The sequence below is a fragment of the Natrialba chahannaoensis JCM 10990 genome, assembly GCF_000337135.1.
Taxonomy (GTDB): domain Archaea; phylum Halobacteriota; class Halobacteria; order Halobacteriales; family Natrialbaceae; genus Natrialba; species Natrialba chahannaoensis.
In genome coordinates, this window is the sequence record NZ_AOIN01000099.1 from 56,850 (window position 1) to 113,753 (window position 56,904).

Here is a 56,904-nt window from a genome sequence, read left to right on the forward strand (position 1 = left end):
CAACCCGGATGTGGCCGATCACGAAGCATCGGCCCAAGATGTTCCTCCCGATCGGTGAGTCGACCGTCATCGATCGCATCTTCGCCGAACTCGAGGCGGACGTGCGAATCGACGAGGTGTACGTGAGCACGAACGAACGCTTTGCCGCCGACTTCGAGGCCCATCTCACGGAGAGTGAGTTCGAGAAGCCACAGCTCTCCGTTGAGGACACGACCGAGGAAAACGACAAGTTCGGCGTCGTCGGCGCACTCGCACAGCTCATCGAGCGTGAGAACGTCGACGACGACCTGCTGATCATCGCTGGCGACAACCTGATCAGCTTCGATGTCTCGGCGTTCGTCGATTACTTCGAGCAACAGGACGCGCCAACACTCGCTGCGTACGACGTTGGCTCCCGCGAGAAGGCGAAATCCTACGGACTGGTCGAACTCGAGGACAACCGCGTGGTCGACTTCCAGGAGAAACCCGACGAGCCGAACTCGACACTGGTCTCGATCGCCTGCTATGCGTTCCCGCAGGACTCGCTGACCCTCCTGCCGACGTACCTCGAGGAGGGCAACAACCCCGACGAACCCGGCTGGTTCGTCCAGTGGCTCCAGAACCGCGAGCCAACGTACGCCTACACCTTCGAGGGCGCGTGGTTCGACATCGGGACGCCCGAGAGCTACCTCGACGCCGTCTCCTGGCATCTCGACGGGGAGTCGCTGATCGCAGACTCGGCGACACTCGAGGACACCTCCATCGGCGACAACGTCCACGTGATGGACGGTGCGACACTCGAGGGGACGAATCTCGACCATGCGGTGATATTCCCGGATGCGACGGTCCAGAACGGCGATATACGTCGGTCGATCATCGACGAGGGGACTCATCTCGAGAATCTGGATCTCGCGGGTGCGCTCATCGGGGCGCATACGACGATCACGAACGGATCGTAGACGTGTTAGAGATGTCTCGGAGCTGAGCTGGTCACGCCTTGACCAGCTAGGCGGCAACAGACCGGCGATACTCAACGATGAGATAGTTTCGAGATGGCGTTACCGTGGAGTGAAACGCGGTAAACATTTAATCAGGGTGAGCCCTTAGCATCAGGTATGCTCGACGCCCTCTTTGGGAACGTGGCGCTCTTGCTCCTATCGGCGGGTCTCGTACTGATGGCACTCGAGGCTCTCTCGCCAGGAGCACACCTCATCGTGATCGGGATTGCGCTGGTCGGTGCGGGTCTGATTGGAGTCCTGTTTCCGGTCAGCAGCCCGTTCATTCTGGCAGGCCTGACTCTGCTCATCGGCGTTATCGCGGCCTACATCTACAACGAGTTCGACTTCTACGGCGGGAAGGGGACCGCCCAGACTTCGGATTCGGACACGCTAGCTGGCTCGACGGGCTACGTTACTGAGACAGTCACGACCCGCGGTGGCGAGGTCAAACTCGACGACGGCGGCTTCGCCCCGTTCTACAGCGCTCGCACGACCAATGGCACCATCGAAGAGGGCGAAGAAATAATCGTCCTGGACCCTGGCGGCGGGAATATCCTGACCGTCGAATCGCTCGGCGCGATCGGTGAGGACGAAATTGACCGTGCACTCGCGGCGAACGCGAGTGAGACGGAAACAGAGACAGACACAAACACGGACATGGACACGGACACGGACTCAGCAACAAGCGAGTCGACGAACTCGAACGGAGAGCCGAGTACGACCTCTCAATCGGGCGGTACAGAGACACAGACTGGGAGCAATACCAACACCAACACTAGCAGCATCGACGAGTCGGTGACGGAGACAGAGAAATCCGGGTAACTGCACAGTTGGAGACGTTCGAGTCGGATGAGTTCGCCGCAGTTGCGGCGTATTCACCATGTAATCATGTAGCAAAAATTGGTTAAACAAGGGAACATTTTTCCCGTCACCGCCGCAAGAGAGGGATATGGTCGCAGAACTGATCCCCCTACAAACCACTGGTGGTGCCGTGTTGTTCCTCGGTGCCCTCGTGCTCGTCGTGGTCGTTGCTGCACTGCTTAGCGCGATCGAAATCGTCGACGCGTACGAGAAACGTGCCCTCACCGTCTTCGGCGAGTACCGCAAGCTCCTGGAGCCGGGTATCAACTTCGTCCCGCCGTTCGTTTCGAACACCTACCGGTTCGACATGCGAACGCAGACGCTGGACGTTCCCCGTCAGGAAGCAATTACCCGCGACAACTCGCCCGTCACCGCCGACGCCGTCGTCTACATCAAGGTGATGGACGCGAAGAAGGCCTTCCTCGAGGTCGACAATTACAAGAAGGCGACCTCGAACCTCGCCCAGACGACCCTCCGTGCCGTGCTGGGTGACATGGAACTGGACGACACGCTCAACAAGCGCCAGGAGATCAACGCCCGCATCCGCCAGGAACTCGACGAACCCACCGACGAGTGGGGTATCCGCGTCGAATCCGTCGAGGTCCGTGAAGTCAACCCATCGAAGGATGTCCAGCGTGCGATGGAGCAACAGACCTCCGCGGAGCGGAAACGCCGTGCCATGATTCTCGAAGCACAGGGTGAACGCCGCAGTGCTGTCGAGAAGGCAGAGGGTGAAAAGCAGAGTGAGATCATCCGTGCACAGGGTGAAAAGCAGAGCCAGATCCTCGAAGCACAGGGTGACTCTATCTCGACCGTCCTCCGCGCCCGCTCCGCCGAATCGATGGGCGAGCGCGCCGTCATCGACAAGGGCATGGAGACGCTTGCCGAGATTGGACAGGGCGAGTCCACAACCTTCGTTCTCCCACAGGAGCTCTCGTCGCTCGTCGGCCGCTACGGCAAGCACCTCTCCGGCAGCGACGTCCAGGAAGACGGCACCGAACTCGAGAGCCTCGGGTTCGACGAGGAGACGCGCGAACTGATCGGTCTCGACGACATCAGCGAGATCATTGGCGAGATCGATCAGGAAGCCGACATGGACGTCGAAGCGATGGAACAGGAAGCCCAGGCGATCAAGGAAGGCCAGGATCCTGCGGAAATCTCGGATCCAGATGAGGTCATCGAAGAGATGGACCAGGACTTCCAGGGCCAGGGCCAAACTGACGGCGGGTCGCCGGTCGACGAGGCTGGCACCGACAGCTCGAACTAAGCCGCTGCTTCGACCACGATCCGCGGTGCGAATCGCCTTTTTTGCAGGTCCAACGGCATACTAACGAGTCGTTAGCGTCCCTGATGATCACATCCTGCTGAGCGAAACGGAGCGAAACCGGTTTTACGGTTGACGTTCTTTCGGATGGTAGACAGACATGACATCGTCCGACGGGGTCGACGACGAGAAACGAGCGACCCTGCGCCGATTCGCCGCCGTCGGCGCGTCTACCCCGCTCGCTGGCCTTTCCACGACAGCATCGGCTGAGTCCGGCGACAGCGACGCTCGCGACGCGATCACGGGCTACCTCTCGACGACGCCGGGTGCACACTTCTCGAAGATCCGGGACGACCTCCAGCTCGGTACCGGCGAAACCCAGCACCACCTCCGGCGACTTGAGGACGCAGACACGATCGAGCAGTATAGCGACGGCGACTACAAGCGGTTCGTGCTCGCAGATCGTTTCGACGAGTTCGAAAAGCAAGCGCTCGGCTACCTTCGACGGGAGACGCCCCGCGGGATGCTGGTCGAACTGCTCGCCAACCCCGACGCAACTGCGGGCGACCTCGCGGAGGCGCTCTCAGTCTCTGCGCCAACAGTGAGCAAGTACGCCGGTGAACTCGAGGAGGCAGGACTGCTCTCCCGGGAGGGCGGCTATACGGTTGAGCGGCCGACGACGGTCCTGTTGCTCGTTGTTCGTCACGCAGACTCGTTCGACGAGCGGGCAACGCAGGTCGCGCACAACGCGGATCAGTATCTGAACTACGACGCTGAACTGGATACTGATCCAAACACGGTCTGAGTGCGCCGCTTCGCGTTGCCGCTTCTGAATACGAACATCACCTCAGTCTGCAGCCGCTAACTCCTCGAGTATATCGGGCAGTTCCGAGAGAGACTCGAGTTCGTACGTCGCGTCGGCGGGGCGTTCCAGCCCGCGGTTGTGGTCGCGACGGACGAACACGGTGTCGAGATCGGCGGCGGTGCCGGCGGTGACGTCTTTTTCGAAGTCGCCGACGTAGAGGCCTCGCCGGCCGTTGTTGGTGTCGCCGCTATCCAGTTCGAGCGAGGCGAGTGCGTCCTCGATGTAGTAGGGATCTGGCTTGCGTCGGTGGTAGCCCGCGAACGTCGGGTCGCGTCCACGGACGACGTCGAACGCGAAGTCGTAGTAGTCGGCGACAAACTCGGCGGTCTGGTGGCGGTTGTTGGTGACGAGTCCGATCGTCGTGCGCTCGGCGAGGTCGGCGAGCACGTCGGTGTCATCGTAGCGGCCGCGTTGGCCGGTTCGGAGGCGCTCGTGTGTGCCCTCGGAGGCGTAGCGCTCCTTTCGCTTCCAGAAGCTATCGGGGTCGATTTCGAGTTCAGCGCAGCGGCGCTCGACTGCATCGGTGCCGTGTCGTCTGAGGTCGCGGCGTTGTTCGGGTGTTGGTGAGACGCCAAAATCGGAGAGCGCGGCGTCGGCCGCGTCGGCGTACACCTGCGGCTCGGTGCGGGGACCCTCGAGAATGATCCCGTCCATGTCGAAGAGGATCGGTATCGTCATTCGTCAGTTCGTAGTTGCGCAAAGAAGTGGATAAAGGAAGGGGCAGCGACTGCGGCGTTTGCTCACTGTCGCTCGAACGAACAGTTCAGTGGCTGCTCAAAACAGGGTCGAAATCAGGTCTGGTGGTCAGGAGACCGGAAACCGGAGATCCAGCGGTCCAGAGCTATCGCCGAACCAAGAGCGGACGTGAATCGGGCTTCAGCAGCTAACCTTCCAAGTGGTACTCGAGGAGTAGCCCCACTTCTCGATCTCGATATCGTAGTCACCTTCCTGGAGTGCACTAATGTTCGAGCCGACCTCTTTCGCCGTCATCCCGAGTTCCTGCCCGATGAGCCGGGATTTGAAGTACGTCTTCGTTGCAGCGTGTTCCCGGAAGTACTGCAGGATCTGACGTTGTTTGCTCGTGAGGTCGGGGGCCATTGCGGTGCTCATATCAGATGAGACGACGGGGCCACCCTTAGGGGGTTTGGTACGTGCGGTTAATGAGCTTCCGTCTTGCGATTTTCAGGGCAAGTAATCAGTTAATAATCGGCTGGAAAGGAGAAGTTGGTACGGCCAGTTAATGGATTCACGAGATAGACTCTCATGGGGAGGTGACTGTTAGACTGGTCGTGGCCGGGCACCACAGGAAGTGCATGAGCGACAGAACGTACAGCAGACTACGCGGTATCGTAGTACGAAGTGAGAAAGGGACCGAAGGCACAGGCAACAGCCTCGCCGAGCGCCTGCGTTCGGTCTGTGAGACCGTCAGTAAGAACCCCGGCAGCGCCCTCTGTTTCCGCGATGGCAGTCGTGTCAAGAACGTCGTTCATCACCGGGCCGAGTTCCTCGCCGTTCTCGATTCGGGTCGCGATTTCGTCCGGCAGGCGAAGGGTCGGGCCGCTGCCGACTTCGACACGAGTTCCGTCAGTGACGGCGGCCCACATGATGAGTGAAAGGCCGTCGACGCCGTCGAACTGTGCGACGCCCCCCTCGAGTCCGACGGCGTAGTCGGCCCTCGTCGTGTCGGACGCTCGTTGGGCACGGTTTCGCGCCCCCGTGATCGTCTCTTCGACCGACCAGGGCTGTTCGGGAACACCGGAGTCGACTTCGATTGGGGTGACTGTTGGGTTCAGCACCAGACAGTCACAACTACAGTGGTCATCACAGCCATGATCACAGTCACAGTCACAGTTGTGCGACTCGAGTGTCCGTTCGACTGCGTCAACCTTGACCGGGTTTGTGCTGCCAACCGCAATCTCCATGTTTGACGGTGAGCGCGGTCCACACTTGGATTCGCCGGTTCGGGGTTGCGGATTTTATCGTCATTGTTCATACCAGTTCCGACGAATTACGCGTTTTCGCGGGGTATCGAACGCGGATTCCGAAATCCTTAACCCGTGTGTCTCGGAACGAAGTAGGTAACGAATCCGTCCGGGCTTTTGCAGCCGTCTGTCCGGGCAGTATTTGCCATCGTATGACCAACGCACCATCAAACACAAGAGTACGACGTAGCGAACAACGAACGGAAGAATCGGAGACGGAAAGCGAGCAAAACGACCTCGCTTGCCCGGAGTGTGCGGGTAATCTCGTCGTCGACGACGAGCACGGCGAAACGGTCTGTGAGGACTGTGGGCTCGTCGTCGAGGAAGACTCCGTCGACCGTGGTCCCGAGTGGCGTGCGTTCGACGCCGCCGAGAAGAACGAAAAGTCCCGTGTCGGTGCCCCGACGACGAACACGATGCACGACAAGGGGCTGTCGACGAACATTGACTGGCGGAACAAGGACGCCTACGGCAACTCGCTTGGGTCCCGCCAGCGCGAGAAGATGCAGCGCCTGCGCAAGTGGAACGAGCGCTTCCGGACCCGCGACTCGAAGGAGCGTAACCTGAAGCAGGCACTCGGTGAAATCGACCGCATGGCCTCCGCACTCGGTCTGCCAACCAACGTCCGTGAGACCGCATCTGTCATCTACCGACGCGCACTCGACGAGGATCTGCTCCCCGGACGTTCGATCGAAGGTGTCTCCACTGCCTGTGTCTACGCTGCTGCCCGCCAGGCTGGCGTTCCTCGCTCGCTCGACGAGATCGCAGACGTCTCGCGTGTCGAGAAGAACGAAATCGCACGCACCTACCGCTACGTCGTCCGTGAGCTCGGCCTCGAGGTCCAGCCTGCAGACCCAGAGAGCTACGTGCCACGCTTTGCCTCCGGGCTCGATCTTTCCGACGAAGCCGAACACCGCGCGCGTGCACTCCTCCAGAACGCAAAGGAAAAGGGCGTCCACAGCGGCAAGTCGCCGGTCGGCCTCGCGGCCGCAGCCGTCTACGCCGCTGCCCTACTGACCAACGAGAAGACGACCCAGGCCGCCGTTTCGGACGTTGCTGACATCTCCGAAGTCACGATCCGAAACCGCTACCACGAACTCCTCGAAGCCGAGGAGACGCTCGGACTGGCCTGAATTCGGGTTTTGCAGTTCTCGGTTTTTATATCGACAGCAGTATTCAACACTAGTGTCGACACCGGTCGCACACTACTGCGATTCATACCTGAACAGCAACAGCACCACCAGTACCAACACCAACAGCAACACAACACCACACAAACTGCAACAACCGACACCGTTTTTCGATCACTCACCCACCACTGCACACGAATGGGTCTCGAGGGTCTCGAATTCGAATCGTTCACACTCGCCGCGTCGACAGCCGACCTCAGTGAGGAGCCAGCCGCACGCGATCACGCCGACGTGATCGAGTTCCGGATGGATCTGGCTACCGAACCAGTCGCTGCACTCGAGTCGTACGACTCGACGTACGGAGAGACGGCCGATGCACTGCCGGTGCTGGCGACGAATCGCGCTGACTGGGAAGGCGGCGAGGCAGCGGACGACGAGGTGCGCCTGCGTGCGCTTGGCGAGGTGGCGAAACTGGATGCGGTACAGGCGATTGACATCGAACTCGCGTCGCTACGTGACGGGACAGCCACAGCGCTCAGCAAGACGGCTGGTGAGCACGACGTGACCGTCGTGGCCTCTGCCCACGACTTCGAGGAAACGCCCAGTGTCGCCGCGATGAGCGAAACGCTCACCGACGCCTGTCGATACGGCGACGTCGGCAAACTCGCCGTAACGGCGATGAACCGAAGCGATGCACTGGCGTTGCTGACCGTCACACACCAGCTCGCACAGGAAGGTGAGTACACCATCGCCACGATGGCAATGGGCGCTGCCGGGAGCCACACACGGGCTGTCGCGCCGGTGTATGGCTCGCGAATCGGCTACGCGCCGGTCGACCCGGCGAAGGCGACTGCACCGGGCCAGTACGATCTCGAGACGCTCTCACGGCTGGTAACACAGTTAGAGCCGGTAGACGACTGAGGTCGGCCGGTCTCACAGCGCCGAGACGGATAGCCGAGAGACTCGAGTGAACAGCAAACAGAATCGGAATGTTAAGGAGTCGCCTCACATATCAGTACATACGATGACATGGCTTCGTGCCCTCGTTGCCGGCGGCGTTTCTCTGTTCCTCCCCGGTGCCGGCCACGCGCTGATCCGTGACTGGATCCGCGCGCTCGTTTTCGGCGGACTGTTCATCGCTGCAGCAGTGATCTTTCTTCCGACCGGAGAGATTGCCGCGGCTGATTCGGTCTCCGATAGCATGACTGCGGTCGCTACCGAGACAGATACGATTACACAGTTCCTCTTTTCCTTTATCGCCCTGTTCGCTGCGATCGACGCGACCTTCCGCGGACTTGGCTTTCCACCTGGATCGAACGCCAACGCAGACGGTGAGGGTGGACCGTCCTGTCCGGAGTGTGGCAAGGAACTGGACGAGGACCTGACGTTCTGTCACTGGTGTACGACGCGACTCGAACCGGTGGCTGATGCAGAGGCAGAAGCAGACGTGAACGCGAAGTAGGTCACACAGCCAAGCAGTGAACTGCCCAGGCAGTACCGCAGTCTCTCGGATTCGTTACTTCTCGATAATACTCTCCTCGACCGCTTCGCCGAAGTGACGCGCCGTATCCTCGTAGTACAGCAGGAGCTCGTCACCGGCTGCGAGATCCGTCACGGCCTTTCGCCCGTCGCCGGTTGCAACCTTGATCGTCTCGGCGTTCTGGAGGAGTGTCTCGATGTGGTCGCCGTCGTCGGTTTCCAGGGCGACACGAAACATCGGTCGTTTCTCGATCTTGACCCGGCCGACGATTGCCTCGCGTGTGTTGCCGTTCGTATCGACGACCTGCACCTCGTCACCGCTCTGGAGCTCCGAGAGGTACTTCGTCCCGCCCTCTGGCGTCCGCACGTAGGCGTGGACCGCACCCGCGTTGACCCGGAACGGACGCGAGGCAACGTACGGCGACTCGGCCGTCTCTGCGTGGACGAAGACGAGGCCGCGACTCATCGATCCGACGAGCATTCCCTCGTCGTGTTCGAGGAGGCTCCCGGTGTCGACACAGACTCGGTCTGCGCTGCCGATCTGCTCGACGTCGGTCACCTCGGCGTACTGGAGGTCGAGCGACTCGCGTTCTGACTCGTCCCGAACCTCGACCGTCCGTCTGATCTCGTCGGGATCATCGGAATCGAGGAGGACCGCATCGGAGCCGAGTTCGAGCGTTTCGAAGGCGGTTTTAGCCTCTTCGGCACTGGTAACGCCAGCAACGAGATCTGTCTCCTCACCGATCCGAGCGATCAGATTCTCGAGTGGGATGATCGTCCAGTCCTCGCCGATGACGATGGTGTACTCACCCTCCTCGGCGGCGGCTTCGGCGAACGCCTCGTACTCGGTGTCGAGGATGCGGACGTAGGCACCGCGCTCGATACCCTCATCGCCGTCGCGACGCAGTGTCGAGAGGTCGGCCGACCCGGAGAAGTCGTTCGGCAGGTCGATCGTGGCGTCGCCCTCGCCGTCCTTACCGACGATGACGGCGTCGGCGGCTGTGCCGTTGTCTCTCTTCGAGGTGGTGACATCGACATCGAGGTTCTCGGCATCGTCGACGTTGTCGATCTCCTCGAGTTCGTCGGCATCGGAACTCGCAGCGTCGGTGCCGGCCTCGGCGTCGTCGACCAGCGTCACGTCGCCGTCAGTACGGAACGCAGCGACGTTGATGTCGCCAAGTTCGCGGACGCGTTCGACATCCTCCTCGTCAACCAGTACCCAGTCCGCGCCGGCCTCGAGTGCGGCCGTGATGCGGGCACGACGGTCGTCCCAGTCGCCGACGGTATCGTCAGCTTTGATCCAGACGGATCGTGTCATGACTCGACGGTCGAAGGGAACTGGCTTGAACGTGGCGGATCTGGCAGGCGATGTCGATGAGCGACGCCTCACTTCGGCGAAAGCGATCGTGTCGGAAGCGTGTACTGACGACCCGGTTATCCCGGTCGTAGAATTGTACTGATAGTATCGATAGTATCGATACTTTCGTAGAAGTAACTAATATCTTCCCGTGCGATAGTTCAATCATGGGTCAGCGCCAGTTCGAACCCGACGACGCGGACGCGACGACCGCCCCAGCCGAGACGGACACCACGGCTGCCGCGGACGTAACCGACGACTCCCTCATCACCGTCGACGAGGCCATCGACCGGCTGGACGCCGACGCACTCGGCCCGGTCGCCCACGCAGCGTTCGCCCACGCGGGCGAACTGGCAACACTCGAGTACGGCCGTCCCGCTGCCGTCCTGGGTGCGGTCCGACTCGCGAGTCGGCGCAGCCGGCACGCGACACTCGAGTGCGAGCGACTCGCGGCTGTGTTCGATACGGACCCCGACGCGGTGTCGGGAGCCGACGCAGCCATTGCGAGCACGCTGACCCCACCCGCTGACGCGTCGACGATTCGTACCCTCCGCCGGCGACTCATCATTGTCGAGGAGTCGCTGGCCACAGCGCGCGCTGCCGAATCGGAAGCAGTGCCGAGCCCTCATCACACCACGCAGTGGAGTCCGACGTTCGCCGACGCAGCGCCCTGGCTGCTCGGCCGTATGGAGGCCGCTACAACACACTGTGAGAACGCCGCCCCGTTCGGACTTGACGAGGATGGGTTACAGGCCCACGCCGACCGACTGCGTGCGGATCTCGAGTTCGCCCGGCTCGGGACGACACTCGCGACACTGGTGTCGCAGCGCCGAAGATAGTGTGAGTAGCAACGAGAAAAACGAGACTGCACGCGATGTGATTGGGACACTGAGACGTGCTACGAGTTGTTCTATTGGTCCAGATCCGAAAGTTTGTGCTTGAATGCCCGATACGCGTTGTCACCCTGTTCGGTGAGTGAGACGACTCGGCGACGACCCATGGATTCGATCGTGACGTAGCCGTCGGCTTCGAGCGGGTCCAGCACGTGTGTATCGAGGACGCGAAACGCGCCCTTGTCCTCCCCGGTTCGCTCGTCAGGAGAGCGCCGGTCCGCCATGAACGAGAGGCCACGGTCGCGGCCGAACTCGATGAGATCTTTCTTCTTCGGTGGCGCGGTCCGGTCGTCGTGGTAGCCGTCCCACGAGGCTGGATCGCGAAGGAAGCCCATGATGGCGACCTGATCCGTCGTCGGCGAATCGATCGGGTACGTCGGCAGCCGATCGATTTCGTCAATCCCCATCGAGGACGGCTCACTCGTCCCGTCGTGGGCGTACGATTCTGGTTCGACGTAGAACGCGTGCGCATCGGTTGAGACGTCCATACAGGCCATCGTCGCCCCAATTGCGGCGATTGTCCCGCCGCCGGAGACATTGACTGACACGTCGTCAGCGGCGTGGTTCGAAGCAATCGTCGTCACGGCACCCAGGACCGCGTAGACATCCGTAAGATCACAGGACCACGTCCGAACATCAGGCACGATAGACTCGAGTTCCTCGCGCAACTCGTCGTGGTACGTGGCTGGTGGACCGTTGGCGTCGGGAGGGGTCGCGGTGTCGGCGGACGCGCTAGAACTGGGGGCGGAGTGGTCCCTGGAAGCGGTCGATTCGGGACCCGGAACCGGCGATTCGCTCGTCTTGCCGCGATCTGTCAGCGACCCACCGTCGTGTTCGAGGAGATAGACGAGGTCGGCGCGCTGGCGACGAATCGGCTCGACGATCCGGTCGTACTCGTAGCCCAGCGGCACGATGTGCACTCGCTTGACGACGTCCATACGCCGACAACGACCCCCTCCGAAATAACACCTGTCGAATCAGTGGACTCTCACAGGGACCAACGGCCGGCTCGCGTGGAGCGGGTCACGACGAAACGTTCAGAACCGTCGCGTTCGTACGTCCACGCAATGGCAGCTTACGACGCGATCTATTTCGATCTCGACAGCACTCTCTGCGACCCCATCCAGGATCCGGACACCCTCCTCGCTGGCACGTTCGAGGACGCCGGTATCGAGCCGTTCTGCACGCCCGCCGACCTGCGAGCCGCAATTCCCGACCTTCCAACAGCCGAAACCGCCCGCGAGTTCTACGAATCGCTCTTCTCAACCGTCGCCACACAGGCCGATTCACACGTACAGGACCAACTCGGCTCCGATGGCGCAACGGAACTCGCTGCAGCCTACCTCGAGCGTAAGGACCCGACCGCCGTCGAGTTTCGTCCCGGCGCGAAGGCTGCACTCGAGTTTGCCCGCGAACAGGGGCCGGTCGGCCTGATCACGAACGGCGGTCGCGAGACCCAGACACAGAAGCTCCGTGCACTGGATATCGAGGATGCATTTGACGTTCGCGTCTTTACAGATCCGGCGGCGGGAATCTTCCCGAAGCCGGACACTGCGCCGTTCGAGTACGCACTCCGGGCACTCGAGGCGACACCGGAAACGGCAGTCCATATCGGGGATTCGTTGCACGCGGACGTCGGCGGTGCGAACACAATGGGGCTCGACTCGGCCTGGATCGAACTTGAGGATCAGGTTCAACACGGCGATCCAACCGTCCACCAGCCGACGTACGAACTGTCGACGCTGGAGTCGTTCGAGACGATTTTCTGAGCTTGTGGCGTGTTCGACGGGTTGTGAATTCTGCGTGACCTGCCTATTCAAGAAGGTCCGTGTGGACCACTGCCCGGTACTGGCTGTCGGTTGCGTCCCGCAAACGGGTTAGGAGGGCGGCTGCGTCGGTGAACGACGCGGGGAGTTCGAACGGGTCGTCTGGCTGCTCGTCACGTTGCTTGCACAGTTTGGTGAACGCGAGCAGTCGGTCGTCGGTGCCGGGACGGGCGTAGACGGTGGCAATGTCGGCCGCCCTGTCGCCATCACGGGTCGTATTGTCGCTGGAGTCAGTGCTGCCACCCGCTTCCGCTTCATCTTCATCTTCACCTCCGTCTCCGTCAGCACCCACCTGCTCGTGCCAGTGATCGATAATCGGTTCAACGGCAAGGCGCGTCCGGCGCTTCTGTTCGGCTAGATCCGCGGCATCGATGCCGGCGTCACCGAGCACGTCGTCGAAGACATCCTGCAGTTCCTCGGTTTCCTCCTCGACGTACGGCGCGTCCGCTTCGGCCTCGATTAGTTGCACGAAGGCCGCTACCTCCTCTCGGCGGACAGCGACGGGGTAGACGAAGTCGTGCGTCTCTTTAGAGAGCGTATAGGATTGCCCCTCGACGCCCTGTTCGCCCGGGCCGGACGAGCCGAGCATCAGATCGAGTATTCCCATGTCTAGAACAGGTCCACAGCGCCGAATAAGTGTTCCGCGCTTCGATTTCCGGTGTCCAGTTGCCGGTTTCAAGTTTCAGGTTTCTGGTTTCCGATTTCCAGTTCCCGGGGTCCGGTCTCGTCCAACGTAACAGTGACAGCAGACAGCCAGACGAACACGCTACCACTCATCGCCCAGCGCCGCCTTTACACCACCATAGCCGCTCGCAGACGACCACGTCCGGCCACTCTCGACGTGCTCGACCTCGTACTCGCCGCCGCACACTCCGCATCGGTAGCCATCCGGCGCACGAACCGGCTTCGACGCCTGATGCCGTTTCGCCGCCCACTCGCAGTCACTTCCGAGACAGCGCAGCACGTACCGCGGCTCCGAAAACGACCGACAGTGTCGTGGCGCATTCAGGTCAGCCGCACGCTCGCGAAATCGCGGCCCGTGTCCCGACTCCCCGAACTGCTGGTACTCCCAGGCGTGGACGAGTTCGTGCCTGACGACCCCGGCGAACTCCGGCCACTCGTAGCGCTCGTACGCCCGCCGCGCCAGCACGATCGTTGCTTCCTCACAATCCGCCCGCCAACGACAGAGTCCAGCCCGACGCTTGGCCCGCGCAGAGACGTCCCACTCGAGTGCAGACAGGTCGAGCGTCAGGTTGGTGCCGGCGACGACTTCGCGGGCGTGGATCCGTGCCCGGGCGATGATCTCGTCGTCGATCGTGAGCTGTTCGCCGTCGGTCACGTCTACGGGCTGGGAACGCAGACGGAGACTGAAATTCTTCCGGTCTGACGGATGGAAATGGTGGATAGTAGATGGGAGATGATGGACGGAGGACGGTGGATAGTGAACACGACGCGGTTCGCAGGGTTGAGCGTAACGGATGGCGAGGGATCGACGAACACATTGCGACCACGACCGCGGTCGGTGCGCCTTTTGCCTTTCACAGCGACCGCCACAGCATGAACGACCTCGCAATTCCGGAACCGCGGGAGCCGGGTTCGAGTGAGTTGATCCAGCCTGCGGCACTGGTGCTCCCAGCTGTCGCGGAGCCCCCGCTGACCGAGCGCCGACCCTGGCTTGAGCGCGCCGACATCGTCGACGCGCTCTCGATCACCGGTGGGAAAACGCCAGTCTACCTGACGGCCGACGATGTGGCGATCACGACGACCGGCATTGGCAAGAGCGACGCGGCGACGACCGTGACGGCGCTGCTCGCCTCGCCTGAAATCGACCTCTCGGCCGCCTACGTTGTCTCAGCGGGGATCGCAGGCGGGCCGCCTGAACGGATCGCACTCGGCTCCGTCGCCGTCGCCGACGCGGTGGTCGACTGGGATCGAAAACACCGCTGGGATCGGGCGACAGGTGCGGATCATGAGTCGCAGGCGGGTCACACGGCTCGTCCCGAATCCAACGAGGGGAGCGACAACCCCGACGCCAGGCTCGATCTCCTCGCCTACCGACCGCACGACTACGTTCACCACCTTGACGACACGCTCGTCGATACCGCCTGCAAGGCTGCCGACGATGTCTCACTCCAAACAGATGCCGACGTGCGGACGTATCAGGCCAGCTACCCGGACGCACCTGCGTCCGGACCCGCTGTCGAACGCGGCCCGACCGTCTGCGGCGACGAGTTCTGGCACGGCCCGCGCTACGCCCGCGAAGTCGAGTGGCTCTGTGACGCCTACGGCGTCTCGCCCTACCTGACGACCCAGATGGAGGATGCCGCGACGGCGACGGCACTCGAGCGCTTCGGCCTGCTCAATCGGTATCTGAGCGTGCGCGCCGTGGCGAACTACGACCGCGCAGCGCCCGGCCAGTCGGTCGAGGAGAGTTTCGACGGGAACGAGGCGAGTCTGGCGCTGGCGCTCGATAACGCGGCCCGTGTGGGCGGTGCAATTGTGGACGAACTTGTCGAGAGCGACCCACTCGAGATCAAGCCAAAAAACGGCGTTTGAGTGGCGAGTGTGACGAGCACAACGGGCGTGACGAGACGTTGAGGGCGATGGGAGCGACGAGAGCGCCAACAGTCCGAGAAGAACAGTAGCCAAACGTAGCGAGCGGTGGCCGTGGAGCCGAGTCAGTGCTCAGTGCTCAGTGTTCGACTTCAATCGCGAGCCCGGCCTCTGCGAGTGCATCCTCCGTCGACAGATCGTCGTGAACGACACCGGAGACGGCGCGAGTGATAGCCTCTGGGTTCTCGTGCTGGAAGATCGACCGGCCCATTGAGACGCCAGACCCCCCGGCGTCCATCACGCCGCGGACCATCTCAACCGTCTCGCGGTCAGTGCCCTTCGAGCCGCCGGCGATGACGACCGGTAAACGAGTCGACTCGACGACGTGCTGGAAACTCTCTGCGTCGCCGCTGTAGCCAGTTTTCACGATGTCAGCGCCGACCTCTTCGGCGAGGCGGACCGCGTGACCGAGTGCCTCTGGATCCTCAGAGTCAACATCCGGGCCGCGGGCGTAGGCCATCGCAAGCACCGGAATCCCGAACTGGTCTGCCTTGCGAGTCAGGTCTGCAAGCTGACTGGTCTGTTCGGGTTCGTACTCAGAGCCGACGTTGATGTGGAAGGAGACGGCGTCGGCACCGGCACGAATCGCTTCTTCGACGGTTCCGGTCAGGCGTTTATCCTGCTCGTCTGGGCCGATCGTCGTCGAACCGTTGAGATGGACGATGTAACCCTTGCCGTTCGTGTTGTCGTGAACACGTGGGGCGATTCCCTTCTGCGTGAGGACGGCGTCCGCGCCGCCGCGGGTGACGCCGTCGATGGTCGATTCGATATCCTTCAGTCCCTGAACAGCTCCCATCGTGAGGCCGTGGTCCATCGGGATAATTACGTACGAGTCGTCTGTTCCGATCCGATTCAGTCGTGCTGTGAGTCCTGCTGTAGTCATTGCGAGTGTATAGCAAACTTGCGGTTATGGCTGTTCTGGTTCCGGTGCTTCTTCCCGCCCCTGCTCGTGTCCGTTCCTCTGCTCGCCGCCGCAGCGCGCCCCCCGCTTGAGTTCGCGCGCCTTGGACTCGAGTGCAGCCGCCGCGGGCGCGTCGCCGGTGCCGTGCTCGGCGATCAGGTCGACGAGCGCGCTGCCGACGATAACGCCGTCCGCGCCGGCCTCGATGATTTCGGCGGCGTGGTCGCCCTCGCTGACGCCGAAGCCGACGGCCTTGGGGACGTCGTACGCCGAGAGTCGCGTCAGGCTGTCGTGTGTTGCGTTCGAGACGTCCGCCCGCGCGCCGGTCGTTCCGAGGCGGGCCTGGACGTAGGCGAAGCCCGAGACCTGGGACATAATCCGGTCCAGGCGCTCGCCGGCGGTCGTCGGCGCGACGATGAAGACGAGGTCGAGGCCGTGGTCGTCGCAGGCGTCACGGAGCGGGTCCGCCTCCTCCGCGGGGAGGTCGGGAACGATGATTCCCGAGAGGCCCGCGTCGGCTGCTCGCTCCACGAACGGACGGACATCGGGTTCAGAGCCGTACTGGAGGATCATGTTGTAGTACGTCATCACCAGCAGCGGCGCGTCCGTCTCGAGTTCGTCCACCAGGTCGAAGAACCGCGCGGGCGTCGTCCCGGCGTCGAGCGCGCGGTTGATCGCGGCCTGGATGGTTGGCCCCTCGGCGATCGGTTCGGAGAACGGCAGCCCGAGTTCGATCAGGTCCGACCCGCCGCGGTCGAGCGCCTCAACGTATTCCTTGGTGTCCTCGAGCGACGGGTCTCCCGCCGTGATGTACGTAATGAGCGCGGGATGGTTCTCACGGATGGCGGCCTCGATGTCGCTGTCTATCGTCGCTGTCTGTTCACCGCTCATCTATCGAACACCTCCACGTCCGGCGCAGCATCGAGGTCACGTTTCTCCGTCTCCTCGAGTACCGTCTCCAGATCCTTGTCGCCGCGCCCGGAGACGTTGACGACGACGAGATCACCGAGTTCCTCGTGTGCCTCCTCAAGGAATCCGAGCGCGTGACTCGATTCCAGCGCCGGGATGATTCCCTCCAGGTTCGAGAGTCGGTGGAAGGCATTGAGCGCGGCGTCGTCGTCGACGCTTGCCGGTGTCACGCGGCCGGTGTCGACGAGGTGTGAGAGCTCTGGGCCGACGCCGGCGTAGTCCAGCCCCGCGCTCACGCTGTGAGATTCGACGATCTGTCCGTCGGTGGTCTGGAGGAGTTTCGTCATCGCGCCGTGGAGGACGCCGTCGGTGCCGGTCGAGAGCGTGGCGGAGTTAGGCGCGAGTCCTTCGTCCTGATCGATCTCGAGACTCGAACCGCCGGCTTCGACTGCGTAGAGGTCGACACTCGAGTCCGGTACGAACTCGTGAAACGCACCCATCGTGTTCGAGCCGCCGCCGGCGCAGGCGACAACGCTGTCGGGGAGTCGGCCGGCCTGCTCCTGTATCTGGTCGCGAGCTTCGGCGCTGATAACGGACTGGAAGTCTCGAACCAGCCGTGGGAATGGGTGCGGGCCGACGATGGAGCCGATGACGTAGTGGGTGCGCTCGACGGTGGTCGCCCAGTCGCGCATCGTTTCGTTGATCGCCTCCTTCAGGGTGCCGCTGCCGGCGTCGACGGGGTTGACCTCGGCACCGTTCATCCGCATCCGGTAGACGTTCGGGCGCTGGCGGTTCACATCGGTCCGGCCCATGTAGATCTCGCAGGGCATGTCGAGGTGGGCTGCCGCCATCGCGGTGGCCGTCCCATGCTGGCCCGCGCCGGTCTCGGCGATGATCCGCTCTTTGCCCATGTATTTCGCGAGCAGCACCTGGCCGAGCGCGTTGTTCAGCTTGTGTGCGCCACCGTGGACGAGGTCCTCTCGCTTGAGGTAGATTTCGCGGTCGTAACGCTCGCTGAGTCGGTCTGCGCGCTGCAGCGGCGTCGGTCGGCCGCCGAAGTCGCGCATGCGCTCGCGAAACTCGTCCATGAACCCGTCCTCGTTGTCGAGGACGTACCGCTGGTAGGCGTCCTCGAGTTCCTGCAGAGCGGGCATCAGTGCCTCCGGAACGTACTGGCCGCCGTAGTCGCCGAACGTACGCTCACGGTTCGGTTCCTCCTCGGCGGGTGGGTTTGATTCGGTTTCGCTCATGTCTGTGTGCGTGTCTCCGTCGTTGCTGTCGGTTCCACTGCCTCTACCAGTCGTCGTGTGTTGGCGGTCACATCGCTGTCGCCGTCGCCACCATGATCCATGATGGCGCTGCCAACCAGTAACGCGTCCGCGCCCGCGTCGCGCATCCGACGGACATCCGAAGGAGCAGAAATCCCGCTCTCAGCGATCAGCGTCACGTCGTCCGGGTCCGGTCTCTCGGTTCCACCGCTCGACTCGTCGAGGCGACAGAGTCGCCTCGCGTGCGGTGCAACAGATTCGAACGTCCCGAGGTCGACCTCGAGTTTTGCGAGATCACGATTGTTCACCCCGATGAGCGTCGCACCGGCCTCAAGGGCGTCAGCGAGTTCGTCGCGGTCGTGAACCTCGACGAGGGGCTGGAAGCCGCGCTCGCGAGCGGCTCCGACGAGTTCGTCGAGATTGTCGACGAACCGGGCGATCAGGAGGACCAGGTCGGATTCGACCACGTCCAGACTTGCCTCCTCGAGGATGAAGTCCTTCCGGAGGACGGGGACGTCGACGGCCTCTCGAACCTGCCGCAGGGCGTCTGGCGAGCCGCCGAAGTGGGTTGGTTCAGTCAATACTGAGATTGCCGTTGCGCCGCCTGCAACCATCGCTTCGGCCAGTTCGGCGGGGTCGTCCTCGCGTGTACCGTCCGTCGTCGGACTCGTCGGTTTCACCTCGGCGATGACCGGTACCCGGCCGTCTTGTTCAGTCTGCGCGACCGCGTCGAGAAACGACCGCGCGTCGACATCAAGCGGTGCCCGCTCCCGGTCCTGTCCCGCAGCAGCGCGCTCGGCGGCGGCTGCGAGAATGGATTGCACCGGTGGTGCGAGCTCCGTACCAGAAGTCATTGTTGTACATCAACGTACTCATTTGTACAAAAGTGTTGCGCCATCCACCGCCACTCACAGTGACGACCGGCGACTATTCAAGGCCGTGTTTCCTACGGACCGCGTATGGAGGACGTTACGGACGCTGGAATCTACGCGCGGGAGTCGACGTATCTCGACCGGTACGTACAGCTCGGTGCGGCCAGCGGGCGCGTGCTGACTGTTTCCTTTCCGGACGCACCCGAAGACGACGCCGAAGGCGATCACCCGGTACTCGATCGAATCTTCGAGTACTTAGACGGCCTCGAACCGGTCACCTTCGACGACGTACAGGTCGCACTGACGATTCCGACCGACCAGCGCGCCGTACTCGAGCAAGTACAGTCAATTCCGTACGGTGACCAGGTCGACGTCGCCACGCTTACGCAGATGACGCCCGAACTCGACCCCGACGACCAGGACGACGGTATCCTGGTTCGGACGGCACTCGACGAAAATCCAGCGCCCATTCTGATCCCCGACCACCGCGTCCGCGACGGCCCGAGTGCCGCACCACCGACCGTCGAACAGAAGTTACGCTCACTCGAAGAGTTGTAGTGGAGGTCGACTCTTACTCTGCCGTCCATGTCACGTACAGATACAGGCCGATCCCGATGAAGACCAGCAGCGACGACACCTGGTTGAGTGCCGGCGACTGTGTGAACAACGCCCCAAACTGCGCGATTCCGCCCACAATCAGAAAGACAGCACCGCCTAACGCTGCCGAGAGTTCACCATCCGACAGATCAAACAACACGACCCCGACACCGATCGCGATCGTCCCAAAGACGAACTCGGCGGCAAGCGACGCGATCACGTCCCCGGTCATCGCACTGTATATGACCAGTGCGAAGTAGAGGACAATTCCGAGAAAGATCGCACGATACGCTGCATCCGGCACGGCATCACTACGGCTCATACCCGATTCTTTTCGCGTGGAATTGTTACCGTTCGGATTTCGTGTCACTCCTCACGGTCCGGATCGGACGCCGCGGACGCGGAGGAAGACGCTGACTCTGCACCCACCAACGACTCACTCCACTCGAGTCCGAACGCCTCGTGCACGACGAACTCGAGTGCGTTGATCAGGTAGTGTGCGACGACGACGACGAGGAAGCTGCCGGTGACGATGAACAGGGCGGCGAGGACGAGGCCGAGTGCGCCGGTGACGATAATGCCGACGGTGCCTTGCATGCCGTGGCCGAGCGCGAACGCGATCGATGAGAGGAAAGCGAGGAGCCACGGCGAGATGTCAAAGCCGGCTGAGAGGACGCCGATGAGTGCGGCGCGAAAGAGGAGTTCCTCGAAGATGGCGATGATCGGGAGCACGACGAGCAGGAGGACGAGCCAGCCGCGTGCGGAGTCGGGGGCGAGCATCGATCGGAGTCGCTCGTCGTGGTCGAAACCGAATCGTGTCGCGAGTGCAGCGCTAAATTCGTTCCCGATGTAGAGGAGGATACCGGCGACTGTGCCGATGAGGAGTCCGGTCGTGAGGTAGTCGACGCTGAACTCGATGCCGAGCGCCCACGCTGGGATGCCGGTGTAGAGAATCGCGCCGAGGATGAGCAAGAGGAACAGACCCTGTGAGACGGCGACGTTCGCGAGGAGCATTCCGGTCGAGAGGTCGGTCGGATCGATTTCGTCGCGCTGGGCACGGGCAGGAGAACGTGCTGTGTCGTCTGGCTGTTTGCTGTTTTCGGTGGCGTTGGTGTTGGCGCTGGCGTTGCCAAGGTCGGTGCTGATGTCGATATCGACGCTGGTGTTGGTGTCAGTATCGGTGTTGGTGCCAGTACCGGTCCCAGTGTCAATAGCCGTGTCAGTACCGGCATCGGTAGCTGACTCTGGAACAGGATGGTTCTCTTCCGTCACGGACTCCACGGACTCTGCAGACTCCCTAGCGCTCGCTAGCGAGGAGTCAGGCTTGGAAGAAGTGGCTGCATCCGTGTCGGTAGGAGTCGTCGTATCAGCGTCAGTGCCAGTACTGATGTCAGTGTCGCCGTCACTGTCAGCGTCAGCAAACGACGACTGTGTGAGATGCGAAAGAACGAGCAACAACACGAGGACGACGCCTGTGATCGCCGCGAACGCCGTCCACTGTACCATCGATCGACCCTCCTGTCGTTACTGTGGACTTGGGTTCGACCCGCTTGCGGAGCCGACCGTCTGCTGGTCGAACGCCGAGCCGGTGATCGACTTCAGGCGGTCGACGAGCGAGTCCTTCTTCGGTTCGCCCTCGAGTGCGACATCGAGCACTTCACTGATGTTCTCACACGGGACGATCTCGACCATCTCGTCGTACTCGTCTTCGATCATCACGTCCTGCTCGTTGGCCTTCGGAATGATGACCTTGTCACAGCCGGCCTTGGCGGCGGCTTCGATCTTGTGGGTCACCCCACCGACCGGGAGCACGTCGCCGCGGACCGACAGCGAGCCGGTCATCGCGACCGACTGGTCGACCGGAATATCCTCCAGCGCGGAGATGACGGCGGTTGCCACCGTGATGGAGGCGGAGTCGCCGTCGACACCCTGCTGGCCAGCCTGGACGAACTGGATGTGGATGTCCTTCTCCGAGAGATCCACGTCGGAGAACTTCTTGATGATCGCCGAGACGTTCTGGACCGACTCCTCGGCCATCTCCTTGAGCTTCCCGGTGGCGATGACCTGTCCACCACCCTGTGCGGGCGCGATTTCGGCCATGACCGGCAGCATGATTCCGGAGTCTTCGCCCATGACTGCGAGGCCGTTGACGCGGCCTTCGACGCCGTCGTCGGTGACCTGCAGTTCGTAGTCCTTGCGGCGTTCGATGTAATCGTCGGCCAGCTGCTGTTCGATCGAGCGCGAGCGCTGCTTGGCCTGGAGCACGTCGTCGCGGGTCGTGCGGTCGCGGTCCTCGGCGCGGGCGATGTCACCGGCGACGCGGACCAATCCACCGAGGCTGCGGAAGTGCAGCGTCAGGTGGTTCTTCCGGCCCGAGCGACGCTTGGCCTCGAGGAGCAGTTCCTCGACGGCGTCGCGGGTGAAGTGTGGCAGGCGGCCATCGCGTTCGACTTCCTGGGCGATGAACCGGGCGTACTTCCGGCGCATCTCCGGCGTGGACTCGATGGTGTCGTCCATGTAGACCTCGTACCCGTATCCCTTGACACGGTTCCGGAGTGCGGGGTGCATGTTCTCCATGGCGTCCAGGTTCCCTGCAGCGATCATGACGAAGTCACAGGGGACGGGTTCGGTCTGAACCATCGCGCCCGAGGAGCGCTCGGACTGGCCTGTGATCGAGAACTCGCCTTCCTGGATCGCCGTCATCAGCTTCTGCTGGGTACGCACGTCGAGCGTGTTGATCTCGTCGACGAACAGCACGCCCTTGTTGGACTTGTGGATCGAACCAGGTTCGACGCGGTCGTGGCTCGGCGTCTCCATCCCACCGGACTGGAACGGGTCGTGGCGAACGTCGCCCAGCAGCGCGCCGGCGTGAGCGCCGGTCGCGTCCTCGAACGGTGCCTGGCGCTGCTCGCCGTTGTTGATGATCATATTCGGTACCATCGCGTCCGTTCCGCGGCTGGTATAGCGGAAGATAAGCCAGACAACACCAGCTGCGATGATCCCCATCAGTATATTCGCCGGACTGAGGATCGTGTAGCCGATAATGATCGCGATAATGATCCACATCAGGATCGAGCGCATCTGGTTGCGCTTTCGCGCTTCCTCCTTGTGCGCGTCGATGATCTGTTCGCCCTTGCCTGCTGGGACGGTGCGGACCTTCGGCTCGTTGCCGTCGTCCGGGTTGTGATAGACGAGTACGTCCTGCAGGTCCTCCTGTGGCAGGAGCTGACTCATTGCCTTCGCCAGCATCGACTTCCCGGTCCCCGGGGAACCGATCATCATCACGTGGCGGCGCTGCTTTGCCGCCTTGATGATGATGTCTCGCGCCTCGTCCTGCCCGATGACCTGATCGACGAGTCGGTCGGGAACCTCGATGTCCTCGGTCGACTCGATCTGGAGGCCACCGAGGAGGTCGTCTTCGGCAATCTCCTCGTCTACTTCGACGCCAGGATCGACTTCGACCGTACTGCCGAGGTCATCAACAGTTTCGATCTCGTCATCGGTACTGTCGGTCCTGTCGTCGCCAGCGTCAGCCCGGCCGTTGGACTCGTCGGTTCCGAGGCCGTCGTCGCCGACGGTGATCCTACTATCCTGTTCGTCCTCGTCGCTGGTGACATCAGTTCCGCCGTCGACGTCGTCTGGGTCACCGGTTTCATCGGTCGGCGACCGGTCTCCCTGACGCTCCGTCTCCGAAGACTGAGACGGTGACTGTGATTGAGACTGGGAAGCGGGAGATTGTGAGCGCTCCTCCGTGCGCTCGGTCTCGTGCTCCCGTTCTGTCTCCTGCGCCTGTTCCTCGTCCGGCGCAGCTCCGGAGGCGTCCTCGGGAGGGTCGTCAACGTTCGTATCGTTGCTCATAGAACTCTGTTCGGTACCTGTTTCGAAGGGATTGCCACTGATATACTTTCTCCATGCGTCGAATCGTGTCGAGTGCCGAAAACGGCAGATAGGGCGGCTAACGGACACGTCCTATATCGGAACAGTACTGGTCAATATCCGAATGGACGTGACAGCGAATTACCTGTTACATTCCCGGACACTCACGGGAAGAAACCGGTTTCGTTGCCGAGAACTCGAGATCGGTTCATACAATGCCGAACGTATCTGTTTTCGAATATGGGGGAATGCCTGTGATCAGCTCAAGCGGTGAGAAAACGGCAGGCGATAGCCAATGCGAAACCGATTCGCCCGCGACTAACTCGCCACGCTTAAGCGCGATGCCCAAACAATGTCCGGCATGACCCGGGGGTTCTACATCGGCCGCTTTCAGCCCTTCCACAACGGCCATTACAACATGGTCGAACGCATCGCCGCCGACGTCGACGAACTCGTTCTCGGCATCGGCAGTGCCGACAACTCACACACCGTTCGCAACCCGTTCACCGCCGGCGAGCGAATCATGATGATCACCAAATCGCTCGTCGACACCGACCTCGTCACCTACGCCGTCCCCATCGAGGACTTAGAACGTAACTCTGTCTGGGTGAGCCACGTCCAGAGCATGAGCCCCGACTTCGACGTCGCCTACTCGAACAACCCGCTCGTCATCCAACTCTTTCGCGAGGCCGACATCGAAATCCGCCAGTCCCCGATGTTCAACCGGGACGTACTCGAGGGCTCCGAGGTTCGCGAACGCATGATCAACGGCGACGACTGGGAGTCGCTCGTCCCCGAACCGGTCGTCGAAGTCGTCGACGAAATCGGCGGTATCGAACGCATTCAGATGGTCAGCGGCTCGGATTCGAACGGCGACTAGCGCGTGTACACTCCGGTTCCAGACCGCTCACAGGGGCGTGATTTGTCTCGGTTTCCATCAGTCTGGGTTGCGGCGACGATGGCAATACTCGGCGTCTCCGCGCTCGGAGGGATGCTCGTAACGCTCGCCGTTGCTACCGAGATGACGACACCGACGAGCGGCTCTGTTGCACTCAGCAATCTGCTCCAGAGCGTTTCGATGTACGCAGTCGCGGTGGCGTTGACCACCGGTCTGCCACCAGGCTTTGTTGTCCTCCGACGAGTCATCGACACAGCAAGATCGGGAACAGAGCTTGCACTCGGCCCCGGCACGTTCGTCCTGCTCTGTCTCGAGTGCTGTGCGCTCGTCAGCGCCGCCGTGAGCTATCCGATCGTCGTTATCTTTGCGGAGTTCTGGGGACCTGGGTTCCGACCAGTGTCGATCGCACTGACGTTCGGACTCGAGTCCGTCGCCGGCGTAACTGGCCACGAGGCGGTCGCCCTGTTTCTGCTGGCGGTGGTCTGCTGGGCTGTTGCCTGGCTGATTGCGGCTGTTCGTGGCGAGACCTGAGCGGGCGGCAGGGTCCCGCTTTCCGACCGGGTGTCCGGTTCCGAACAACCTTTTCTGAATCGGCGGCTTTGATACGGCATGATCACGATCGCGTCGGACTTTGGCTCGCCGTATCCGGCGACGATGAAGGGCGTGCTCTGTCAGCGTGTGGATGCCAGCGCTGAAACGGGAACTGGCGCAGGAACAGGAACAGGAACAGGCACGGCCACGGGTACAGACGCGGAGACGGACACAGACACCGGAACTACTCCCGTCACTTCATCCACCTCGCCCACTCCGTCCACCACTACCAGTACCACTCCCAACACCGACACCACCAGACTGGTCGACATCGCCCACGACTTCCCACGCCAAGATATCCGGGCGAGCAGCTTCTGGCTGCGCGAAATCCTGCCGTACTACCCACCGGCAGTTCACCTCGTCGTCGTCGACCCTGGCGTCGGCACCGACCGCGACGCACTCGTCGTCCGCGCGGGCGAGCACATCCTGGTCGGACCGGACAACGGCGTCCTGCTGCCCGCCGCCCGCCGACTCGCAGGCGAAGACGGAGACACATCGTCGGCGGGGCCACTCGAGTACTACGTCATCGACGAAACCGAACTCGAGCCGCCGGCGGTTGCGGGCCAGGGCGGTCCCCAGCAGAGCGACGACGCGGCTGGCCCAGCAAGCAACACCTTCCACGGCCGCGACGTGTTCGCACCCGCTGCTGGCGACGTTCACGAGTTCGGCCTCGACCGGTGCGACGACCTGATCGAACTCCCCTTCCTCGAGCGGACGGAGTCGGTCGTCGACCTCTCGCTACCGAGCGCAACTGTTGACGATGACCGCGCTGAGGGAGAGGTGCTCGTCGTCGATGATTTCGGCAACGCTATTACGAACGTACCAGGGAGATTTCTGGCGGCAGGTGGCCGTGACCACGACAACGACAACGACCACGACAACGACCGCACCCACGTACTTGCGAACGGCGAGCGGGTACCTGCTGTGGACACCTTCGCTGCCGTTCCCGTCGGCGACCGCCTCGCAACCGCCGGCAGCCACGGCTACGTCGAACTCGATGTCAACCAGGGACGGGGCAACGAAGCGTTCGATCTCGGGGCCGGTGATCGGGTGGTACTCGAGTTCCCCGTGGTCGAGTCGTAGCGATGGACGATGAGCGAGGAAATACTATAGTACCAACTGGAACTGTTTACACATCAATCACATAGCCTTCGTGCGATTGGGTGTGCACTGACTTTCAGTGGCTACTATAGGCTGGTGGCGAGACAGTTGTGAGCGCCAGCGCTGGAGCTAATTGGCACGGTCAGACAGGACAGGATAGGCCAGTCCAAAGAACGGCTGGCAGCGCGTTAGCCAACGATGTCAGCCCGCCGAGGATCAATCACGATTTCGCCGTCGTCGTGAATCGTGATGTCGTGCTGGGCGAACAGAAACGAGATCGAATCGGTTCGCTCGCCGATCCGGCGTGCCGACCGCCGACGCCAGTCAGTGACCAGCGCGTTCAGCGCGTCCGGATCGATACTGTTCGCGAGCGGTTCGAGTTCGGCCGGCTCAACGCCCGAAATCGACGAAATGGCGAGCGGTAGCGCCACTGTCACGGGCTCGTACTCGCTTTCGTCACACCACAGGTGGTAGGTGCCGCGAGCGTCGTTGTGGTAGACGGTCTGACCAACCGCCTCGTCGACCGGCGTCAATCGGTCTGATGGAGCCATGCCGGACATAACAGCTAGGGACAAGGGATGTTAACACTTAACACTATTGGCCAGTCAGGAGACGTGACCAGTTCGAACACCAGAACGTAGTAGCCGAGCGATCAGAACGCAGTGCCTACCACGCGGTACGAGCGCTCCGCTTTCGGTATCTCAGGCGGCTAAAAAACGCGAGGCGGCAAGCCGTACCGCCGAGAAAGACAGCGACGGACGCGTTATTCGGCGGCAATGACGTCGTCGATGCGGACGATCATCGTCGCGGCTTCGGTCGCGCTCTCGACCGCTTCACGCTTGACATCGGCTGGGTCAACGACACCGGACTCGAGTGGGTCGCCGATCGTGACATCTTCACCGTCGGTGATTAGGCCGGCGCGGCCCTCGGATTCGTGGGCAGCGCGGAGGTCGACGAGTGCGTCGATTGGGTCCTGACCGGTGTTCGCGGCGAGCGTTCGTGGCACGACGTCGAGCGCGTCCGCGAAGGCGGTGACAGCGAGCTGCTTGCGACCCTCGATCCCGGCGGCTTCCTGGCGAATCTTGTCGGCGATGGCGATCTCGGTTGCACCGGCACCGGGCACGACCTCGCCCGACTCGAGTGCGGTGGAGACGACGTCGAGTGCGTCACCGATGGCGCGCTCGAGTTCGTCGACGACGTGCTCGGTGCCGCCGCGGACGAAGACGGTGACGGTCTCGGCGGCTGCACCGCCTTCGACGAACGCGAGGTCGTCGTCGCCGTAGTTTTCGGCGCTGATGCGGTCGGCGTGTCCAAAGTCGGCTTCCTCGAGGTCATCGAGTGCGCCGACGCGGGTTGCGCCGGTTGCGGAGATGATGTCCTTGGTGTCGCTGCTGCCGACGTTTTCGAAGACGAGAATGCCCTCGTTCGCGAGGAACGTGCTCACGCGGTCGTCGACGTCATCCGTGGTGATGACGACGTCAGCACCGCTTTCAGCGACGGTTTCGGCGTAGCCCTGCACCTCGCTCTCTTCAGCGTCGATGGCCGCGTTGAGCTGGTCGATGGAGTCGATGGCGTACTCCGCGTCGACATCGCCGGTGCGGACGCCGAGTTCGACGTCGAGGACGGCGATCGAGGCGTCCTCGACCTCCGAGGGCATGCCCTCGTGAGCCGGCTCCTCGTCGATGACGATGCCGGGGACGAGTTCGGTCGCGTTCGAGGAAGCACCGATCTGGGTGTGGACGGTGACGTTGTCGCGGGCGACGCCCTCGTCGCTCTCGACGTGGCGGACGGCCTCGACAACCGTCTCGGCGAGGGATTCGGCGGTGAGGCCACCGGTGCCCTTGCCGGTCATGCTGGATTCGGCGACCTGCTTCAGGATTTCGTCGTCGACGGCGGCGTCACCGACCTGCTCGTCGATTGCGTCCTGTGCGATCGAGGCGGCCTCGTGGTAGCCCTCGACGATGGTCGTGGCGTGGACATCCTGATCGATGAGGTCCTCGGCCTCGCCGAGGAGGTTCCCAGCGATGACACCTGCAGTCGTCGTGCCGTCGCCGACTTCCTCCTCCTGGGTCTCGGCGACTTCGACGATCATCTGGGCCGCTGGGTGCTCGATGTCCATCTCGTTCAGGATGGTCGCCCCGTCGTTGGTGATGACGACCTCACCGCTCGAGTCGACGAGCATCTTGTCCATCCCACGAGGTCCGAGCGTCGTCCGTACGGCCTCGGCAACTGCCTTGCCGGCCATGATGTTGGACGACTGGGCGTCGCGGCCCTGTGTTCGCTGGCTGTCCTCGCTCATAATGAACATGGGCTGTCCGCCCATGCGTCGCTGTTGTGCCATGATTGTATCCTCACTAACTATGTCGTCAGCACTTCTATATAAACTTTTTCCTCCTTCACCTTCTCCGTCTTGCGATTCTGACACCGACAGACGAGTGCTCCCAGTCGCTGTGAAAGTCGGTAGCAAAATATGGTTCGACACACAATAACCGCGTGGGATGCTGGAGCTGGAACACGGGTTTCGCGTCGTCGACAGCTACGCTCGGCTGGCCCCCGGACGACGCGACGAACCGCACGATCGGACGATCACTCCCGACCGCCTCGAACGGGAGATGCATCAGGCGGGAATCACCAGATCGGTCGTCTTTCCACCGGCCGAACCGGAGACGAGCTACGTCGCGGCCAACAACGGCGTCGCCAGACGCAGCGTCGACCGCCCCTTCGTCGCGTTCGCCCGAATCAACGGCTCGCGTCGGCCCGGGGCGACCGCTACGAGCCGCCTGCACAACGTCGTCAGCTGCCGCGGCCGAGAGGAGTACCACACAACACCCGGTGACGTCGAAAAGTACGCCTACGACGACCGCTTTCATGGCTTCGTCCTCGACCCACTCACCGACGGCCTGCCAGACGAGGAGGTACTCGAGACGCTCGACGATGTGGGCCTCCCGTTGATCGTCCGCGGTGGTGCGGATGCGCCACCAGCCGCGCTCGCCGAGACCGTCTTCGGGCGCTCGTTTCCCGTCGTCGTCGCCCACTTCGGCGGCCACCCACTCAGCCGGTCGCAGATGCACGAGATGGTGGATTTACTGGACGAGTTCGACGACTGCTACGTCGAGACGAGTTTCGTCCGCTATCGGGACGTACTCGAGCGCGCGCTCCTTGAGCACCCTGACCGTGTCCTCTTCGGCAGCGGTGCGCCGGCCTGCCATCCAAACGTCGCGGTGATGGAGATTCTCACGCTCGACGTCTCCGAAGATAAGCTCTGGCGGGCGTTTTCGAAGAATGCGTGTCGCGTGATCGAGGCGCTCTCGCCGGATGCACAGTTGCGAATTCGTCACTGAGTGCGGTGAGCCGAGCCCTGAGCGCGACGATTGTATCCCGTCGACCTTCCAGACCTGACAATGATCCTCCACTGCTGCGACGAGTGTAGTAATTTATAGTCATGCCCCAATACCCGCCACGTATGGACGCGGGATGGAGTCGGCTGCGATCACTGTTTGCCCGACACTCGACGAACACTCGGAACGCTCGGCGTACCCGGCGTACCCAGCACACCCGGCACACCCGGCACACTCAGCGTACCCGAACCCGCTGGAAGATCCAGCAACCACCAATCAATGGGATATAACGTCGACCAGGGCGTCAGCGACCGTCTCGCCCTCCTTCGGACCTACTGCTACGGCCTCTGTATGGGCATCGCCGACGCCCTTCCCGGCATCTCCGGCGGCACCGTCGCCCTCCTGCTCGGCTTCTACAGCCGCCTCATCACCGCCGTCACCGCCCTCACGCCCGGCCGCGCACTTGAGGTCCTCCGTGGCTACGACCCCAATCGTCGTGACCGTGCGCGCGAGGCACTACTCGAGATGGACTTGCAGTTTCTGCTCCCGCTCGGTATCGGGATGGTAACCGCGGTCGCGCTCATCGGCAGTGCGGTCTCCGCGCTGTCCGAATCCCAGCCGATCGCACTCTTTGGCTTCTTCATCGGGCTCATCGCCGCCTCGGCGGTGGTCCTCTTTCGGAGCCTGCCGTTCAGCACGACGAAACACGTCCTCGCAGCAGGAGCTGGGACCGCACTCGCATTGCTCGTCGCAAGTAACGTACTTCAGCTACCGGGAACCGGGCTGGTGCTCATCTTCCTCTCTGGTGCGCTGGCGATCAGTGCGATGATCCTCCCCGGCGTCTCGGGCTCGCTCATCCTGATTCTGCTCGGCCAGTACGTCGTGATGATGACCGAGTTGAGCGACTTTCTCACCGCAATCGGCCAGTACGTCTCGGGCGTCGGCTCGGTAGAGAACGTGCTTGATCCGGGGACGGCCGTCGTCGTCTTCGTCGTTGGCGGGCTGGTCGGACTGGTTACGATCGCTCGCGTGGTTCGAGCGGCCCTCGACTGGCAACGCGACCTGACGTTGCTCTTTCTGGTCGGCCTCATCGCTGGCTCGGTGCCTGCGCCGCTGCACAACATCGGCGAGGCACACGCCTGGACGAGTGAAGTCATCGGGTTTACGCTCGCCTGGGCGGTGCTCGGGGCACTCGTGTTGTTCGCGCTCGATGCGCTAGCTGGCGGCTTCGACCCAGAGTAAGATTTCTCGGACACCGTCAGCGCTTCGTTCGGTCTACCGGCGGTCGTACACCCGAACGGCCCGATCGTGGCGCACCGAAATTCCGTTCGGATTCCGCTGTGCCGACCGGTCACCGACGCGTGCCCGAATACCGTCGACGAACCCGCGCGCGGTGTTGGTAACAACGTCGGTACCGTCCGACACCCAACCCGTTGGCGTCGCCTCGCCGGAGACGATCCGGCGAACGCCGGACCCACCGTCTCGAAGCGCGCTGCCGATCGTCCGCACGACGACCGTCGGCCGCGGTCCGTAGTTCTTCGCGAGCCGGTAGGACAGCGCCCGGTACGTCGCTCCCCAGTCATACTCAGTCTGGCCGCCATCGGCACCAACTTCGGCGCGAACAGCCATCTCTCCCTGCCAGTGCACGTCGAAGCCGAGGCCCGCCACCCGATGTGCACAGTCGCGTGCTCCGTCACCCTTCAGATATTCGTCGAACCCGTCGAGCGCGTCGAGCACCGTTCGGTCGAAGGCGACGTTGCTCCCGTCGAACAGCGTCACCGATCGACGGGCGACGGTCGCCGTCCGCTCAGCATTGACCGTCTCGAGTTCCCCCGAGCCGGTGACCGGGCCGGTGACTACGTCCGCGCCATCCGCGAACGCAGTTTCGACAGCGTCGACCCAGCCGTTCTTGACCGCGTGCGCGCCGTCGAGGAAGGCGATCACGTCGCCCGTTGCGACGCTGCAGCCGACGTTGCGCGAGACGTTCTCGTTTCGCTCCGAAATCTCGACGAGCACGTCGACGTCGGGCCGATCACGGACAACACCCGTCGTTCCGTCAGAAGAAGGACCGTTGACGACGATCACTTCCGTCGACTGCGGGACAACCTCACAGAGTGCGTCGAGCGAGGACAGCAATCGCTCCCGGTCGTTGAGCGTCGAGACGACTACCGAGAGCTCCATACTGTGTGGTAGAACACCCCGGGAGTAAAAATACGATGGGATTTGCCCGGTGGTGATACTGAGTGGTGAGCGTTCGTCACCGAAGCCGCGTGTTCCAGTACGACACCGACGCGAAGTGATCGGTGACTGCGTTCCCGCCAACCGCCGTATCGATCGTCCGGATCGGCGAGGCGAGCCCGTTCGGAATCGAGCGATAGAGGCCGTACGGAACGAGGAAGTCGTCCTCGACGTCGACCAGCGTCAGGTTCGTCTTCGCGAGCAACTCGCTGACCTCACTCTTCGAGTACAGTCGCGATCCCATCGGCAGCGCCCAGTTATAGACGCTGCGCGCGCTAAAGCGGTTGAACGTATCGAAGACGATCTGGTCGCGCGAGACGCGACGCATCTCCCGCAAAAACGCCTCCGGATCGTCCGCGAGGTGGAAAAAGCGCATCGCGATCACCGTATCGAAGTGATCGTCCGGGAACGGCAACCGCCCGGCGTCACCACGAAGGAACTCGAGTGTCCCCGCGGGGTCGGCGCGCTGTGCTTTCGTTCGTCCCTGTTGGAGCATCGCTGCAGAGATGTCGAGTCCAACGACGTCGGCGCCCTGTTCGGCGAGCATCACCGTGAATCGCCCAGTACCACAGGCGATCTCGAGGATATTCCGGTCCTCGACGGGCATGATCGCCTCGAGGACGGCTTGCTTCTCGCGGCGGTCGATCAGCTGTCCGCCCTTCGAAAAGCGTTTGTCGTCGTATTCCTCGGCGACGTCGTCGGCCTGGTACCACTCCTGTCCTTTCACACTGGGCGCAACTACAGTAGCCGTGGGATAAAACGATACTGGAGTTGGTCGGCACATCTGACTGGTCACCAGTCGGGTAACTCCCGAACAAGTTCGCCCAGAATCAACTGCGGGAACGGAGTGCATCTAGCGATCGACCCACACAGCGATCCGTATTAATATCACATGTGTACTCCTTATACAACTTGGATTATTCGTATCCACATATAGGGAAGCTTTACCAGCACTGATTCCGCTCGACATGGTATGAGCATGAGTACCGCAGAGGATGGCACCGCAGCAACCGAAGAGGTTCTTTCAGCCGACGAGTACCGCGAGCGACTTCGTGACCTCCCACCAAGCGCAAAACTGGTCGCGAAAGTTCTCGAAACCGATTCGCCGCTCTCGCAGGGGCAACTCGCCGAGGAATCACTGCTGCCAGACCGCACCGTTCGCTACGCGCTCAACCGTCTCGAGGACGTCGGCCTCGTCGACTCACGATACAGCTTCCGCGACGCCCGCAAGCAAGTGTACTACCTGAAGAACTGACATCTGAAGAACTAACCGCCGATCACAGGGGTTGTGCTGTCGACAATCACATTGTCGTCGCCCGTGATGTCGGACTATGGTTGCGTCTCCGCCCGACACCGCCGCCGTGACTGAGTGCAGTGCTATTACTCGCTGTGTCGTTCCTGTCGAAACACGCGCACCGAGCGGCAAGACGAACGCGTACGTCATCGGCGAAGATCCTGCCGTGCTTGTCGACCCAGCTACCAGAACCGACGCACTCGACGAACTCGTCGCCAATCGCACTGTCGACCACATCGTCGTCACCCACACGCATCCGGACCACGTCGGCGCTGTCGCCGCCTACGCCGAAGACACCGACGCAACCGTCTGGGCCAGACGCGGCCGCGTCGACCGCTTTCAAGCGGCAACTGGACACAGACCCGACCGCGAGCTCGGACCCGGAACGACAATTCAGCTCGGCGACAAACCCGTCCGCGTCCTCGATGCGCCGGGCCACGCGCCCGACCACGTCGCACTCGAGTGCGGCCGGAGCGGGCCGATCCTCTGTGGTGACTGTGCGGTCCGCGAGGGCAGCGTCGTCGTCGGCGCTCCCGAGGGAGATATGCGTGCGTACGTGACGACGCTGCGTCGACTCTGGGCGCGGAACCCGCCGGCGCTCTATCCGGGCCACGGACCGACGATCAACGCGTCGCGGGAGACGATCGAACGGCTGCTCGATCACCGCGCACGCCGCGAACAACGCGTGCTCGCGACCGTCGAGGACGGCGCGACGACGCTCGCGGAGATTCTCGACGGCGCGTACGAGAAGGACCTGACCGGTGTCCGTGACCTCGCGCGGACGACCGTTCACGCGCACCTCGCGAAACTCGATACTGAGGGGGCACTCGAGTGGGACGGCGAGCGTGCCCGCCCCGATAACCGGTTTTGCACCGGCAGGTCGTAGCGCTACTCCTGTGAACTGAACTGGAACTCGAAGGTCAGCTGGTCTTCCATCTTCACCCTGACGCCGCCGAACTCGTCCGATATTTGCGTACGGGCGTTGGAACTCGGCTCGACCGTAAGGGTGACGCTGTTGTTAGTCGCGTTGTACTCGATCTGACTGACGGTGACGTCGAACTTGAACAGGGTGGGGACATCCGTCCGAATTCGATCGCGGACGCGATCGATCTCCGTCTGGACGTCGGCCATCTCCTCGTTCAATGATGTCATGGTGCAACATATGTTGCGAGAAGTCGTAACAGTTTGTCCTGCGTTCGGTTCGGCTGTCCGTCCAATGGGCGGATAGGGACGACACAGCATCGGCATCACGAGCGACTTACTTTTCCCGCTCGGCGCGTATGACCAGACGTACACGTGCAATCACTGGAGGCGGAACTCGAGGAAGCCCGCGCCCTCGAGGTCGACGCGCTCGCCGACGCCATCGAGTCGATCGGATTCGAGTGCACGCGCTGTGGCGCGTGCTGTACGGGCGAGGCCGAGGACGACCACACGGCGACGGTGTTCCCTGACGAAGTGCGCGATCTACAGGAGACGACAGAGCACGACTGGCGCGATGTCGCCCGACCAATGCCCTATGGACTCGCCGACGGTGAGGACGGGCCGGAGGGGGAGACCTTCGAGTGGGCGCTCCAGACCGACAGCTGTGGCGACTGTGCCTTCTACGAGGAGGACGACAACGGTGTCGGTGCCTGTGTCGCACACGATGACCGGCCGCTGATCTGTCGGACCTACCCATTCAGCGTAGCGCTCGCCGGCACCAGTCAGCCAATGGGTGAGGTCGTTGACAGCGTTGCGCTGGGAGCGCAACGGGAAGTCGACGAAACCGGCGACGAGGAGAGTGTCGTCCAAGCCCACGAGTGCGAGGGCCTCGGTCGTGACATCTCCCGGTCAGACGCCGAGGACCTCGCCGCGGCGCTCAAGGAGCGCGCCGTGCGGGAACTCGAAGAGGCGATCGGTGTCCGTGACGCATACGAACCGACAGCGGTGGACCCCGGTGAAATCGTCGTCCACGATTCCGAGGGCGCGAAACGGCCGGACGGGACACCGATCGACGACTGACGCCGATCGGAGCAACACGAAACCAGCGGGAAATTTATACGCGTCGTCAAATAGTTCAGTATGGACATTCCGTGGACCGACATCCGCCACGTCACGAAGGTCGACCCCGCGAAGCCGCTCCCGGACGATGCCGGCGTCATCGCGGACACCGATCTGGTGATCGTCGGCGGATCGGATGACGTGACGGAGGCGAACACGCTGGCGACGATCCAGTCGATCTTACGGCTCGCTCCGGACGTGCCGATCTTTCAGGAGCCCTACAGCGCCGAACAGGTCTCGACGGACACTCTCGACGCGATCGACTATCTCTCCGTCCCCGCTGTCTACAACGGCGACCGAAACAACTTCGTTGGGAAGCACCTCGATCTCTTCGCCGAAATCGCGCGCAAGCCGGACGAACTTACTGGGAGTAGCGTCCCGCTCGTCGGTGATCTGATCACTTCCAAGGGCGTCGACGCCGTCGAGCGATTGGCGACGAAACTGGTCGGCGAGGGGTACGTCGTCCAGCACGTCGACTCGGCTGCAGCGGATGTGTCCGGCGTCGAGACGGCGTACACGTCCGAACAGGTTGCCGGGGCCGCGCTCGCAACCGAGATGTTCTACGACTTCCCGATCTTCTACGTCGAATACTCGGGCACTTATGGCGGCCCGGAGGACGTGAAAGCAGCCGCGCGATACCTCGATGAGACGGCATTGCTCTACGGCGGCGGCATCGACTCGGCCGCGAAGACGACCGAGATACTCGAGGCGGGTGCGGACGCGGTCGTCGTCGGTGACTGTTATCACGACGATCCGGCACTGTATCAGCGAACAATTCCAGGCTGGTAGTTGCGAGTTGCAAGTACCGAGTTCCGCCGCTGAGAGCGGCAAGTCGCTGTGTGCAGTGTTTGTGGTGCCTCTCTGTGTCTGTAGCTGACCCTCTCTCTGTCTCTATGCGTTCAGAGGGAGCAGTCGTCGTCACAGGTATACTCACAGCCACAGTCACATATCTCCGGCAATCGACACAGTGAACAACGGACAAAAGAGCGGCCTACAGGTCAGAACGAGTGAGTGTGCGCCTTCGAGAACGAACGGGGGAACGAGAGAACTGCCGAAATCACAGCCGCTGGAGGGCGACAGGGCGCTGTGACACACGGACCGCCGCAATAACCGCGAGACTCCCGAGTGGGAGTCAGAACGTCTCTTCGATGATTTCGCCGACGGCGAAGTTCGATTTGACTTCCGTCACTTCGATCTTGACGCGGTCGTTGACATCGGCACCCGGGACGATAATGACGTACCCGCGTTCGACACGAGCAATCCCATCACCCTGCTTGCCGATATCTTCGATTTCGACGTAGCGCGTTTCACCGACATCGACCGGTGGCTGTGGCTCCGACGGTGCCGTTTGTGTTTGCGTCTGCGTTTGCGCCTGCGGTTGTGCCGTAGACGCTTCGGTCTCACCACCCTCATCCTCGCGAGAGATGAGTGCGACGCGATAGATCTCGTCGGGATCGATGTCGCCGGTCTCGACTTCCTGACGTGGTACTTCGATGACGTATCGGTCCTCCTCTGCCGAAACCTCCGTACTGAACAGACACAGGAGTTTTTCAGATATTTCCACAGGTAGACCCTCAATTCCACCTCTAACGCTCATCCGTATTAGAACTACCGACCATGGTCGGGAATTTTTCCGTAGACAACCGGTTTCAACCGGTCGTTTCGAGGGGCCACCGAGACAATCCGTGCGGACTGTGACACACAGGCGTACCGTCAGCCCGGATCAATCATCAATCCGCGTGCTCGAACGGCCGCGTCGTCACGAACTCGTCTACATCGATGGTCGTCTCGAGTTCCGCCGCCGCGACGGAGTCGTAGGGCCGGTTGACGACGATATCGCCCGCCGTCCGATCGCCGACGCCGGGAATCGCCGTGAGTTCGTCCATCGATGCGTCGTTCAGGTCGAGCGGATACGGAACACCCGTCACCGAGCGGTAGCCGTGATCGACGACTGCAACGTCGATCGTCCGCCCGAGTTCCCGTTCGCCGGGAATACCGACGAGCAGCGGGTAGGTTCCAAGCTGTCGGCCGAAGGTCCTGCCATCCTGATGGTACTCGAGATGCACGTCGGAGAGCACGGTTCCGGGCGAGGCGACCCGTTCGAGCATCGGGTTGTCGATCTCCTCGCGAACTTGCTGCTTGTAGCGTTTGAAGAGCTTCTTGTGCTCGTTTGCGATTTCCGCGCCGGTGTCGGACATGTCGGTGCCGTCGAAGGACATGACCTGCCGGATGTTGATCCGACGGAGCATGTAGCCCTCGTCGTAGACGCGCTGGAGGAACTCGCGGTTGTGCTGGTAGGTTTCCTCGCGCTCACCCTTGAGTCCGTGCAGGAGGTTGATTCCGGGGAGGAGTTTCGGGAGCTGACGGACGTTCGAGTCGGACTGTGACGAATCGGCCGTCGGGTCGTCCGGTCCACCCGGTCGCCAGCCCGCCTCCTCGTTGACGATCTTGACCGCTTCGAAGCATTCCTCGGCGGTGACGTTCAGATTGTTCTCCTCCTGGACCAGCGGATCGGCGGATTCGAGTCCGAACGCGGCGGTGTCGCCGGGCGTATTGTGCTCGGCGATGATCCGGATTCCCTCGCGGCTCTGCTCGGGCCACTCGACGATCGTGATCGGGTTCATGTTGTCGAGGTGGAGCGTCTCGAGATCGGGCGCGACCTCGCGGATGCCGCCATAGAGCTGGCGGAGGGCGTCGGGATTCGGCGCTTCGCCGTCGCCGCCGTAGGCGAGAATATCGGCTTGCCGGCCGATCCGGAAGTGTTTCACGCCGTAGTCCGCGAGCGCGTCGACCTCGCCGACGACTGTCGGCGGCGGCCGGAACGTCGGATTGCCGTACAGTGGTTCGGTACAGAACGAACAGCGGTAGGCACAGCCGCGGGACGTCTCGAGTTCGGCGATCAGATAGTCGGGATGGTTCGGGTGCTGTTCGACCACGAACGCGCCCTGCTGGGCCCACCGGGAGACCTCGTCCACGTCTCGCATTCGGTTGTTGAAACCCTCGAGGCCGCTCTCAACTAAGTCGTGGACGGCGGCCTCGACATCGCCCTTGGCGACGAAGTCGAAGTCGAGGTCCTGGCGTTCGGTTTCGGTCGCGCCGGCGTTTTCGTCGCCCACACCGAACTTGACGGGACCACCCATCAGGCTGGTGCCGTTCGCGGTCCACGCCAGCTTGCGGACCTCGTCGGGTTCGGCGGGCGTCCCGCCGACGTACTTGCCGGGGACGGTCATCCCGCCGAGGTAGATCATGAGGTCCGCTTCGTCGATGTCCCGCCAACGGTCGGGCTCGTCGCGCAGGCCGTCGATCGTGTGGTAGGTAATCTGTTCGGGTGGCACGCCCGCATCGACGAGTGCGCCGGCCGTGTACCGTGGATACGTCGAGATGTACGGCGGCACGCCGAAGTGGGCGGGCTCGTCGACGTAGCCATCGACGATCGTCACCGAGAGCCCCTCGCTCCCGCGCTCCGTCCCGGAGGCGGGACCGGAGCCAGCGGTGGAACCGGGACCGGAGTCAGTCATAGCGTCGGATAGCGCCTGGAACGACAAAACGGTGACTAACGCGCGGGACGGCGCGAGTGTGGCGTACGGACCGCCGCAACCGCCGCGTTGATGGTCCTGGTCCCGGTACTGTCGCTCATGCCGCCAACCGAAGAGATCGTCTGCACCGACGACGACTGCTTTCTCGACCTATTCGAAAACCACTACACCTACGACGTGCCGGACAAGTTCGGCGTCTCCGAACTCTCCTGTCCCGTCTGCGGCGGGACCGACTGTCTCGAGGCGGTCGAGTTGTGAGCCCGTCTCTTCGTAGTCGAGACGGGAACAGCCAATAGCTATAGTAGCCACTGCAAGTCACTGCACACCTGATCGCACGGCGGCAGCGCGGTTCGGAGCGAGTGAACTGAGCGAGAACCGCGAACGTGCGATCAGTGTGTAACTAGTTGCAGTTGTTACTATAGTCGCGATACCACTCACCCATCTCGCTCGGGGACGTGTCAGACGTTAATTTACTCGGTACCAAAATCAATATCAACGGGGATCACGTAACCGTACATCCGGCCATGCTATGCGCTCACTCCCCGCCGTCTCTCCCGTACAGCACGCGCCGTTCGTGCCAATATCATCGCCCTCGCTCGTCCGTCTCTTCGACAGAGGTGACAGCGTGACCGCGAACGAACTCGGTTCCTCGATCAAGCACACGCTGTACCGTCAACTTGGCCGCGCCAGCGGCCGCATCCAGAACCATCGTGCCCTCGACGTCGACGTTCTCGAGGACGACATCTCGTATCTCGTCGTCTTCGACGCACCGGGTGCAGAGACTGACGACATCCAGGTCCGCTACATCGACGGCAACGTCAAGATCAAGGTCGACCGCTTTCGTCCCTTCCGCGAGGAGTACTCGATGTGTTTCCCCGGCCGCGGGATGCACCTCGGTGGAGTGGCCGAACTACCCCCCGATGCGGTCGTCGACCCAAACGCCGGCACCGCGACCCTCTCCGAAACCGGAACCCTCCGCATCGAGATTCCAAAATCGAGCGCAGTCGACGAGAGCGAAGCAGACAGCGCCGCTGACACCGAAATAGACGCCGGACCAAGTGCGCGGCCAGAGTCTACACCGGACCACTCAGCCGGCGACGACGCACACACACCAGCCCCCCACCAGACCACCGCGACCCGAGAGGACTCGAGTGAGACCACTGCAAGCGGAGACGCACCGACTGGGACGGTCGACCCCGAGTGAGTGCGTGCCTCCGGTGTGAGCCAGGAACGCCCTCCAACTCGAGTAGCTAGTTCGTCCGAGACTGTCTCCGCCCCTCCAAATCGGCTCCGAGTGTTCGACAGCCGACCAGGACCGACAGCGTGCGACTAGTGACTTGTATCGAGAGCGAACAGCCACGGGTGGGAGCGATGTGGTTAGGGTTTGGTCATGCACACAGTTGGGCAGCGGCGTAATTGCGCAGTCTCACCTACAACTGATCGTGAACCGGAATTGAACGGCGTCGATTGGCGACATTCGTCGATGCTGAATCGAGTTGACAAGCAGTGATTCCAGCGAGGTGTGTGCACTGCGTTGTGCGGACTATACACTGCACGCTGTACGCTGTACGCCGGAAACACTGCACTCGGACTGCGACAGTCGCTCGCAGTTCCGGCGTTTACAGCGTAACTCTGAACGTGTATGGACACCACCAACCACCAACCGACGATCGGGCTCATCGGCCTTGGCAACATCGGCTTGCTCCACGCCGACCGATATGCCGCCCTCGGAGCGAGTCTCGCCGGTATGGATACCACGGCCAGAGCACGACAGCGTTTCGCCAACCGGTACGACAGTCCGGTCTTCGACGATCACCACAACCTCTTCGACACCGTCGACGCCGTCGTCGTCGCGGTCCCTAACGCCTACCACGATCGCTACGCCGTCGCGGCACTCGAGTCCGGTCTCGACGTGTTCCTCGAGAAGCCGATGGCGGACACTGTACCCAATGCAGTGCGGATCGCTGACAGTGCGGCGACTGCGGAGGGTGTGTGCATGGTTGGCTTCCACAACCGATTTCGACCGATCGTCGAGCAGTTCAAACAGTTACAGGAGGTGGGTCGGTTCGGGTCACTGACGCACGTGCAGGCGAACTACGTGCGACAGCGGGGGGTGCCCGACAGCGGTGCAGGCGGTTGGTTCACCCAACGAGCGATCGCCGGGGGCGGTGCCGTGATCGACATCGGCGTGCACGCGATCGATCTCGCACTGTACCTCACGGGATATCCGCTGGTCGACGACATCGTCGGGACGACGCGGCGCGCGCCCGAACACGAGTTCGATGTTGAGGACGCAGCGAGTGCGTTTATCCGCTGTGTGGACGGAACGACGATCTCGCTCGAGGTCGCGTGGCAGTCAAACGGGCCCGACAACCGGTCGTTCGTGATCGAGGGGACCGAGGGCGGGGCGATGCTCCATCCGAACGAAGAACGACTCGAGCTCTTCGAATCCGGGCACAAAACTGACATACACGTCGATCCGGTCGACCCGTATGAACGGCAGGCACGCTCGTTTCTGCGTGCTATCGAACGCGGAACGCCACCGAGACGGAACACGGTCACGGAGGCGCTTGCGGTACAGCAAGTGATCGACGGCATCTACCGCTCGGCAGCCGACGATACGCCGTGCGGTGAGCTGACGACGGCCGATGAGCCGGCATTTGTACCAGGTGTTTCAGGAGAGCAAGTGAGCGAATGAGGGAGTGAGACTGGGGTTCGAGTGCCAACTCCCATCGCCACCACACCCAACTTCCCAGCCCGACATTCGACCCGATTCGGTCCCATCCTTCCGTGTCTCTTCACGAGGATGCCAGGTGTGGATCTACTATGAGACGACGAACGCTGTTAGCGGCAGTGAGCGGAACTGCCATCCTCATCGTCGCCGGCTGTTCGACCGCAGAAAACCCGGAAGACGAGGAAAGCGAGGAAAACGATGAAACCGACACCAGATCCGAATCTGCTGACGACGACACAGCAAGCGACCAGGCAGACGATGACAGCCTCGCAGCGTTTCGTGCGACACTCGAGTCCGCCGGCTTCGAGCAGGTGACGCTCGAACCGGTCGATGACGGAGCGGTACTCGAGTTGGGTTACGATGCAACGGGGACGACCGAGGCGGACGTTGCCTCCGAGATCGAACTGGTCACGGATGGGTACACGACCACGATCGAGGATGGCCTGGTGTCGACGCGGCTCGAGGCGGCGGCGTATCGGCCGGATGACGGGACGGTACTCGATTACTTTACGGTCGAGGCGTCGTGGGTCGAGGACTATCTCTCGGGTGGACTCGAGTGGCGCGAGTTGTTGACGCGGGTGGCGGAGACGTTCGTGTCGCTCGCGTCTGAGGGGGATGGTGCCGAAGCAGATAGTAATGGTGAAGAGGACGGTGGGGCGGATGGTGATGGCGATGAGGACGGTGGAGCGGATGGGAATAGTGAGGACGACGAGGGTGATGCAGATGGACGTAGTGAGAACGGGGCTAGTGAGACGGACAGTGATGATGATGAGAGCGGCGGCGAGGCAGACGGTGGTGACGAGGATGGCAGCTAGATGGACGGTCGTGACGAGAACGATGCTACTGCGAGCAGTGACGGCAGTAGCGATGACACCAACGATTCGAACGATGGCGAGACCGCCAGTATCGGCGCGTGCATTCCAAGAACTTACCACGTTTTCTCACTACGGTAATCAGGTCGTGTCATGAGAAAGAATCACACAGTTATGTACACACATGTGGTAGCATTTGACAATGAAGACCGCTTCTTCACATGTTGACAAGCGGTTCCTCGAGGAGATAGCAACGGCGAGCAGCGACGGTCTCATCGGGTTCGACGCGGAGGGAGACATCGTCTTCGCGAACCGGGCCGCAGAGGAGTGGCTCGGCTACCCGGATGGCGCGCTCCTCGACCGGTCGATTGACGAATTCGTGGCAGGTGAACACGCGGTGACACTGGACCGACTCACACAACGTGCACGACAAGCGGACGAGGCAACTGCGTCGTGTGTGCTCCTCGACCGACGCGGCCGCGAGAACCCCGTCTCGTTGACACTACGATTGGCAACGGATGATGACCAGCGGCGGTTTATCGCGGTCGTACACAAGCAACCGACGGCGGGCGACGAGCAGGTAGAACACGAACAACTGCTCCGCCAGCGCTCTGCAGCAATCGAGGCTGCAAACGATGGAATGGCCATCACGGACGAAGATGGCATCTTCGTCTACTCGAACGACGCTCACGCCTCACTGTTCGGCTACGATGATGCGCCCACAATCGTCGGTCGCTCCTGGAAACAACTGTTCACCGACGCCGATGTCGAGCGGTTCGAAGCCGAGGTCTTACCGACCGTCGCCGAACACGGCTCCTGGCGGGGTGATGCGACCGGTTATCGGAAGGATGGCTCGACGTTCCCCATCGAACTCGCGCTCTCTTCGCTTGGTGACGGCATCGTCTGCGTCGTCCGCGATGCGACCGAGCAGATCGCACGCCAGCGCCAACTCGAGTCCCTCACCGACGGTCTCCGCGAGTTGCTCACCGCGGACGACCCCGAATCGGTTGGCCGACTCACGCTCGAGGCCGTCGAAACAGTCCTCGAGTTCGAGATAGCGTGTGTCCGCCTGTTCAATCCCGACACGAACCGACTCGATTGCACCGTGCTCACGGATGCAGCAGCGTCGCTGCTCGAGACGCGAGCCGCCTACGATCTCGAGGCGACGCTCGCTGGACAGGCCTTCCGAGAAGGGGCGACGGTCAGCAACCGACTATCGAGCACGGAGACGACAGAGACAGAGGAGGCCGGCTTCGGAAACGACGACGTGGAGGAGTATTCGAGCCTCCACGTTCCGATCGGTACCGATGGTGTGTTGACCATCCTGGCGGAGACGGCCGAAGAACTCGACGACCGGGCCGTCCAACTCGCCGAGATGCTCGCGGTCAACGCGAGAACGGCGATCGGTCGTGCTGAACGCATTCGACTCCTCGAAGCCCACGAACAGGAACTGTGTGCACAACGCGATCAACTCGAGACGCACAACCAGATCAACACGCTCATTCAGGAAATCGGCCGCCGGCTCATCGAGGCGTCGACCCGCGAGGAACTCGAGGAGACGATCTGTGAGCAACTGGTTGCCTCGGAGCTGTATCACAGTGCCTGGATCGGCGAGATCGAGACGAGCACGGATCGGCTCACGACACAGGTTGGGTATGGCATTACGGACAGCGACTTGGAGGCGATCAACGAGATGTCGATCGGGAGTATCGGCCACGGAACCGTCGAACGGATGCTCGAGAGTGGGTCGGTCGAGGTCGTCCGGTCCTACGAATTGAGGGGGAAGGGAATGGAGAGAAGGGTGATAGTAGCAGATAGTGGTGCGGGCACAGGGGTAGCATCCGAATCGGAATCGGAATCGGAATCGGTACCAGAACCGGACCCGAACCCGAATCCAGACCCGAACACGAACCCGAACCAAACCCCAGATACCGCGGCCAACATACTCTCGACGGCAGCGATCCCGCTCACGTACGGCGACCGACTGCTTGGCGTCCTGGTTGTCAACGGAACCGGCGATAGCATCTTCGGAGAGGAGACCGTCACCGGCTTCGAATCGCTCGGCCGGGTCACCGGTTTCGCGATCAATGCGATCCGGAACCGACTGTTGCTGCTTGCCGATTCGGTGATCGAACTCGAGTTCCGTATCACCGATCCAACGCTGTTCTCGCTCGCAGTGGCGACTGAACTCGACTGTGAGTGTTGGTTCGAGCGGTCAGTTCCAGTTGAAGGCGGAAAGATTCTCACGTACTATACGATAACGGGAAGCGACCCAGCATCCGTGCTGGAAGTGGCGTCGGGAGCTCCGCAGGTGTCGGATGCACGTGTGATTACTGAGCGCACGAGTGACAGGACCGGAAGTTCGAACGAGGATAGAAGTTCGGCAGTAACCGAGAACGAAAACGGGACCGGAACCGAACCGACCCAGCAACTCGTCCTCCAGACAGCCTCCACGAACTCCCTCGCACACGTTGCCCTCGAAAGTGGCACAACTGTTCGCGATGTCGTTGCGTCTGCTAACGAGGCCCGTGTCGTCATCGAGGCACCACAGACGGCAGACGTTCGAGCGATCGTGTCTCTGTTCGACGCCGAGTTCGACGGCGTGGAACTGACGGCAAAACGCGAACGCGACCGCTCGGTCGAGACGGTAGCCGAATTCCGTCAGGCCGTCGACACGGCACTGACCGAGAAACAGCGGGCTGCACTCGAGTCGGCGTACGCAGCGGGCTACTACGACTGGCCGCGCGCGATTACGGCGGAAGAGCTCGCGGCGTCGATGGGAATTTCGTCGTCGACGCTCCACCAGCACCTGCGGAAGGGGATCTGGAGCGTGCTGTGGGCGTTTCTCGATGGTGACGATACCCACGAGAACTGAGCAGCGAGCCGACGTGGCTGGGTCCCCGAGTGTGGAGTACGTCGGCGGTCGACGGTTGAGCAGTGGCGGCTTTTGTGCACGTAGGACCGGGCGAGTTGTCGGAGACGGAGAAGCGGGTTGGAGAGCGACGGAGGGTCGAAGAGATGGGGTGAGAGACGCAGAGAAACAGAAAGACAGAAAGACAGAAACAGAAAGGGAACTCGTCGGACAGCTCTCCCGACCACGAAACCATGCCAGCAGAGGACCGTCCCAGCGACGCACGCACCGCCGCCGAACCGCCGTCGGTTCCGTCGACGATTGTCGCGGATATCGACCACACCGGCTGTGTCACAATTTACGACGAGCGGACAGAGCGAGCGTGGATTCGATCGACAGTGTCGATTTCGCTCCCACGGGCCGTCTGAGAGTATCCTGGTCAGTGTCTCATGGCCAGTGTGCCGTCGTTGGTGTCTCATGGCCAATGCGCCGCCGTTGGGATGTCATATGGCCGTGTCGTTGTCATCTCGTGGTGGTGTCGTGGCCAACGGGATAGGCGGTCCGAAGCGAACCCATGAGAACGGAGGTGAACCACGGCGAACCAGGACGCAGTCGGGGACGGAACCGCCCGTTTTCCACGCCGGATGGGTGCCACCTTTCTCTATCGACACCACTGCTTCGACCGGGGTTTAGGTACGCCGTCCCCGTTTTTGTTTCCGTTGACGACACGAACAGACTCGCGGCGAAGCGACCAGAATCGTGTCCAGCCGATAGCCAGCGGAGACCACCCATGCAACACAGATACCGGACACGACTCACCGACGCGCGGACGCAGAATCGACACTGGAACGGCACCCCCCTCTGCATCAACGGGCACAGGAACGCAGCGGAGCCGAGACCGGCCCGCTGGCACAGTCTATGACGACACACATCAAACTCCACGGCTCGAAGGCCGAACGGTTCGAACAGGTCAAAGCCGAACTGAGCGATCGAATGGGATACGAACTGAGCAATCCGGAAGTGCTCGGCCTCCTGATGGCCGGTATCGATCTGGAGACACTCCCGACAGAGCGCCAACCGAAGCGATAACCCACAGTACCCAATAGCTGCGCGCCCCCTCACTCACCCGCGAGTTCGACTGTCTCAGTCTCCTCGCTCGTCTGTTCGAAGTAGTCCGTCGCCCGAATCAGCACCTCGTACGTCCCGCCCTCTCCCGCATCATCGGCCCTGAGCGAATCCGTTCCAGATGCCTCCTCGTTCCGTGCCATCGAACTCGTCTCGTCCACAAGCGAGCCGCCGCGGCGCAACTCGAGTACGACGCCGTCGAGTTCGCCGCCCTCGTCGGAGACGGCCCAGTCGACAACGGCTTCGGGGGTGCCGAGGAAGTCATCCGTCGTGATGTCGAACTGGTCGATGCTCGGCGGGGGTGAGCGTTCGTCGAGGGAGAGCTGTTCGGTCGCGTCGGTCGTGTTGCCATCGGTGTCAGTGACGGTGATCGTGACGGTGTATGATTCGCCAGCGCCCTCAAGTCGGTCGCTGTGTCTGAGCGTGTGGATGCCGCTTTCCTCGCTCTGGTCCTCGAGTTCGGTGACGACGTGATGGAGGATGTCGTTGCCGTCGTCATCACTCTCCGTCGCGTACCGAAGCTCCGTCTCGACGAGTTCGAGTTCGCCGTTCGACACGCTCACACCCCAGTTGACCGCACAGCGGACGAACTGGCTGTTGCTGTCGTCTGTGAGTTCGAAGCGGTCGACCGACGGGAGTCCGGGTTCGGGATCTGTTTCGGCTGTGACGATGCCGCCGGTGGTTTCGTCGGCGTTGCTTTCATCGGTGCCGCCGTCGCCATCACCGTCACCATCGCCAGCAACAACGACCGCTTCAACCTCGTACATCGTCTCCGGTTCGAGTCCCGAAATGGACTCCTCGTAGGTGCCGATCGACTCGAGTACCTGCCCGTCAGTCGTGTCCCAGCTCTCTTCGCCTTCCGGGCGAACGCGGAACGATGCTGTAACGGGGGTGGCGTCGGCGTCAGTGGTGGCGTCACCGATACCATCCAGTGAACCGGTCGCCTGCAGTGTTCGGTGGTCGTCCGCCTCGACGGCGGTGGTTTCGACGGCGAGTTCGTCGCGTCCGGTTTCGAAGGTGACGATGCTCGCGGTTGTCTCGTCGTTGCTGTCAGTTCCGCTGTCTCCGCCGTCTCCGTCCTGACTCTCGCTCGCTCCACCGTCGGGGAGCATGACGGCCCGAACGTCGTACGCCGTTTCGGGCTGTAACTCATCGAGCGCGGCGCTGAACGAGTCGCCCAGCTCGACCGACTCAGGCTCCGTTCTGGTCCACTCGTCGTCTGTCTGTCGCCACTCGAAGCAACACTCCGCTGACTCCACATCGGCGTTCGATCGAAGCTCGCCGGTGAGCGTGGCGGTGCTGGCCCGAACGTCCGTGACCTCTCCAGTCGTCACCGGGTCGACCGACTCGAGTGCCTCGAAGGCGTTGAGGAGGCCGAACCCCTGTTCGTCAGCGTCCACACCGAGATCTTCGGCGCTCTCGCGGAGGATAGCACGAACGCCGCCCGGCTCGTCGATGTTCTCGGGATCGTCAGCGTGGGAAAGCCCCTGTCCTATCAGTTGGGCTGCAATTGCGGCGACGTGAGGTGTCGACATGGAGGTCCCCTCCAGATAGACGTACTCGTCCCCTGGCTTGGTCGAGAGGACGGCCTCTCCCGGGGCGACGAGTTCGATGGTGTCGCCGCGGGCCGACCAGTCTGGCACCTCGTCGTGGTCGTTCGTCGCACCGACGGCGATGCACTCGTCGTAGGCGGCTGGGTAATCGACCCCGCCAGCCGCGCCCGCGTTGCCCGCCGCCGCGACGATCAACACGCCACGATCGTAGGCGTAGCGCAGGGCGTCCTCGAGTACTCGTGCTTCGTCGCTCCCACCGAGACTCAGGTTGATGACGTCGACGTCGTTGTCGGCACACCACTCGATGGCGGCGGCGATGTCCGAGTCGTAGCCCGAGCCGTCGCCGGCGAGCACCTTGAGCGCACAGAGTTTGACCTCGGGTGCGACGCCGACGACGCCGGTGTCGTTGTCCAGCGCGGCGACGGTACCGGCACAATGGGTTCCGTGACCGGTTTCGTCGTCCCAGTCGGCAGCGCAGTCGCTGCCGGCACAGTCGGCAAACGACCGTCCTTCGGAGACGTCGAGACTCTCGTGCTCGGGGTCGATGCCGGAGTCGAGAATCGCGACCGTTGCCTCTGCCTCGCCGGTGGCGTGCTCGTGGACCTCGGCGGCTCCGATTCGCTCGACACCCCATGGCGTTCGCTGTTTGTCGGCCAAGTCGACGGTCTCGTTCGGCTCACCGGTGCGCTGACGATTTGTCCCGTTGTCACTGCTTCGGACCGCCTGTACCCGCCTGTAATCCGGTTCGACGTACCTGACATCCGAGCGGGACTCGAGTTCCGCTCTCGTCTCGTCGTCGAACGCACCGGCGACGACGCTACCGTTCGAGGAGAGTCCGAGCGACCGGTAGACCGTCGAGGCGGTGCGGGCAACGCTTTCGGTTGCCGTGCCGGGCTTGAGACCGACGACGTACCGAGGCTGGTCGTCAGTCGACTCACCGTCTGCACCGGCGTCGTCACCACTCGTTTCGGTCGCCGATCCGGGAGAAACGCCGAATCCGGTGAGTATCGCGCCGGCGAGTGCGCCGAGCGAGGTGCGACGGGTGATCGGTCGGCCGGCACACACCAGCGCCAACATGACGATGAGGCGGAGTGACGATGCGATTTCGACGGGATGCCAACGGGAACGACCGAGTCGCGCCAGTCGTCCCAGCCGGGAGCGGCTGGGCCATGGTGGCGGGAGGTCCTTCGAAACCGTCTCGAACGCCGTTGCGATCACAGTGCTGGATCGCCATGGACTCGGATTCACCGGCAGGTCACGCTGTGCGTCGGGTGGACTCGAGTGCTCATCGCGACCGTGGCCATCACACTCCGTGACGTGATGGGAGTCGGTGCCGTGAGCGTGCTGCGAGAATGGTGTCGATTCGTCGTCGGATGGGCCAGAACCTCCCTGTCCTATCATAGACTTCGTCGACTGGGGCTCACGCGGACACCGACAAAACGGCTGGCGCTATCTGAATCGTGGGTCGGAGGGACTCGAGTCGATATGAATAGTGTTCCCGATAGCGGCGTCGAATCGTCACCGGGTCGGTCGCGAACAGTCCGTTCTGATAGCTGACTAGTGTGGCTAGCGGAGAGGGTAACGAGCGGACGGGAGATGGCGGAACAGGTGGCGGGCGGAGTGCGTCGCAGGCGGACGCCAGCGAAGACACGCAGGGGCCTCGTTTCGACACCCGGGGCAACCACGCGAGGTACATCGGTTGTGACCGGCGACGGGCATCGGCACGGCAGTTCTGCGGCTGTGAGGAGTACTAGTACGACACCGGTCGGTTCGGTTAGTCGCTCGCGAGTACCGTAACGACCGACGGCGTGGCCGTTGCCGCGCGAGCGGCGGCAAGGGATGATGCGACTCACGGACCACAACCACAATCACGACCGACCACCGACCCACGGCTCACGACCAGGCTCACGAACTCCCATCACGGCCTACGGCCCACAACTCACACCGCTGCAACCCTCGTCGACCGGCGACACACTCGTCCGCGTCGCCAGCACGACCGGAGCGTCACTCTCGATGAACAGCACGACACCAACGCGACGCGTCTCCGACTCACCCGAACCGATTCGCGTCCTCTTCGTCGACACCACCGAAACCACGGCCCGTGCTGCGACAGCCGTGTTCGACGCCGAGTTCGACATCCGCACGCAGATTGCGCCCTCGGACGACGATGATATCGAGTCACGTCTCGAGTCGGTCGACTGCGTCGTAACCGAGCATGGACCGGAAGCCAACAACAAGCAGTCGGCGCTCCAAGCGATTCGAGCGACCGACTCCGACCTCCCTGTCATCGTCTTCTCGACGGTACGGGACGAGGACAGCATCGAACGCGCGCTGTCGGCAGGGGCGACAGATTTCGTGCGGATCGACGCTGACGACGCCGGCTACTGGATGCTCGCGACGCGAATCAGCGCGCTCGTTGCTAGCGGCCGAGCAGGCAAGGCCACCGCGAGCGCGGATCACCCGCTCGACGCCGTCCTCGTCGGCAGCAGCGTCCTCGACGAGTCGCTCACGTTCACCGCCGTCAGCGCGAGTCACGCTGCCCTCCACGGCGAACAACGGGATCGACTGCTGGGTGCCTCGTGGACTGTTCTCTTCCCCGACGACGCGACAGCGGTACTCGAGTCGATCGCTCGGCGCGCTCGGTCACGTGGGACCGCAGTCGGCGAGGTGGCCACCCTGGATGGCGAACGGACGTTTCCGGCGCTCGTCTCGCTTGCTCGCGTTCGGGAGATGTTCGTCTGTACGGTTTTCGACCAGAGCTGGCGTGAAGGTGGGAGGAGTGAGAGGAGCGAGAGGAGTGGGGAGAGCGATGAGTCCGAAGATGCAGAGAGAGAGCAGACAGGAGTGGCGACGGCCGGCAAGACTGGAAGCATCACGCTTGGATTCGAGCGTGCACTCCACGGCATCGAAACCCTCGCAAATACACGTGTCGAGCCGGACGAATCAGGGATTCAGGAGTTCTGTACGACGATCATCGACACGGTCGAGACCGGTAGTCGACACGACAGCGGTAGATCGACGACGGCGACGACGACCGTCGCGGCAGTCTACCGCTACGACGAGGAAACCGACACGCTCCGCCGGCAGGCGACGACGCGCGCTGGGGGATTCGACCGCACCGTCTCACTCGAGGAGCGAACGCTCCCGCTCTGTCGAGCCTTCCTCGACCGAGAACCGGTTTTCGTCGCTGATCTGCAAGCGAGTCCACTCTCGACAGTCGCTGATCTGAGGCGCGCCCGTGGACTTGTATCACCGGTTGGATCGCACGGCGTGCTCGTCGTCGGCGTTCGCGAGAGCGGAGTACAAACACGATCACGGCCGGTGCCTGATGCCAGTGCCGATGGTACACCCACGCTGACGCCGCTCGATCACGCGTTCGTCCGCCTCGTCAGCGCGACTGCGGGGACGGTACTGGATCGAGTCGACACGAAGCGCGAGCTGAACTCGTGTGCGGAGCACCTCGACGATGCAAGCGAGTCGGTCGACTCGCTCACCGAGCGGCTCGAACTCGTCTGCACCGTCGCCCGCGCGATCAGCACCGCCTGGACACGGGGCGAACTCGAAACACGCGTCTGTGAATCCGTCGCCGCGAGTGATTGCTACGCCATCGCTCGAATCGCAGCCCTCGATAGCGTCGGTGAAACGATTCGCGACCGGGCCTGGGCAGGCACTGAGCCGACCGCACTCGAGTCCCCCGACGCGAGCGTGGACGTGCTGGTCGACGAGCGCGAGCCGATGGCGTGGACGCTCCAGTCACTCGAGCCGTGTACGCACCGGCGGCTGCTGTCGGAGCCGGGGTCGGTCGACCAGCACTGGCGACAGACCGCCGTGAGCCAGGGCATCCGCGCGGTCACCGCCGTCCCGCTCGTCTTCCGGGAACGATCCTACGGCGGGCTGGCGGTGTACAGCGAGCGGCCGACCGCCTTCGACGCAGACGAACGACAACTCATTGTCGACCTCGGTGCGTGGGTTGCCCAGGCGAGCAACGCCATCGAAATGCGTACCGCGTTGGTTGGACGCGGCGAGGTCGAACTCGAGTTCCGTCTCCGCGGCGAGGCAATCGAATTTCTCGAGTGGGCACGAGAGACGGGCGGGTCAGTCGAGTTCGAAACGTCCGTCTCGCAACCGGACGGGTCGATCCGCGGCTTCTTCACGATCGAGAACCCCTCCGAGGAGGCGATTCTCGAGCTCGCCGCACGGTCGCCGTCAGTGTCGGATACCCGGCTTGTCACCACCCACGGCGACAGACAGCTGTTCGAGTGTACGCTCACCGAGGAGACCCTCATCGCACGGCTACTCGAGTACGGTGTGGTCCCGCGGCGGATTTCGGCGACCGAGGAAGCGGGCCGGCTGGTGGTTTCGCTCCCGGCGCAGACGGACGTGCGGGAGTTCGTCGAGTTCGTTGGGCGGCTCTATCCCGATTCGACGCTCGTGCGGCGGCGCGAGCGAGAGGTCGACGCCAGGCCTGGGTACGGCTTCCGGGCGGAACTCGAGTCAACGTTGACCGCGCGCCAGCTCGAGGCACTCGAGACGGCGTTCGTGAGCGGCTACTTCGAAGTTCCGCGGGAAACAAGCGGCGCGACGGTCGCCGAGATGCTTGGGATTACGCAGCCAACACTCAATACGCATCTCCGGGTTGCGGAGCGGAAGTTGTTGGAGTTGGTGTTTGCCAGGGAGGAGGATGCTGGGAGATGAATCCGAAGCAGCCAGTGGCGGGCCGCGAACCGATGGAGCCGACGGATCTAGGGCCGCCGGCATCCAATCACATAGGCAGACAACTCACTCCACAGCGTGTTGTTTGTGCACCTATAGCAGCGATCCGCCGTGAGGCGAGTGCTGTCGCGCGGATACTGCTATCCAGTGACGACCGCGTTCGTGCCGGTGCTCGCACTGAGATCTGAACGCCGCGTTCGCGTTTGCGTTTGCGTTCGGATTCGGACTCACATTTACGTCCGCAACCGCATCTGCATCCGCGTTCGTGTCGCGAGACGAACCGTCCGCGACGCACCGTCCCCGACCGGCGTCACTGCCGATTCCCTTGCCCCGACGGAACGGACGACACGAGGGACGGGAGAGGAACAGACAAGCAGGTCCGATGGCGAACAGGCGAGTCAGCGACACTCATCCGCACCGATACCCGCACTCGAACCTGCAGTCAGACTCAGATCCAGACCCACCATCGACACCCGCACTCGAGGACCGAGGCGAATCGTGCACCACAGACCCAGAATCAGAACCGAACTGAAGTCGGACCGAGACCCAGATCAGGCCCACCTTCAGACCCAGACCCAGCACCGGACTAACCGGAGGCGAACCACATGACCTCACACATCAAACTCTACGGATCGAAGAGCGACCGGTTCGAGGAGATCAAAGACAGTATGGAACAGCAACTCGGATACGAGCCGTCGAACCCCGAAGTCGTCGGCCTCATTATGGCGGCCTACGAAACGGAGGAGAACAACGCACTCAGCGTCGACAACGCGCTCCTGTAACATCTGCAGGAGCAAGCTATCAACCGCATCCGTCCACATTTTCGGAGACAAGAACGGCATTCGAACCAGTCTCCATTTTCGACAAAAACCACTAAGTAATCTACTGTGGTAGGGTCCTTGGTGCTTGGTGGCAGTGAACACTATATCAGGCACCAGCCTCCGTGACAAAACAGGAGTGAAAACCCATGGCAGACGCACATAAACTCGATTGTGAATCAGTGTCGGACACATGCCGGTTCATTATTCAGTCGGAAAACGAGGAAGAGGCAGTTGAATTGGCTAAGAAACACATGAAAGAGGTTCACGAGCAGGAATTTACAGACGACGAACTCCGAGAGGAGCATCTTCAAATCGTCTAACGAATAGACGTGGTCGGTTTACTGAGTCTTTCTTCTGTATTCTTCACGCTGTCTCTACGAATGCTATTGAGTAGTCGACAGATACGCTACAATAAAATATACTTTATGTCCTACTTACCACTTCCTCGTGGTTGACTTTGTATGTTGTGTCAAATACAGAACTATTTCCCTGAACCACTCCTTGTAGACAATATGGTATACCTGGCAGCTACGACAGGCTTCGACAGTGTGCCAGCAACGTATTTTGTCCGGGTTAAGACTGCCACCGGAAACGACAGCCACTTCTCAGGATGAAAGAAATTGACGCATAGTACGGTTGATAGAAGCGTAAAACTAGGTCGAACATTGCGTGTGAGGCCCTCAATGATTAAAAACGTTCAAACCTCCAATTTGTATAGTCCTGGTATGGTCTCCGACAGAGACACTCCTCTCCAGACTAGCGACGGGAACCAACCCACCATGGGAACCTCTATTTCTCGGCGTCGTGTGATTCACTCCGGGCTTGCCACCACTGTCCTGGTTGCAGGCTGTCTCGACGATGTATCGTCAGGCGGCCCAAGCGACGGAGGCGACGGAACCGGTAGTGACGAGGGATCGGAGGCACAGTCAACTGACGACGGAGAAGAAACCGACGGCGAAGGGCAAGCAGACGCAGAAGCAGATGATTCCGACTCGGACGATGGTCCGGTGTCCGTCGTGTACGCGTTCCTGAACGCAGCCGTAGAAGAAGACCTCGATCGGATGAGTGAGCTTTCCCACTCACAGAACCCGCTCGATCCCGCGGCCTGGGTCGAGGACGGCTGGGAGTTCCGTGGTGGTGGCGACGAGGAAGAGATCGAGGAGATCGAAATTGCGGTCATCAACGACGACCCCACAGTGACAGACATCTTCGAACTGGAGGGGGCAGCGTTTTGGTTCGAAGAAGACGCCCTTGCTGAAACCCTCGAGGACGCCGACATGGCGCTGGTTGAGATTACTGCCGACGATCCGACAGAAGACGATATGCTCTGGCTGCTCGCGACCGAGAACGGCGACTGGCGGTACCTGTTCGCGGCACCCGTTGACGATACCCCGGACGATCCGGAAGAGGCCTTCGAGGAACCAATCGAAGACGAAGACGACGATGTCGTCGTCGAGATCGATTGGGAGTACGACAGTCCGACGAGCGACATTCAACAGGCTGCTGTTACGCTCACGGAAGAGCGAGGCATCGACGTCAACCGGATCGAGATCAAATCCACGATCGAAGGCGCATCCACGGGTGCCTACGACCGTGACGACGACGAGTTCACCGCTAGCTGGGACACTGGAGCCACACTCTACATCCCCTACGATACCGATGGCGACCAGATCGTCGTTACCGCGATCAACGAGGCGGAAAACGAGTCCACAGTCGTCCATCGAGAGCACTACGAACCGGAGGGTGGTATAATCGAGGCAGTTCAAGCGCGAGTACGCATCCGATGAAAAGGGCTCTGTCGGCAGAAGCCAGAAGACACCGAAGCCATGCGGCTCTCTGCCGAGAACCGAGTTGCTATCCTACCGCAATTGCCAGCTCTCGCGTCGATCCGTCCCCCACTCGCCGAAGTCGAACATCCAGTACAGCGCGTCGATACCGGTCTCGATCTGGTAGGTAATCGTCCCGTCGTACGTTTCACCGGCGTCGATCGTCACACCGTCGAAATCGGCGAGTGCGCGTAACACGCCGGGCGCGGCCGCCTGGCTCCGTCCGAGCTCATCCGTGAGCTGAACCTGCACTGGCGTGAGTTCGCGGTCTCGAGTACTCGTGTTTTCGACCGTCGCACTGACGGCGACGATTTCGTGGCCCTCGTCGGACTGCATGAACCCGCCGAGGTTGTTCCCGTGCTGGAGGCCGTCGACGGTGATCGTGAGTCCGTCGTGTTCGACCGCTTCCGAGAAGCCGAGCGAGTCGGGCAGCTCCTGCTCAAGGATTACCGCGTCAGACTCGTCACGTTCGGTGCTGAGGGTGACGAGCGCGGACGTGGCCTCGGTGTTGTCGTTGTCGCCGTCACTGTTGTTGTCGCCATCGTCGTTACCGTCGTCGTCCGCGTCTGTATCTGCATCCGCATCGCTGTCCGGATCTCTCACTCTATCATCCACAGCGACTGGCTCGAGTTCGAGCACGAGTGCGTCGGTATCCACATCAGCGTCAACCTCGTAGCCAATCTCAGTTCGGATGACCTCTCCGGGTGCGAGCCGAGCCGCCTCGAAGACGGGCAGGGGCGACAGCGGGGTCGCGAGCGGGTCTGCGGGTTCCTCGTCAGCCAGGAGTGCTATCTCGAGCACATCGTCGACAGTTTCGACGGCCGTCGCTCCAGTGTCGGTGCCAGTGTCTGTGTACTGTGCGGCAATATCGACGACGGCGACCGCCGAACCACTCGCCATCTCGATAACCTCACCGTCAGCATCGACGATGTCATCTGTCACATCGAGGTCGGAGACGACGACCGCGAGGTCACCGATTTCGAGTTGCTGTCCGAGATCGAACTCGAGTACGGCTGTCGTCTCGTCGGGGTCGTCAGTGTCGTCGGTATCATCGGTGTCTTCGGCAGTGCTGTCGTCGGTCGTCGCGTTCTCGGCCTCGTCCAAGTCGGACTCAGCAACTGCCTCGGAGTCGTCAGTTGCGTTCGCCGCGTCGGCTTCGGCTGGGGAGGGATCGTCCGGGCCGTCACCGAAACAGCCGGCGATGGCGACCGCACTGCCAGCGACCGCAGCGAGATACGTTCGACGGTCGGGTCGCTCCATACGAAGGAGCGGCCACGTCACAGCAAGTACGGTGGGTGAAGATCGACCGCGGATGGGGAACGAGTGGTGCCGATGGTGCGACGGTAACGGTGAGTCCCAGTGATCGGCGGCCAGCGGACGACGACGCCCGTTGGTGAACGGACGATGATACCTGGTGGTGAGCGGACGACGGCACCCGGTGGTGGTGGGCGTCCGTGTCTCAGGGAGACTGTGACACACAGAGTGAGCCACCCGATTCTTCGACTACGCTTCATGCCCTGTGTCGTCCGAGAGTCAACAGTGAGATGCCAACTCAGTGCACCTACTGTGCGGCCACCGTCCCCGACGACGAGTACGAGAACCACCTCGTCCGGGCCCACGCAGACGATCTCTCACGGATCGACAGACGACGCGTCGGCCTCGAACCGATAGAGTCGGCGTCGGACCCGAACTCGAACTCGAGTACCCCCCAGATTCGAACGCTGGCAGTATACGCCAGCGCCGGCCTCGTTCTGCTTCTGGTT

The 56,904-nt window shown here is 62.2% G+C and carries 56 protein-coding genes (2 of these 56 running past the window's edge); 33 read left to right on the forward strand and 23 right to left on the reverse strand.

All coding sequences use genetic code 11. The features are described 5' to 3' along the window. From C482_RS19095 to C482_RS19110, 4 genes are all read left to right on the forward strand, one after another. Positions 1-938, forward strand: the 3' portion of a protein-coding gene (locus C482_RS19095) for a sugar phosphate nucleotidyltransferase (protein ID WP_006169463.1). 31 nt of this gene lie to the left of the window's left edge; the window shows 938 of its 969 coding nt (coding positions 32-969); its start codon lies off the left edge, out of view; its stop codon occupies positions 936-938. Positions 939-1,094: 156 nt separating this feature from the next. Continuing rightward, complete coding sequence (locus C482_RS19100; RefSeq protein WP_006169464.1) at positions 1,095-1,799, forward strand: NfeD family protein; 705 nt, start codon at positions 1,095-1,097, stop codon at positions 1,797-1,799. A gap of 127 nt (positions 1,800-1,926) precedes the next feature. Beyond that, on the forward strand, positions 1,927-3,105 hold the full coding sequence (locus tag C482_RS19105; protein WP_006169465.1) for an SPFH domain-containing protein: 1,179 nt from the start codon (positions 1,927-1,929) through the stop codon (positions 3,103-3,105). A 157-nt stretch (positions 3,106-3,262) separates the two neighbouring features. Further along, positions 3,263-3,907, forward strand: a complete 645-nt coding sequence (locus tag C482_RS19110; protein ID WP_006169466.1) for a winged helix-turn-helix transcriptional regulator — start codon at positions 3,263-3,265, stop codon at positions 3,905-3,907. Between the two features lie 42 nt (positions 3,908-3,949). Here the strand turns inward: C482_RS19110 and C482_RS19115 are convergent, their stop codons facing one another. From C482_RS19115 to C482_RS19125, 3 genes are all read right to left on the reverse strand, one after another. Beyond that, positions 3,950-4,645, reverse strand: coding sequence for an HAD family hydrolase (locus tag C482_RS19115; protein WP_006169467.1), 696 nt, complete (start codon positions 4,643-4,645; stop codon positions 3,950-3,952). Positions 4,646-4,843: 198 nt separating this feature from the next. After that, positions 4,844-5,065 carry a DUF7123 family protein gene (locus C482_RS19120; RefSeq protein ID WP_004214903.1) on the reverse strand — a complete coding sequence of 74 codons (222 nt, stop codon included), beginning with the start codon at positions 5,063-5,065 and terminating at the stop codon, positions 4,844-4,846. A gap of 239 nt (positions 5,066-5,304) precedes the next feature. After that, positions 5,305-5,889, reverse strand: a complete 585-nt coding sequence (locus tag C482_RS19125; RefSeq protein ID WP_006169468.1) for a DUF84 family protein — start codon at positions 5,887-5,889, stop codon at positions 5,305-5,307. A gap of 212 nt (positions 5,890-6,101) precedes the next feature. On the opposite strand from C482_RS19125, the gene C482_RS19130 reads away from it, so the two are divergent. From C482_RS19130 to C482_RS19140, 3 genes are all read left to right on the forward strand, one after another. Further along, positions 6,102-7,082, forward strand: a complete 981-nt coding sequence (locus tag C482_RS19130; protein WP_006169469.1) for a transcription initiation factor IIB — start codon at positions 6,102-6,104, stop codon at positions 7,080-7,082. Positions 7,083-7,277: 195 nt separating this feature from the next. Beyond that, positions 7,278-8,000 carry a type I 3-dehydroquinate dehydratase gene (locus tag C482_RS19135; RefSeq protein ID WP_006169470.1) on the forward strand — a complete coding sequence of 241 codons (723 nt, stop codon included), beginning with the start codon at positions 7,278-7,280 and terminating at the stop codon, positions 7,998-8,000. 103 nt (positions 8,001-8,103) lie between these two features. Then, the gene (locus C482_RS19140; RefSeq protein ID WP_006169471.1) at positions 8,104-8,541 is read left to right on the forward strand and encodes a zinc ribbon domain-containing protein; all 438 of its coding nucleotides are present in this window, start codon (positions 8,104-8,106) and stop codon (positions 8,539-8,541) included. 54 nt (positions 8,542-8,595) lie between these two features. Here C482_RS19140 and C482_RS19145 read toward each other — a convergent pair whose 3' ends face one another. Beyond that, complete coding sequence (locus tag C482_RS19145) at positions 8,596-9,876, reverse strand: 3-dehydroquinate synthase II (protein WP_006169472.1); 1,281 nt, start codon at positions 9,874-9,876, stop codon at positions 8,596-8,598. A 206-nt stretch (positions 9,877-10,082) separates the two neighbouring features. On the opposite strand from C482_RS19145, the gene C482_RS19150 reads away from it, so the two are divergent. Further along, entirely contained in the window at positions 10,083-10,754 is a 672-nt protein-coding gene (locus tag C482_RS19150) for a hypothetical protein (protein ID WP_006169473.1), read from the forward strand. Positions 10,755-10,825: 71 nt separating this feature from the next. Here the strand turns inward: C482_RS19150 and C482_RS19155 are convergent, their stop codons facing one another. Further along, positions 10,826-11,746 carry an HFX_2341 family transcriptional regulator domain-containing protein gene (locus C482_RS19155; protein WP_006169474.1) on the reverse strand — a complete coding sequence of 307 codons (921 nt, stop codon included), beginning with the start codon at positions 11,744-11,746 and terminating at the stop codon, positions 10,826-10,828. Positions 11,747-11,875: 129 nt separating this feature from the next. Between C482_RS19155 and C482_RS19160 the strand changes: the two genes are divergently transcribed. Beyond that, positions 11,876-12,577: an HAD family hydrolase gene (locus C482_RS19160; RefSeq protein WP_049897005.1), complete on the forward strand. Its 702-nt coding sequence runs from the start codon at positions 11,876-11,878 to the stop codon at positions 12,575-12,577. A gap of 43 nt (positions 12,578-12,620) precedes the next feature. Here the strand turns inward: C482_RS19160 and C482_RS19165 are convergent, their stop codons facing one another. Next, positions 12,621-13,241 carry a hypothetical protein gene (locus C482_RS19165; protein ID WP_006169476.1) on the reverse strand — a complete coding sequence of 207 codons (621 nt, stop codon included), beginning with the start codon at positions 13,239-13,241 and terminating at the stop codon, positions 12,621-12,623. A gap of 159 nt (positions 13,242-13,400) precedes the next feature. Continuing rightward, positions 13,401-13,973, reverse strand: coding sequence for a SprT family zinc-dependent metalloprotease (locus tag C482_RS19170; protein ID WP_006169477.1), 573 nt, complete (start codon positions 13,971-13,973; stop codon positions 13,401-13,403). A gap of 218 nt (positions 13,974-14,191) precedes the next feature. Between C482_RS19170 and C482_RS19175 the strand changes: the two genes are divergently transcribed. Continuing rightward, the gene (locus C482_RS19175) at positions 14,192-15,190 is read left to right on the forward strand and encodes a phosphorylase family protein (RefSeq protein WP_049897012.1); all 999 of its coding nucleotides are present in this window, start codon (positions 14,192-14,194) and stop codon (positions 15,188-15,190) included. Positions 15,191-15,326: 136 nt separating this feature from the next. On the opposite strand, the gene C482_RS19180 is transcribed toward C482_RS19175, so the two are convergent. Genes C482_RS19180 through trpC form a run of 4 tightly spaced genes read right to left on the reverse strand, consistent with a single transcriptional unit; the run spans position 15,327 to position 19,179 of the window. Continuing rightward, positions 15,327-16,130: a 2-amino-3,7-dideoxy-D-threo-hept-6-ulosonate synthase gene (locus tag C482_RS19180; RefSeq protein WP_006169479.1), complete on the reverse strand. Its 804-nt coding sequence runs from the start codon at positions 16,128-16,130 to the stop codon at positions 15,327-15,329. 24 nt (positions 16,131-16,154) lie between these two features. Next, positions 16,155-17,039, reverse strand: coding sequence for a tryptophan synthase subunit alpha (gene trpA, locus C482_RS19185; protein ID WP_006169480.1), 885 nt, complete (start codon positions 17,037-17,039; stop codon positions 16,155-16,157). After that, complete coding sequence (gene trpB, locus C482_RS19190) at positions 17,036-18,307, reverse strand: tryptophan synthase subunit beta (RefSeq protein ID WP_006169481.1); 1,272 nt, start codon at positions 18,305-18,307, stop codon at positions 17,036-17,038. The genes trpA and trpB overlap by 4 nt, the downstream gene beginning before the upstream one ends. Next, positions 18,304-19,179: an indole-3-glycerol phosphate synthase gene (trpC, locus tag C482_RS19195; protein WP_006169482.1), complete on the reverse strand. Its 876-nt coding sequence runs from the start codon at positions 19,177-19,179 to the stop codon at positions 18,304-18,306. The genes trpB and trpC overlap by 4 nt, the downstream gene beginning before the upstream one ends. 105 nt (positions 19,180-19,284) lie before the next feature. On the opposite strand from trpC, the gene C482_RS19200 reads away from it, so the two are divergent. Then, positions 19,285-19,755 (forward strand): MGMT family protein, encoded by a 471-nt coding sequence (locus C482_RS19200; protein WP_006169483.1) that lies wholly within the window; start codon positions 19,285-19,287, stop codon positions 19,753-19,755. A gap of 13 nt (positions 19,756-19,768) precedes the next feature. Here the strand turns inward: C482_RS19200 and C482_RS19205 are convergent, their stop codons facing one another. The 3 genes from C482_RS19205 to lonB are packed head-to-tail and all read right to left on the reverse strand — an operon-like array spanning position 19,769 to position 23,652. After that, on the reverse strand, positions 19,769-20,116 hold the full coding sequence (locus C482_RS19205; protein ID WP_006169484.1) for a hypothetical protein: 348 nt from the start codon (positions 20,114-20,116) through the stop codon (positions 19,769-19,771). A 44-nt stretch (positions 20,117-20,160) separates the two neighbouring features. Beyond that, a complete protein-coding gene (locus C482_RS19210) occupies positions 20,161-21,300 on the reverse strand; it encodes a CPBP family intramembrane glutamic endopeptidase (RefSeq protein ID WP_006169485.1) in 1,140 nt (379 codons plus the stop codon). An 18-nt stretch (positions 21,301-21,318) separates the two neighbouring features. Next, positions 21,319-23,652: an ATP-dependent protease LonB gene (gene lonB, locus C482_RS19215; RefSeq protein WP_006169486.1), complete on the reverse strand. Its 2,334-nt coding sequence runs from the start codon at positions 23,650-23,652 to the stop codon at positions 21,319-21,321. Between the two features lie 379 nt (positions 23,653-24,031). On the opposite strand from lonB, the gene C482_RS19220 reads away from it, so the two are divergent. The 3 genes from C482_RS19220 (at position 24,032) to C482_RS19230 (ending at position 26,242) form a co-directional block, all read left to right on the forward strand. Beyond that, entirely contained in the window at positions 24,032-24,550 is a 519-nt protein-coding gene (locus tag C482_RS19220) for a nicotinamide-nucleotide adenylyltransferase (protein ID WP_006169487.1), read from the forward strand. A gap of 78 nt (positions 24,551-24,628) precedes the next feature. Then, positions 24,629-25,099: a hypothetical protein gene (locus C482_RS19225; protein ID WP_006169488.1), complete on the forward strand. Its 471-nt coding sequence runs from the start codon at positions 24,629-24,631 to the stop codon at positions 25,097-25,099. A gap of 78 nt (positions 25,100-25,177) precedes the next feature. After that, positions 25,178-26,242 carry an SAM hydrolase/SAM-dependent halogenase family protein gene (locus C482_RS19230; RefSeq protein WP_006169489.1) on the forward strand — a complete coding sequence of 355 codons (1,065 nt, stop codon included), beginning with the start codon at positions 25,178-25,180 and terminating at the stop codon, positions 26,240-26,242. Positions 26,243-26,448: 206 nt separating this feature from the next. Here C482_RS19230 and C482_RS19235 read toward each other — a convergent pair whose 3' ends face one another. Beyond that, positions 26,449-26,820: a HalOD1 output domain-containing protein gene (locus C482_RS19235; protein ID WP_006169490.1), complete on the reverse strand. Its 372-nt coding sequence runs from the start codon at positions 26,818-26,820 to the stop codon at positions 26,449-26,451. A gap of 203 nt (positions 26,821-27,023) precedes the next feature. Continuing rightward, entirely contained in the window at positions 27,024-28,568 is a 1,545-nt protein-coding gene (thsA, locus tag C482_RS19240; protein WP_049897014.1) for a thermosome subunit alpha, read from the reverse strand. Between the two features lie 190 nt (positions 28,569-28,758). Between thsA and C482_RS19245 the strand changes: the two genes are divergently transcribed. Together C482_RS19245 and C482_RS19250 are read left to right on the forward strand one after the other, a co-directional pair. Further along, positions 28,759-29,601 (forward strand): amidohydrolase family protein, encoded by an 843-nt coding sequence (locus C482_RS19245; protein WP_006169492.1) that lies wholly within the window; start codon positions 28,759-28,761, stop codon positions 29,599-29,601. A 276-nt stretch (positions 29,602-29,877) separates the two neighbouring features. Then, positions 29,878-30,840 (forward strand): DUF368 domain-containing protein, encoded by a 963-nt coding sequence (locus C482_RS19250; protein ID WP_006169493.1) that lies wholly within the window; start codon positions 29,878-29,880, stop codon positions 30,838-30,840. Positions 30,841-30,873: 33 nt separating this feature from the next. Here the strand turns inward: C482_RS19250 and C482_RS19255 are convergent, their stop codons facing one another. Together C482_RS19255 and C482_RS19260 are read right to left on the reverse strand one after the other, a co-directional pair. Next, a complete protein-coding gene (locus C482_RS19255) occupies positions 30,874-31,779 on the reverse strand; it encodes a glycosyltransferase family 2 protein (RefSeq protein ID WP_006169494.1) in 906 nt (301 codons plus the stop codon). 76 nt (positions 31,780-31,855) lie between these two features. Continuing rightward, entirely contained in the window at positions 31,856-32,563 is a 708-nt protein-coding gene (locus C482_RS19260; protein ID WP_006169495.1) for a class I SAM-dependent methyltransferase, read from the reverse strand. Positions 32,564-32,809: 246 nt separating this feature from the next. On the opposite strand from C482_RS19260, the gene C482_RS19265 reads away from it, so the two are divergent. Beyond that, positions 32,810-33,091 carry a MarR family transcriptional regulator gene (locus C482_RS19265; RefSeq protein ID WP_006169496.1) on the forward strand — a complete coding sequence of 94 codons (282 nt, stop codon included), beginning with the start codon at positions 32,810-32,812 and terminating at the stop codon, positions 33,089-33,091. Positions 33,092-33,167: 76 nt separating this feature from the next. Further along, complete coding sequence (locus tag C482_RS19270; protein WP_006169497.1) at positions 33,168-34,016, forward strand: MBL fold metallo-hydrolase; 849 nt, start codon at positions 33,168-33,170, stop codon at positions 34,014-34,016. A gap of 2 nt (positions 34,017-34,018) precedes the next feature. On the opposite strand, the gene C482_RS19275 is transcribed toward C482_RS19270, so the two are convergent. Continuing rightward, a complete protein-coding gene (locus C482_RS19275) occupies positions 34,019-34,282 on the reverse strand; it encodes a hypothetical protein (protein ID WP_006169498.1) in 264 nt (87 codons plus the stop codon). Positions 34,283-34,426: 144 nt separating this feature from the next. Here C482_RS19275 and C482_RS19280 point away from each other — a divergent pair, with 144 nt between their 5' ends. Together C482_RS19280 and C482_RS19285 are read left to right on the forward strand one after the other, a co-directional pair. Next, positions 34,427-35,131 carry a YkgJ family cysteine cluster protein gene (locus C482_RS19280; protein WP_006169499.1) on the forward strand — a complete coding sequence of 235 codons (705 nt, stop codon included), beginning with the start codon at positions 34,427-34,429 and terminating at the stop codon, positions 35,129-35,131. Between the two features lie 60 nt (positions 35,132-35,191). Then, on the forward strand, positions 35,192-35,959 hold the full coding sequence (locus C482_RS19285; protein ID WP_006169500.1) for a heptaprenylglyceryl phosphate synthase: 768 nt from the start codon (positions 35,192-35,194) through the stop codon (positions 35,957-35,959). Between the two features lie 343 nt (positions 35,960-36,302). On the opposite strand, the gene C482_RS19290 is transcribed toward C482_RS19285, so the two are convergent. Both C482_RS19290 and C482_RS19295 read right to left on the reverse strand, forming a co-directional pair. Then, positions 36,303-36,734: a TRAM domain-containing protein gene (locus C482_RS19290; RefSeq protein ID WP_006169501.1), complete on the reverse strand. Its 432-nt coding sequence runs from the start codon at positions 36,732-36,734 to the stop codon at positions 36,303-36,305. A gap of 166 nt (positions 36,735-36,900) precedes the next feature. After that, entirely contained in the window at positions 36,901-38,688 is a 1,788-nt protein-coding gene (locus C482_RS19295; protein WP_006169502.1) for a radical SAM protein, read from the reverse strand. A 117-nt stretch (positions 38,689-38,805) separates the two neighbouring features. Between C482_RS19295 and C482_RS21930 the strand changes: the two genes are divergently transcribed. The 7 genes from C482_RS21930 (at position 38,806) to C482_RS21935 (ending at position 46,192) form a co-directional block, all read left to right on the forward strand. Beyond that, positions 38,806-38,964 (forward strand): DUF7559 family protein, encoded by a 159-nt coding sequence (locus C482_RS21930; RefSeq protein WP_006169503.1) that lies wholly within the window; start codon positions 38,806-38,808, stop codon positions 38,962-38,964. Positions 38,965-39,235: 271 nt separating this feature from the next. Further along, complete coding sequence (locus C482_RS19305) at positions 39,236-39,910, forward strand: Hsp20/alpha crystallin family protein (RefSeq protein ID WP_006169504.1); 675 nt, start codon at positions 39,236-39,238, stop codon at positions 39,908-39,910. A gap of 438 nt (positions 39,911-40,348) precedes the next feature. Continuing rightward, positions 40,349-41,404 (forward strand): Gfo/Idh/MocA family protein, encoded by a 1,056-nt coding sequence (locus C482_RS19310; protein ID WP_006169505.1) that lies wholly within the window; start codon positions 40,349-40,351, stop codon positions 41,402-41,404. A 128-nt stretch (positions 41,405-41,532) separates the two neighbouring features. Beyond that, entirely contained in the window at positions 41,533-42,255 is a 723-nt protein-coding gene (locus tag C482_RS19315) for a hypothetical protein (RefSeq protein ID WP_193787769.1), read from the forward strand. Positions 42,256-42,454: 199 nt separating this feature from the next. Continuing rightward, positions 42,455-45,127, forward strand: a complete 2,673-nt coding sequence (locus C482_RS19320) for a bacterio-opsin activator domain-containing protein (RefSeq protein WP_006169507.1) — start codon at positions 42,455-42,457, stop codon at positions 45,125-45,127. A 230-nt stretch (positions 45,128-45,357) separates the two neighbouring features. Next, positions 45,358-45,531, forward strand: coding sequence for a hypothetical protein (locus C482_RS21590; protein WP_161605613.1), 174 nt, complete (start codon positions 45,358-45,360; stop codon positions 45,529-45,531). Between the two features lie 490 nt (positions 45,532-46,021). Continuing rightward, positions 46,022-46,192: a hypothetical protein gene (locus C482_RS21935; RefSeq protein ID WP_169317626.1), complete on the forward strand. Its 171-nt coding sequence runs from the start codon at positions 46,022-46,024 to the stop codon at positions 46,190-46,192. Between the two features lie 29 nt (positions 46,193-46,221). On the opposite strand, the gene C482_RS19325 is transcribed toward C482_RS21935, so the two are convergent. Continuing rightward, the gene (locus C482_RS19325) at positions 46,222-49,182 is read right to left on the reverse strand and encodes a S8 family peptidase (RefSeq protein WP_006169508.1); all 2,961 of its coding nucleotides are present in this window, start codon (positions 49,180-49,182) and stop codon (positions 46,222-46,224) included. A gap of 161 nt (positions 49,183-49,343) precedes the next feature. Here C482_RS19325 and C482_RS21400 point away from each other — a divergent pair, with 161 nt between their 5' ends. From C482_RS21400 to C482_RS19335, 5 genes are all read left to right on the forward strand, one after another. Next, positions 49,344-49,535, forward strand: a complete 192-nt coding sequence (locus C482_RS21400) for a hypothetical protein (RefSeq protein ID WP_152422056.1) — start codon at positions 49,344-49,346, stop codon at positions 49,533-49,535. Between the two features lie 85 nt (positions 49,536-49,620). Further along, positions 49,621-52,476, forward strand: a complete 2,856-nt coding sequence (locus tag C482_RS19330) for a bacterio-opsin activator domain-containing protein (protein WP_006169509.1) — start codon at positions 49,621-49,623, stop codon at positions 52,474-52,476. Between the two features lie 623 nt (positions 52,477-53,099). Then, positions 53,100-53,276, forward strand: a complete 177-nt coding sequence (locus C482_RS21940) for a hypothetical protein (protein ID WP_169317627.1) — start codon at positions 53,100-53,102, stop codon at positions 53,274-53,276. A 185-nt stretch (positions 53,277-53,461) separates the two neighbouring features. Then, positions 53,462-53,635 (forward strand): DUF1059 domain-containing protein, encoded by a 174-nt coding sequence (locus C482_RS20780; protein WP_006169510.1) that lies wholly within the window; start codon positions 53,462-53,464, stop codon positions 53,633-53,635. Between the two features lie 405 nt (positions 53,636-54,040). After that, entirely contained in the window at positions 54,041-55,102 is a 1,062-nt protein-coding gene (locus C482_RS19335) for a hypothetical protein (protein WP_049897008.1), read from the forward strand. A gap of 72 nt (positions 55,103-55,174) precedes the next feature. Here the strand turns inward: C482_RS19335 and C482_RS19340 are convergent, their stop codons facing one another. Then, the gene (locus tag C482_RS19340; RefSeq protein ID WP_006169512.1) at positions 55,175-56,401 is read right to left on the reverse strand and encodes a DUF4352 domain-containing protein; all 1,227 of its coding nucleotides are present in this window, start codon (positions 56,399-56,401) and stop codon (positions 55,175-55,177) included. A 284-nt stretch (positions 56,402-56,685) separates the two neighbouring features. On the opposite strand from C482_RS19340, the gene C482_RS19345 reads away from it, so the two are divergent. Next, positions 56,686-56,904, forward strand: partial view of a hypothetical protein gene (locus C482_RS19345; RefSeq protein ID WP_006169513.1) — the 5' end (the start) only. It continues 450 nt past the right edge of the window; the window shows 219 of its 669 coding nt (coding positions 1-219); it begins with the start codon at positions 56,686-56,688; its stop codon lies beyond the right edge, outside the window.

Bases quoted from the DNA above. Each gene is read 5' to 3' on its own strand.
- C482_RS19100 (WP_006169464.1), top strand. From the start codon at position 1,095: ATGCTCGACGCCCTCTTTGGGAACGTGGCGCTCTTGCTCCTATCGGCG.
- C482_RS19105 (WP_006169465.1), top strand. From the start codon at position 1,927: ATGGTCGCAGAACTGATCCCCCTACAAACCACTGGTGGTGCCGTGTTG.
- C482_RS19110 (WP_006169466.1), top strand. From the start codon at position 3,263: ATGACATCGTCCGACGGGGTCGACGACGAGAAACGAGCGACCCTGCGC.
- C482_RS19115 (WP_006169467.1), bottom strand. From the start codon at position 4,645: ATGACGATACCGATCCTCTTCGACATGGACGGGATCATTCTCGAGGGT.
- C482_RS19120 (WP_004214903.1), bottom strand. From the start codon at position 5,065: ATGGCCCCCGACCTCACGAGCAAACAACGTCAGATCCTGCAGTACTTC.
- C482_RS19125 (WP_006169468.1), bottom strand. From the start codon at position 5,889: ATGGAGATTGCGGTTGGCAGCACAAACCCGGTCAAGGTTGACGCAGTC.
- C482_RS19130 (WP_006169469.1), top strand. From the start codon at position 6,102: ATGACCAACGCACCATCAAACACAAGAGTACGACGTAGCGAACAACGA.
- C482_RS19135 (WP_006169470.1), top strand. From the start codon at position 7,278: ATGGGTCTCGAGGGTCTCGAATTCGAATCGTTCACACTCGCCGCGTCG.
- C482_RS19140 (WP_006169471.1), top strand. From the start codon at position 8,104: ATGACATGGCTTCGTGCCCTCGTTGCCGGCGGCGTTTCTCTGTTCCTC.
- C482_RS19145 (WP_006169472.1), bottom strand. From the start codon at position 9,876: ATGACACGATCCGTCTGGATCAAAGCTGACGATACCGTCGGCGACTGG.
- C482_RS19150 (WP_006169473.1), top strand. From the start codon at position 10,083: ATGGGTCAGCGCCAGTTCGAACCCGACGACGCGGACGCGACGACCGCC.
- C482_RS19155 (WP_006169474.1), bottom strand. From the start codon at position 11,746: ATGGACGTCGTCAAGCGAGTGCACATCGTGCCGCTGGGCTACGAGTAC.
- C482_RS19160 (WP_049897005.1), top strand. From the start codon at position 11,876: ATGGCAGCTTACGACGCGATCTATTTCGATCTCGACAGCACTCTCTGC.
- C482_RS19165 (WP_006169476.1), bottom strand. From the start codon at position 13,241: ATGGGAATACTCGATCTGATGCTCGGCTCGTCCGGCCCGGGCGAACAG.
- C482_RS19175 (WP_049897012.1), top strand. From the start codon at position 14,192: ATGAACGACCTCGCAATTCCGGAACCGCGGGAGCCGGGTTCGAGTGAG.
- C482_RS19180 (WP_006169479.1), bottom strand. From the start codon at position 16,130: ATGACTACAGCAGGACTCACAGCACGACTGAATCGGATCGGAACAGAC.
- trpA (WP_006169480.1), bottom strand. From the start codon at position 17,039: ATGAGCGGTGAACAGACAGCGACGATAGACAGCGACATCGAGGCCGCC.
- trpB (WP_006169481.1), bottom strand. From the start codon at position 18,307: ATGAGCGAAACCGAATCAAACCCACCCGCCGAGGAGGAACCGAACCGT.
- trpC (WP_006169482.1), bottom strand. From the start codon at position 19,179: ATGACTTCTGGTACGGAGCTCGCACCACCGGTGCAATCCATTCTCGCA.
- C482_RS19200 (WP_006169483.1), top strand. From the start codon at position 19,285: ATGGAGGACGTTACGGACGCTGGAATCTACGCGCGGGAGTCGACGTAT.
- C482_RS19205 (WP_006169484.1), bottom strand. From the start codon at position 20,116: ATGAGCCGTAGTGATGCCGTGCCGGATGCAGCGTATCGTGCGATCTTT.
- C482_RS19210 (WP_006169485.1), bottom strand. From the start codon at position 21,300: ATGGTACAGTGGACGGCGTTCGCGGCGATCACAGGCGTCGTCCTCGTG.
- lonB (WP_006169486.1), bottom strand. From the start codon at position 23,652: ATGAGCAACGATACGAACGTTGACGACCCTCCCGAGGACGCCTCCGGA.
- C482_RS19220 (WP_006169487.1), top strand. From the start codon at position 24,032: ATGACCCGGGGGTTCTACATCGGCCGCTTTCAGCCCTTCCACAACGGC.
- C482_RS19225 (WP_006169488.1), top strand. From the start codon at position 24,629: ATGGCAATACTCGGCGTCTCCGCGCTCGGAGGGATGCTCGTAACGCTC.
- C482_RS19230 (WP_006169489.1), top strand. From the start codon at position 25,178: ATGATCACGATCGCGTCGGACTTTGGCTCGCCGTATCCGGCGACGATG.
- C482_RS19235 (WP_006169490.1), bottom strand. From the start codon at position 26,820: ATGTCCGGCATGGCTCCATCAGACCGATTGACGCCGGTCGACGAGGCG.
- thsA (WP_049897014.1), bottom strand. From the start codon at position 28,568: ATGTTCATTATGAGCGAGGACAGCCAGCGAACACAGGGCCGCGACGCC.
- C482_RS19245 (WP_006169492.1), top strand. From the start codon at position 28,759: ATGCTGGAGCTGGAACACGGGTTTCGCGTCGTCGACAGCTACGCTCGG.
- C482_RS19250 (WP_006169493.1), top strand. From the start codon at position 29,878: ATGGGATATAACGTCGACCAGGGCGTCAGCGACCGTCTCGCCCTCCTT.
- C482_RS19255 (WP_006169494.1), bottom strand. From the start codon at position 31,779: ATGGAGCTCTCGGTAGTCGTCTCGACGCTCAACGACCGGGAGCGATTG.
- C482_RS19265 (WP_006169496.1), top strand. From the start codon at position 32,810: ATGAGCATGAGTACCGCAGAGGATGGCACCGCAGCAACCGAAGAGGTT.
- C482_RS19270 (WP_006169497.1), top strand. From the start codon at position 33,168: ATGGTTGCGTCTCCGCCCGACACCGCCGCCGTGACTGAGTGCAGTGCT.
- C482_RS19275 (WP_006169498.1), bottom strand. From the start codon at position 34,282: ATGACATCATTGAACGAGGAGATGGCCGACGTCCAGACGGAGATCGAT.
- C482_RS19285 (WP_006169500.1), top strand. From the start codon at position 35,192: ATGGACATTCCGTGGACCGACATCCGCCACGTCACGAAGGTCGACCCC.
- C482_RS19295 (WP_006169502.1), bottom strand. From the start codon at position 38,688: ATGACTGACTCCGGTCCCGGTTCCACCGCTGGCTCCGGTCCCGCCTCC.
- C482_RS21930 (WP_006169503.1), top strand. From the start codon at position 38,806: ATGCCGCCAACCGAAGAGATCGTCTGCACCGACGACGACTGCTTTCTC.
- C482_RS19305 (WP_006169504.1), top strand. From the start codon at position 39,236: ATGCGCTCACTCCCCGCCGTCTCTCCCGTACAGCACGCGCCGTTCGTG.
- C482_RS19310 (WP_006169505.1), top strand. From the start codon at position 40,349: ATGGACACCACCAACCACCAACCGACGATCGGGCTCATCGGCCTTGGC.
- C482_RS19315 (WP_193787769.1), top strand. From the start codon at position 41,533: ATGAGACGACGAACGCTGTTAGCGGCAGTGAGCGGAACTGCCATCCTC.
- C482_RS19320 (WP_006169507.1), top strand. From the start codon at position 42,455: ATGAAGACCGCTTCTTCACATGTTGACAAGCGGTTCCTCGAGGAGATA.
- C482_RS21590 (WP_161605613.1), top strand. From the start codon at position 45,358: ATGCCAGCAGAGGACCGTCCCAGCGACGCACGCACCGCCGCCGAACCG.
- C482_RS21935 (WP_169317626.1), top strand. From the start codon at position 46,022: ATGACGACACACATCAAACTCCACGGCTCGAAGGCCGAACGGTTCGAA.
- C482_RS19325 (WP_006169508.1), bottom strand. From the start codon at position 49,182: ATGATAGGACAGGGAGGTTCTGGCCCATCCGACGACGAATCGACACCA.
- C482_RS19330 (WP_006169509.1), top strand. From the start codon at position 49,621: ATGATGCGACTCACGGACCACAACCACAATCACGACCGACCACCGACC.
- C482_RS21940 (WP_169317627.1), top strand. From the start codon at position 53,100: ATGACCTCACACATCAAACTCTACGGATCGAAGAGCGACCGGTTCGAG.
- C482_RS20780 (WP_006169510.1), top strand. From the start codon at position 53,462: ATGGCAGACGCACATAAACTCGATTGTGAATCAGTGTCGGACACATGC.
- C482_RS19335 (WP_049897008.1), top strand. From the start codon at position 54,041: ATGGTCTCCGACAGAGACACTCCTCTCCAGACTAGCGACGGGAACCAA.
- C482_RS19340 (WP_006169512.1), bottom strand. From the start codon at position 56,401: ATGGAGCGACCCGACCGTCGAACGTATCTCGCTGCGGTCGCTGGCAGT.